This is a genomic window from Bradyrhizobium canariense (genome assembly GCF_019402665.1).
Taxonomy (GTDB): domain Bacteria; phylum Pseudomonadota; class Alphaproteobacteria; order Rhizobiales; family Xanthobacteraceae; genus Bradyrhizobium; species Bradyrhizobium canariense.
In genome coordinates, this window is the sequence record NZ_VSST01000009.1 from 1 (window position 1) to 57,671 (window position 57,671).

Sequence of the window (57,671 nt, forward strand, 5' to 3'; positions counted from 1 at the left end):
CGCAAGCGGGAGAGGGGGAGGAGAGAGCGACAGCGTCTTCGCGCATGACGAATGCCGCCAGCGCGGTTAGACTACCCCCACAAAAACAAGACGAATTGTCCGGGGAGGACAGACGTGCATCAGGGACGTGTCGTTTACGGCGCGATCGAGGAAGTCGTGTTCGGCCACCCCGCGGCCGAGGCCGTGGTCGCCCAGATGGACCGGCTGGGGACGCGCCGTGCCTTCCTGATGGTGTCGGGCACGCTGAACCGGCAGACCGACGAAATCGCGAAGATCACACAAGCCCTGGGCGCACGTTGCGCGGGCGTCTTCGATGCCATGCCGGCGCACACCCCGCGGGAGGCGGTGATCGCCGCCACCAATGCGGCGCGCGAGGCCGGCGCCGACCTGATCGTCACCGTGGGCGGCGGCTCGATCACCGACGGCGCCAAGGCGGTGCAGCTCTGCCTCGCCAACGGCATCGACGATGTCGACGGCATCGAGCGCATCCGCGTGCACAAGGGCGTCGCGCCGGAAATGACGGCGCCTGTCGTGCGCCAGATCAGCGTGCCGACCACGATCGCCGGCGGCGAGTTCAGCGCGATCGCTGGCGTCACCGACCGCAGCACGCACGTGAAGCAGATGCTGCGCCATCCGCTGACGGTGCCGCGCGCGACCATTCTCGACCCCGCCATCACCGTGCACACGCCGGAATGGCTGTTCCTCTCGACCGGCATCCGCGCGATCGATCATTGCGTCGAGGCGATCTGCTCGCCGGAGACGCATCCCTATGCCGACGCGCAGTCGGTCAAGGGCCTCGCGATGCTCGCCGACGCGCTGCCACGGGTGAAGGCTGACCCTGCTGACCTCGATGCGCGCATGGATGCGCAGATCGGCACCTGGCTGTCGATGGGCGCCCTCGCCGCCGGCGTGCCGATGGGCGCAAGCCACGGCATCGGCTACGTGCTGGGCGCGGCCTTCGACGTGCCGCATGGCTACACCTCCTGCATCATGCTGCCGGCCGTGATGCGCTGGAATGCGCCCGACAATGCCGAGCGCCAGATGATCGTCGCGGCCGCAATGGGCTTTCCGGGTCACAAGGCGGCCGACGTGCTCGATGCCTTCATCCGCTCGCTCGGCATGCCGCGCAGCCTCGCCGATGTACGCGTCACGCCGGAGCATTTCGACGCCATCGCCGAACAGGCGATGCGCACACCCTGGGTGCCGCGCAACCCGCGCAAGATCGACGGTCCCGCGCAGGTGCGCGAAATCCTGCTTCTTGCCGCATGATCTAAAGCCGGAGGACCGATGTATCCAGGTCAGCATGCCCGCCTGCGTCCGCTCCAGCCCGCCTTCATCATGGCGGCGAGCGGCGAGGCCGTCACCTATCGCGAGTTGGAGGCGCGCAGCAATCGTCTGGCGCATCTGTTCCGCAGGCACGGCTTGAAGCGGCTCGACCACTACTCGATCTTCATGGAGAACAATTCGCGCTATCTCGAAGCCTGCGGCGCCGGCGAGCGCTCCGGGCTGTACTACACCTGCATCAACTCCTTCCTGACGCCGGGCGAGCTCGCCTATCTCCTCGTCAACAGCCAGTCGAAGATCCTGATCACGTCGATGGCGAAGCTCGACATCGCACGGGAGGCGATCAAGGCCTGCCCCGATATCAAGCTCTGCGTCGTCGCCGACGGCCCCGGCGAGAGTGACCGTATCGTCGGCCTCGCCGAGGTCACGGCCGATCTGCCGACGACGCCGATTGCAGATGAATGTCTGGGTACCGCGATGCTCTATTCATCGGGCACAACGGGACGGCCGAAAGGCATTTTGCGGCCGCTGCCGGAGGAGCCACCGAAGCACAATCTGCCGCTGTTCGATTTCCTGACCAAGCTTTGGCACTATCGCGAGGGCATGGTCTATCTGTCGCCGGCGCCGCTCTATCACTCCGCGCCGCAGGCCGCGGTCAACCTGACAATCCGGATGGGCGGCACCGCGATCATCATGGAGAATTACGATCCCGAGCGTTACCTCCAGCTCGTCGAGCAATGGGGTATCACTCACACGCAGCTGGTGCCGACGATGTTCTCGCGCATGCTGAAGCTGCCGGAGGAGGTGCGCACGCGCTACGACCTCTCCTCGCTCGATATCGCGATCCATGCCGCCGCGCCCTGCCCGGCGCTGGTGAAGGACGACATGATCAAATGGTGGGGACCGATCATCCACGAATATTACGGTGCGACCGAAGGCCTTGGCTTCACCGCCTGCGACAGCGCGGAATGGCTGGCCCATCGCGGCACCGTCGGCAAGGTGCTGCTCGGCGACCTCCATATTCTCGACGAAAACATGAAGCCATGCCCGACCGGCACGCCGGGTCAGGTCTGGTTCAAGACGGCCTCACCGTTCGAATATTTCAACGACCCGGAGAAGACCAAGGAAGCGCGCTCGGCCGACGGCAGCATGAGCACGGTTGGCGACGTCGGCTATGTCGATGCCGATCGGTTCCTGTACCTCACCGACCGCGCGACTTTCATGATCATCTCCGGCGGCGTGAACATCTATCCGCAGGAATGCGAAAATCTGCTGATCACCCATCCGAAGGTCGCGGACGCCGCGGTGTTCGGCGTGCCCAATCCCGATCTCGGTGAAGAGGTGAAGGCGGTGGTGCAGCCGATGCCCGGCGTCGTGCCGGACGAGGCGCTCGTCGAAGAGCTGATCGCGTTCTGCGGGGCGTCGCTGTCACGGCAGAAGGTGCCGCGCTCGGTCGATTTCGAGAAGGAGTTGCCGCGGCTGCCGACGGGGAAGCTGTACAAGCGGCTGCTAAGGGACCGGTATTGGGGGAACAAGGCGTCGCGGATTGTGTGAAGTCGCAGCTGTCGTCCTGGCGAAAGCCAGGACCGATACCGCGTGATCTCACAACTGAAGAAGGTAGCAATCCCGAGCGACCAATCTTCGCCAAACACCTCCCTGGGGTGTTGGGTCCTGGCGTTCGCCAGGACGACGCGGGAGGGACGTCTCTCAATTTGTGAGAGAACCGCCCCTGCGCCCGCGTCATCCGAATTGCCGAGAGGCCCTCCGTCCTTGCCGGTTGCCTCACCGCGCCTGCGTCGCTATCGTCCTGACAAACAGGCCAAAAGGCCGAAAAGACTAAGTCCAGGGAGGACGAGGATGCGGAGCGTACGGGCGCTCGCCGCGACGGCGGCGCTGTCTTTGCTGGCGTTTTCGACGATCGCATCGGCCGGCGAACCAAAGCAGGGCGGGATCCTGCGGATGTATCACCGCGACAGCCCGGCCAATGCGTCCATCCTGGAGGGCGCGACATATTCGATCAACGTGCCCTTCATGGGAGTGTTCAACAATCTCGTCATCTACGACCAGCACATTGCGCAGAATAGCCCTGATACCCTGAGGCCAGAGCTGGCCGAGAGCTGGTCCTGGAGCGGCGACAACAAGAAGCTGACCTTCAAACTGCGCCAGGGCGTCAAGTGGCATGACGGCAAGCCGTTCACGTCGGCCGACGTCAAATGCACCTTCGATCTCCTGATGGGCAAATCGCAACAAAAGCTGCGGCAGAATCCGCGCAAAGCCTGGTACAGCGAGGTTAACGATGTCACGCCGAACGGTGATTTCGAGGTCTCCTTCGATCTGAAGCGGCCGCAGCCTTCGCTGCTGGCGATGCTCGCATCCGGCTATACTCCGATCTATCCCTGTCACGTCTCGCCGGCGGAGATGCGCACCCATCCGGTCGGAACCGGCCCGTTCAGATTCGTCGAGTTCAGGGCCAATGAATCGATCAAGCTGACGCGAAACACGGACTATTGGAAGAAGGGCCTGCCCTATCTCGACGGCATCGAGTACACGATCATCACGAACCGCTCCACCGCGATCCTCGCCTTCGTCGCCGGCAAGTTCGACATGACCTTCCCGACGCACATCACGATCCCGCTCCTCAAGGACATCAAGTCGCAGGCGCCGAACGCCCTCTGCGTCGTCGAGCCGACCAACGTTTCGACCAACATCATCGTCAATTCGGCGTCCCCGCCGTTCGACAACATCGACATCCGCCGGGCCATGGCGATGGCGCTCGACCGCAAGGCCTTCGTCGACATCCTGTTCGAAGGCCAGGCCGATATCGGTGGCACTATGCTGCCGCCGCCGCAGGGCATCTGGGGCATGCCCAAGGACAAGCTGGAGACCATTCCAGGCTATGGCCCGAACGTGAATGCGAGCCGGGATGAGGCCAGGAAGCTGATGCAGAAGGCGGGCTACGGTCCCGACAAGCACTTGGCGGTGAAGGTCTCGACGCGCAATCTCGCGGAATATCGCGATCCCGCGGTGATCCTGATCGACCAGCTCAAGAGCATCTATATCGACGGCGAGCTCGACGTCGTGGAAACCGCGAACTGGTTCCCGAAGGTTGCACGCAAGGATTACATGCTCGGCCTCAACTTGACCGGCAATTCCGTCGACGATCCTGACCAGTCTTTCTACGAAAACTATTCCTGCGGCTCGGAGCGGAACTACACCAATTATTGCAACAAGGAGATCGAGATGCTGTTCGACCTGCAATCGCAGGAGATCGACGTCGGCAAGCGCAAGCAACTGGTCTGGGACATCGACAAGAAGCTGCAGGAGGATGTCGCCCGCCCGATCATCTTCCATGCGCGGGCCGGCACCTGCTGGCAGCCTTATGTCAAGGGCGTGACGATCATGTCGAACAGCTCCTATAACGGCTTTCGCTACGAGGACGTCTGGCTCGACAAGTAGCGCGCAAGACTGACGACTAGCGGCTCGACAGGAGGGCGCGGGATGTTTGCCTATCTGGTGCGGCGCCTGTTTCTGATGCTCGTGACCCTGTTCGGGATCTCGGTCGTCATCTTCTTCCTGCTGCGTATCGTTCCCGGGAATATCGTCGACATCCTGTTTGCCGCGGCCGGCTATGTCGATCCCGCCGACAAGGCCAATCTGGAAAAAGAGCTCGGCATCGACCAGCCACTGGTGGTGCAATATTGGCACTGGATCAGCGGCTTTCTGCGCGGGGACTTTGGTTACTCCTATGTCTCGGAGAAGCCGGCGCTTCAGGAAATCCTGCCACGGATCCCGATCACCGCACGGCTCGCCGGCCTAGCGCTGTTATTCTCGGCATCGATCGGCATTCCCCTGGGCGTGATCAGCGCGGTGAAGCAGGGAACGAGGCTCGATTACGCGTTGCGTGTGGTGAGCCTGAGCGGATTGTCGCTGCCATCGTTCTGGCTCGGCCTGCTCATTCTCACCGCATCGGTCGCGATGTTCAACCAGATGCCGATCTTCAATCCCAATCCGCAGACCTGGCTGGAAGCGTTTGCGACCTATGCCGTGCCCGCCGCCGCCGTCGGCTTCCGTAGCGCGGCACTGACCATGCGCATCACGCGATCCTCGATGCTGGAGGTGTTGCGGCAGGACTATATCCGCACCGCGCGTGCCAAGGGCGCATCGGATGCCGCCGTGAACTATCAGCATGCGCTCAAGAACGCGATTTTGCCCGTCATCACCGTGATCGGCATCGAGGCAGCGTTCCTGATCGGTGGCCTTATCGTGACGGAGACCGTGTTTAACATCCCCGGCGTCGCCCGCTTCCTGGTCGAGGCGATTCGCTGGCGCGATTATCCGATCGTGCAGAACCTGGTGATGCTGATTGCCATCGTCGTGGTGAGCGCGAATTTTATCGTCGACATGCTCTACGCCGTGTTCGACCCGCGTATCCGGTACACGGATTAGGAGAGATTGTTGGCTGCGATCGACTATGACGTTGAACTGAGGCGCGCCGGGGCGCACGCGACCGTCGGCTGGCGCCGCGTGCTGTTTTTGGCGCAGCGGCATGTGCTGGGTGCAGCCGGGCTCGTCATCATGACCCTGTTCGTGTTCACCGCGATCTTCGCCGACTTCATCGCGCGTTACGATCCGCTGACGATCGACGCCGCCCGGGCACTGGCGCGCCCAAGCCTGACCCACTGGATGGGCACGGACTCCTTCGGCCGCGATGTCTTCAGCCGCATCATTCATGGCGCGCGGATCTCGCTCGCGGTGGGCATCGGCTCAACGGCGCTCGGCGGCAGCATCGGCGTGATCGTCGGCCTCACCTCCGGCTATCTCTCCGGCTGGGTCGATCTCGTGTTCCAGCGTGTGTCCGACGTTCTCCAGGCGCTGCCGCTTCTGGTGCTCGCCCTGATCATGACCGCAGCGCTTGGGCCGTCCTTGCCGAACGTCATCATTGCGATCGCCATTCCGCTGATCCCGACCGTCTCGCGCGTCATCCGCGCCAACACGCTGGCGCTGCGCGAGCTGCCATTCATCGAGGCCGCCAAGTCGATCGGCATGAGCGAGGTACGCATTGCGCTCCGCCACGTGCTGCCGAACACGCTGGCGCCGTTGATCGTGCTCGCGACCGCCCAGCTCGGCTCGACCATCCTCACCGAAGCCTCGCTCTCCTTCCTCGGCCTCGGCATTCCCGAGCCTTACCCGTCGTGGGGCCGCATGCTCTCGGAATCCGCCGCCGAATATGTCCGCACGGCGCCCTGGCTGGTGATCTTCCCGGGCATCGCCATCAGTCTCGCGGTGTTCGGCGCCAATCTGTTCGGCGACGCCTTGCGCGACATCCTCGATCCCCGGCAGCGCGGCTGATGGCAGATAAATCCGATCTCGTGCTCGAAGTGAAGGGCCTGAAGACGGTGTTCTTCACCAACTCCGGCCTGTTCCAGGCCGTCGACGATGTTTCCTTCACGGTGAAGCGCGGCGAAACCCTGGCGATCGTCGGGGAATCCGGCTGTGGCAAGAGCGTCACTGCACTATCGCTGATGCGGCTGGTGCCGGATCCGCCCGGCCGCATCGTCGGCGGCTCCGTCATGCTTGAAGGCACTGATCTTCTGGCGCTGGACGAAACGGAGATGCGCGCCGTCAGAGGCAACCGCATCTCGATGATCTTCCAGGAGCCGATGACCTCGCTCAATCCGGTGATGCGAATCGGCGACCAGATCGTCGAGGCCGTGCGGCTGCACCGGAAGATGTCGAAGCGAGAGGCTCAGGATGTCGCAGTCGAGATGCTGCGCCTGGTGCGCATCCCCGAGCCGGCGCGGCGCGCGCGGGAATATCCGCACCAGCTCTCCGGCGGCATGCGCCAGCGCGCGATGATCGCGATGGCGCTGGCCTGCCGGCCGGCACTGCTGATCGCGGACGAGCCGACGACCGCACTCGACGTCACCATCCAGGCGCAGATCCTGGCGCTGATCCTGGACCTTCAGAAAGAACTCGGCACCGGCCTCGTGCTGATCACCCATGATCTCGGTGTCGTCGCGCAGACCGCGCAGCGCGTCATCGTGATGTATGCGGGACGGAAGGTCGAGGAAGCGAGCGTCGAGGCACTGTTCGCCGCGCCGAAACATCCCTACACGCGCGGATTGATGGCGTCGATCCCGACGGTGCCGGCGCCGGGCGTCGTCGCGCCGGCGCGGCTGAACGAAATTCCCGGCACGGTCCCGTCGCTGGTGCGGCTGCCAAAGGGTTGCGCCTTCGCGCCGCGCTGCAAGCTCGCGATCAAGCGCTGCGAGGCCGAATATCCGCCGCTCATCGATTGGGGCGGCGGCCATCTCGCCGCCTGCTGGCGCGCGGCCGAGATTGCGGAGGTGGCATGACCGAGGTGCTGCTCGAAGTCACCGATCTCAAGAAGCACTATCCGGTGCGCGCCGGCGTGTTGCGTCGGCAAATCGGCACGGTGCATGCGGTCGACGGCGTCTCGTTTTCGGTTGGGGTGGGCGAGACGCTGGGCCTCGTCGGCGAATCCGGCTGCGGCAAATCGACGGTGGCTCGCAGCGTGCTGCGGCTAGTGGAGCCGACCTCAGGCCAGATCCGGCTCGAGGGCGAAGACATCACCCATCTCTCCAAGTCCGCGCTGCGGCCGCACCGCCGTTCGATGCAGATCGTATTCCAGGATCCGTTCGCCTCGCTCAACCCGCGCATGACCGCAGGCGACATCGTCGGCGAGCCGCTGTTCGTGCACGGGCTCGCGACCGGCAAGGCGCTGGAGGCGCGTACCGCACAGCTGTTCGAGCAGGTCGGCCTGCGGCCTGACCAGATGCGCAGCTTCCCGCATCAATTCTCCGGCGGCCAGCGCCAACGCATCTGCATCGCTCGCGCGCTGGCGCTCGGGCCCCGCCTGATCGTCTGCGACGAGCCGGTCTCCGCGCTCGACGTCTCGATCCAGGCACAGGTGATCAACCTCCTGATCGACCTGCAACGCGAGCACGGCTTCTCCTATCTCTTCATCGCCCATGATCTCGCGGTGGTCGCCCATATCAGCCACCGCGTCGCCGTGATGTATCTCGGTCGCATCGTCGAGATTTCCGACAAGGACGAGCTGTTCCGTAATCCGCGCCATCCCTACACGCAGGCCCTGCTCGCCTCGGTGCCGGTCGCCAACCCGCTCGCCAAAAAGCTCGTTCCGCTGGTCGACGGCGACGTGCCAAGCCCGGTCAATCCGCCGCCGGGATGCGCGTTTCACACCCGCTGCCGGTTTGCGATGGAGCGATGCAGGATAGAGCGGCCGGTGTTGGTGGATGCCGGTGACGGGCACCGGGTGGCGTGCTTGCTCAACGAGGGGACGGGGCGACCAAATGCGATGTCGTAGGGTGGGCAAAGCGAAGCGTGCCCACCATTCAATCGCAATCGCCGCACGATGGTGGGCACGGCGCTGCGCGCCTTTGCCCACCCTACGATAGCTACACTTGCCGCTCTACCCAGCCCCGATCTCGGCGACAATCTTCCCCGTCGTCACCTGCTCGCCCTCGGCGACGTCGATCGCGGCGACGACGCCGTCGATGCCGGCCTTGTGGACGTGCTCCATCTTCATCGCTTCCAACGTCAGCACCGGTTGACCGGCGGTGACGCGGTCGCCCGGCTTGACCAGGACGGCAACGACGCGGCCGTTCATGGCGGCACGGACCTTGCCGTCGCCGCCGTTGCTTGCGGCCGCCTTTGGCGCGGCGAGCGTGAGATCGGTCGCCGCAAGCGGGATGCCGCGGCGCTGGAGGTACAGCCGGTCGCCGTCGCGCAGGAATTTCGCGCTGTCCGTCACGCCGTCATGGCGGAAGCGGATCACGTCGAAATCGAGCTGGTCGATCTCGAACTTGTCCTGCCGGCCGTCGCTGCCAACAATGTAGCTGCCATCGCGTTCGCGCCAGAGTTCGAGCTCATACCCATGGCCTGCGATCTCGATCTTCGCCGGTAGCGGGAACGTTGCCGCGAGGCTCCGTCCGCGGCGCCACGCCGGTGCCTGCGGGTTCGTGACGTAGAGCAGCAGGCCAGCCAAAGCGATATCGAATGCGGCGTCCGCGCGCGGCGCCAGCAACTCGTCGCGGTGCGCGCCAATGAACGCCGTGGTCGCCTCGCCTTTGGCGAAGCCGGAATGACGCAGGCATGCCATCAGGAAGGCCTGATTGGTGGTGACGCCGAAAGCGGTGAGCTGCTCCAGGCCGACGATCAGGCGCGCCCTCGCCTCCTCGCGTGTCGCGCCATGGCCGATGACCTTGGCGATCATGGAATCGTAGAACGGCGGAATCTCGGAGCCCGATTGCAGCGCGTGCTCGACGCGAATGCCGTCAGGCACCTGCCAGCGCGCCATGCGCCCGGACTGCGGCATGAAATCATGCGCGGCATCCTCGGAGCACAGCCGCACCTCGATGGCGTGGCCTGTGAAGTGAATGTCTTGCTGCTTGACCGACAACGGCTCGCCGCGCGCGACCCGCAGCTGCAGCTCGACGAGGTCGAGCCCGGTGATGGCCTCGGTCACGGGATGCTCGACCTGGAGGCGCGTATTCATTTCCATGAAATAGAATTCGCCGCTCGCGTCGAGCAGAAACTCCAGCGTGCCGGCTCCCTCGTAGCGCAGCGCCTTCACCGCGGCGACCGCGACCTCGCCTATCTTTCCGCGCAGTTCCGGCGTCACGGCGGGCGACGGTGCCTCCTCGATCAGCTTCTGGTGCCGCCGCTGCACCGAGCAGTCGCGCTCGCCAAGATGGATGGCATTGCCATGGCTGTCGCCGAACACCTGAATTTCGATGTGACGAGGATTTTGGATGGCGCGTTCGAGGATCACCGTCGGATCGCCAAACGCCGCCTTCGCTTCGGACCGCGCGCTCCGCAGAGCATCGGGAAATGAGGCGGCGTCGGTGACGAGCCGCATGCCGCGCCCACCGCCGCCGGCAACCGCCTTGATCATCACGGGGAAGCCGATCTTTTTGGCTTCCGCGAGCATGACCTCATCGCCCTGGTCCGCACCCTGATAGCCGGGCACAACGGGCACGCCGGCCTTGTTCATGATCTCCTTGGCACCGGCCTTGTTGCCCATCGACTCGATCGCCTGCGGCGAGGGACCGATGAAGACGAGGCCGGCATCCTTGCAGGCCTGCGCAAACTCCTCGTTCTCGGCGAGGAAGCCATAGCCGGGATGAACGGCATCCGCGCCGCTGGCCTTTGCGGCCGCAACGATCGCGGGAATGTTGAGGTAGGACTGCGCCGGCAGCGGCTCGCCGATGCGCACGGCCTGGTCGGCCTGTTGCACATGGAGCGCGTCGTAATCCGCATCCGAATAGATCGCGACGACACCGAGCCCGAGCTTCCGCGCACTGCGCATCACCCGCAACGCGATCTCGCCGCGATTGGCGATCAGGACCTTGAAGAACGGCCGGTGCTGCGTTGAACCGTTCCTCATGGGCGAGCCACCGAAAACTGCATGCGTTGGGGTGTGCGCGCGTCGCCCTCGCGGCAGATGGCGAGCACTTCCGACAGCACCGCGCGGGTGTCGCGCGGATCGATCACGCCGTCGTCGAGCACGCGCGCGCTGGTCGAGAACACGTCCATCTGGCCGTCGAACACGCCGATGATCTGCGCCTTCATCGCATCGAGCTTTTCTTTTTCGACCGGCTTGCCGCGGCGGGCTGCGGCGGCTTCGGTGACGATCGCCATGGTCTCGGCGGCCTGCTCACCGCCCATCACGGCGGTCTTGGCGTTGGGCCAGGAGAAGCAGAAGCGCGGATGGAAGCCGCGCCCGCACATGCCGTAGTTGCCAGCACCGAACGAGGCGCCGCAATAGATCGTGATCTGCGGCACCGTCGCCGACGTGACCGCCTGGATCATCTTGGAGCCGTGCTTGATCATGCCGGCTTCCTCGTAGGATTTGCCGACCATGTAGCCGGTGGTGTTGTTCAGATACAGCAATGGCGTGCGGGTCTGGCAGCAGGCCTGGATGAAATGCGTCGCCTTGTTGGCACCCGCCGGATCGAGCGGGCCGTTGTTGGTGACGATGCCGATGGCCTGGCCCTCGATGCGGGCATGACCGCAGACGGTGGCCGGGCCGTAGTTCGGCGCCATCTCGGTAAAGTCGGAATCATCCACGATGCGCGCGATGACCTGCTTCATGTCCACGGAGCGCTTGTGGTCCATCGGCATGATGCCGAGCAGCTCGTCCGGGTCGTAGCGCGGCGGCTTGTATTGCGCGGCTCCCTTGTCCGGCCGCTCCCATTCCAGCGCCGCCATGATCTCGCGCGCGATGCGCAGGGCGTCGCGGTCGTCCTCGGCAAGATAATCGCCGAGACCGGAAACCTGCGTGTGCATCTCGGCGCCGCCAAGCTCCTCCTCGGTTGCAATCTCGCCGGTGGCGGCCTTTAGCAGCGGCGGCCCGGCGAGGAAGGCGCGGGTGCGGCCACGGACCATGACGATGTAATCCGACAGGCCGGTCTGATAGGCGCCGCCGGCGGTCGAAGAGCCATGCGTCACGGTGACGACGGGCAGCCCGGCCGCCGAAAGCCGCGCGAGGTTGCGAAAGATGTTGCCGCCACGGACAAAGTCTTCGACGCGGTAGCGCAGGAGATTGGCGCCTGCGCTCTCAACCAGCTGGACGTAGGGCAGCTTGTTCTCCAGCGCGAGCTCCTGCACCCGCAGCGTCTTGTCCAGGCCGTAAGGTTGAAGCGCGCCGGCATCGATGCCGGAATCGTTGGCGCTGACCATGCAGCGGATGCCCGAGACGAAGCCGATGCCGGCGATGACGCCGCCGCCGGGCACGCTTTTGTCCGGATCCGAGACGTCGAACATGTAGCCGGCGAGCGTGGACAGCTCGATGAAGGGCGCGCCGGGATCGAGCACCAGCGCGACGCGCTCGCGCGGCAACAGCTGGCCGCGCTTGTGGAAGCGATCCTTCGCCGCGGCCGACGCCGCACGCGTGCGCTCTTCCAGCGCGCGCATGCGGTCGATCAGGCCGAGCATGCCGTCGCGGTTGGCGCGATAGGCGGCACTGCCGGGGGAAATGGTGTTTTCGAGAATGGACATGATTATTTCCTACCCGTCATTGCGAGGAGCGAAGCGACGAAGCAATCCAGACTGCCTCAACAGAAAGATTCTGGATTGCTTCGCTTCGCTCGCAATGACGGCTGGGGCTACATTCAGCGATTCGTCCCAAAAATCTTCCGCGCTTCCGCCGGGCTCGCGATCTCGCGGCCGGCACGGCGGGCGCAGGCGGCGATGGCCTCGATCAGCTGGCCGTTCGACGTCACCTTCTTGCCGTCGGCGAGATAGAAGGCATCTTCGAGACCGGTACGCAGATGACCGCCGAGTTCGGCGCAGCGCTGGTGCAGCGGCCAGATCTCTTCGCGGCCGATCGCGGTGACCTGAAAATGCCCTTCGGGACGCTTCAGCTTGATCAGGATCGGCAACAGATCGGGATCCGACGGCATGCCGGAGGCGACGCCCATCACGAAATTATATTCGAGCGGGCCCTTGTACATGCCGACCTGGCGGTACATGCCGACGCAGCGGACGATACCGACGTCAAAACATTCGAATTCGGGGATGGTGCCGACCGCGTTCATGACGTCGAGGTAATCCTTCACCTTCTCGACCGCATTGTCGAACATCATCGGCGGCCAGGCCCAGCTGTTGTCGGCCTTCACCTTCAGATAGTTCAGCGACCCGGCATTGCAGGCGGCGATCTCCGGCCTGGTCTCGCGGATGCAATCCAGGGCACCGCTGTAGTTCGGCCCGGAGACGCCCGAGGTGTGGTTGATGATCACGCCGGGGCAGGCTTCGCGGATCGCCTGCTGGATCTCCTTGCTGACGCTGACCTCCCAGGACGGCAGATGCCCCTTGTCCGGTGCCTGCTGGCGCAGATGGATGTGCATGATGGACGCGCCGGCATCGAACGCAGCCTTGGCCTCGCGCGCCATCTGCTCGGGCGTGACAGGCACGTTGTGCTGCTTCGGGTCGGTGAGCACGCCGTTCAGCGCGCAGGTGATGACAGCCTTGTCGCTCATGCCTTGAATGTCTCGCACGTTGATAGTTCAACGTTTGCGATCATGTGATGGGCGGCATGCGGCTTCTTGCGCGGAGAAGCTGGAAAACGAGATGCCGTAGGGTGGGTTAGCCGAAGGCGTAACCCACCTCTTAAGCTTCCTCGGAGGCAGAATTGGTGGATTACGCCTTCGGCTAATCCACCATACGAAGCGATCAACTCGCCTCCGCCAGCCTCACCGTCTCGGTGCTGCGATAAATCGCAAGATCCCGCGAGCCGACGAAGATCGCGCGCGGCTTCAGGCCGTAGAAGCGGCGGATCGAGTGGCTGAAATGGGTGGAATCGGGATAGCCGATGTCCTGCGCGAGATGGGCGAGGTTGAGGTCCTGGTTGGCGAAGTGCAGCAGGTGACGCGCACGCTTCCAGGCGCGGAAGGAGCGGAACGAGATACCCGTCTCTTCCTTGAACAGATGCAGGAAACGCGAAGCGGAGAGTCCGGCGTCCGCCGCACAAGTGTCCGCCGTCACAGGTTCACCCGTGAAGCGGCCGATCCGGGCGACCGCGCGCGTCACACGGGGATCGAGCACGCGGCGCGGCAGCGCTTCGCCAAAACACATCTCGTCGAATTCGGCGGTGGTGATGTCGCCGTAGCGACGCTGGCGCAGCAGCGCGTAGGCGGCGAGGATCTTGCGGGCATAGACGGCCCTGTCGGGTCCGGTGAGCCGCTCGGCCAGGATCTCGATCACGCCATCGGGCATGCTCTCCGGCTCCAGCGTCACGCTGATCGCGGTGCGGTAGTCACTGGCAATGGAATGCCGCTGGTTCGGCAGGGTGACGAACAGCTCGCCGGTGGCGAGGGCATCGTCGATTGTCAGATGCAGACTGCCCTTCACCGCGACATAGACATGGCAGCAGCCGGGCGTTCGCTTGCGGGGGCGGCCGAGCAGGCCGGCATAGAACACCCGCTCCGGCGTGATCAGCATCAAATGGTCGGATTCGCGACCGGTATCTTCCATTGGGATCCTCCTCGCGCGGCTCTTTGGCCGCTGCGGACGGAGGTCACCTTAGCGGAAATCTGGGCGCTGTCACGGCGGGATAGCGCTATCATGAAGCGCAAAACAGCGGCAGTCCGGGAGCGTGGTGGACGACCCGGAACTCGTGCCAACATCGTCGTCCTGGACAAGTGCAGCGGAGCGGAGCGCCGATCCAGGACCCATTACCCCAGGGGAAAATTGCAGCGCGAGGGCGACAACCGCGAGTCGTCGCCAAACAAATCCTTGGGGTAATGGGTCCTGGCTTTCGCCAGGACGATAATTACGCCCTCACTCTTGCTGCCACGTTCTGCTCGACGCCGGCTTGTTGCTCCGCAGCAACCGCGCGCTTGAAGCCATCGCGTTGCTGCAAGCGCGCCCAATAGGCTGCGACATTTGGCCCAAAATCCTTGGCGAGCCCGATATTGTCCGCGAGGCGGAGCGCGTAGCCGATCACGATGTCGGCGGCAGTGAAGCGGCCCGCGCACAAGGCCTCGGTATTTGCGGTGGCTGCCTCGACCGCGCGCAGGCGGCCCAAGAACCACTTGGCATAGTCGCCGGCGACCTGCGGATTGCGGCGCTCTTCCGGCTCGAGCTGGGTGTATCGGAGCACCAGCGTCTGCGGGAAGGTTAACGTGGCGTCGCTGAAATACATCCAGTTCAGGAACGCGCCATAGGCGGGATCTTCGGGTCCGACCATCAGTGGCGTCGGTCCATGCCTGGTGCCGAGATAGTGGCAGATGCCGGAGGACTCGGTCATTTTCGTCTCGCCATCGACCATGAAGGGAATCGTGCCCAGCGGATTGAGCGCGAGGTATTCCTTGGCGAAGACCCGCGGCGGGAATGGCAGCATCTTCAATTCATAGGGCAGCCCCATCTCCTCCAGCATCCAGAGCGGACGGAACGAGCGCGCGGCGTCGCAATGATAGAGCGTGATCATCAGGCGTTACCTTTACTCCCGGGCAACGTGCCCATCGTCTTGCACAGGACCATCAGCATGACCTCGTCGGCGCCACCGCCGATCGATGTCAGGCGACTATCGCGATAGGCGCGACTGACCGGCGTCTCGTTGGTAAAGCCCATTCCGCCCCAATATTGCAAGCAGGCGTCGGTGAGCTCGCGCCCGAGCCGGCCGGCCTTCAGCTTGGCCATGGTCGCCAGTTTCGTGACATCCTCGCCCGCCACCAACGCCTCGCCGGCACGGTAAATCAGCGCGCGCAGCAGCTCGACCTCGGTCTGCATCTCCGCGAGCTTGAAGTGGACCACCTGGTTGTCGAGGATCGACTTCCCGAAGGCCTTGCGATTGCGGGTGTATTCGATGGTCTCGTTGATGATGTATTCGTGCGCCTTCAGGCAGGCCGCCGCACCCCAGAGCCGCTCCTCCTGGAATTGGATCATCTGGTAGGTAAAGCCCTTGCCCTCCTCGCCGATCCGGTTGCGCTTGGGCACGCGGACGTTGTCGAAGAAGATCTGCGCAGTGTCGGAGGAGCGCATGCCCAACTTGTCGAGCTTGCGCGCGACGGTGACGCCCTTGGTCTTCATGGGCACGCAGATCAGCGACTTGTTGCGGTGAACGGGTCCGTCGCCGGTATTGGCGAGCAGGCAGATCCAGTCGGCCTGGGTGCCGTTGGTAATCCACATCTTGCCGCCATCGATGACATAATCGTCGCCGTCCCCGCGCGCATTGGTCTTGATCGATGCGACATCGGAGCCTGCGCCGGGCTCGGAGACGCCGATACAGGCGACGTAATCGCCCGAGATCGAGGGCGCCAGAAACTCCCGCCGCACCTCGTCCGAGCCGAACCGCGCCAGCGCCGGCGTCGCCATGTCGGTCTGCACCCCGATCGCCATCGGCACACCGCCGCAATTGATGGCGCCGAGTTCCTCCGCCATCATCAGCGCGTAGGAGTAATCGAGGCCGGAGCCGCCGAATTCGACCGGCTTGTTCAGCCCGAGAAAGCCGAGGCTGCCCATCTTCCTGAACAGCTCGTGCGCCGGGAAGATGTCGGCTTTTTCCCATTCATCGACATGCGGATTGATCTCGTTGGCGATGAATTTTTGCAAGGAACGGCGGATCTCGTCGTGGTCGGCGGTGAACAGCATTGCTTTCCCTTTGTCATTCCGGGGCGCGCGAAGCGCGAACCCGGAATCCATTCTTCTGCGACATCTGCGGCTCGATGGATTCCGGGTTCGACGCTACGCGCCGCCCCGGAATGACGGCGTCCTTCACAACCCCATCTGCCGGCTGGCCAGATCCTTCATGATCTCTTCGGTGCCGCCGCCGATCGCGTTGACCTTGACCTCACGATAGATGCGCTCCGCCTTGATGCCGCGCATGAAGCCTGCGCCGCCAAAAATCTGCACGGCCTCCGAGGCGCAGAATGCCATGGTCTGGGTCGCCTGGTTCTTCATCATGCAGATTTCGGCGACCGGGCTGTCCCCCTGCTCCAGCCGCCAGGCCAGCATCTCAAGCATCGCTTGCGAAGCGGCGACCTTCTGCGCCATCTCGACGATCTTGTGGCGGATCACCTGGTGCTGCGCGAGCGGCTTGCCGAAGGTCTTGCGCTCCTTGGCGTAGGCGATCGCCTCGTCGAGGCAGACGCGCGCGAACGCGGTGCAGCCCGCCGCCATGCCCATGCGCTCGCTGTTGAAATTCCGCATGATGATCTTGAAGCCATGGCCTTCCTCGCCGATCAGGTTTTCCGCCGGTACGCAGCACTCGTCGAAATGCAGCGTCGCGGTGTCAGAGGCCCACCAACCCATCTTCTTCAGCTTTGTCCGCGACAGGCCGGGCGTATCCCCCTCGATCAGGAGCAGGCTGACGCCGCCGGCGCCCTCGCCGCCGGTGCGCACCGCAACGGTCAGATAGTCGGCACGCATACCCGAGGTGATGAAGGTCTTCTCGCCGCTCACGACGTAGTGATCGCCGTCGCGCCGCGCCTTAGTCCGAAGCCCGGCGACGTCGGAGCCGCCGCCCGGCTCGGTGATCGCGAGCGCTGAGATTTTCTCACCCGCGAGCACCTGAGGCAGCACGCGCGCCTTGACCTCGGGGCGCGCGGCCCGCGCAATCGGCGGCGAGCCGATCGTATGGCTCATCAGACTGGCGCTGACGCCGCCGGCGCCAGCCCGCGCCAGCTCCTGGCTGGCGACGATCTTCATGAACTGGTCGGCGGCGATCCCACCATATTCCTCGGGAAAACCGAGCCCCAAGAGCCCGATCTCGGCCGCCTTGCGATAGAGCGCGCGGGGGAATTCGCCGGCCTCATCCCACTCGTGGGCGAAGGGCGTGATCTCCTTGTCGACAAAGCGGCGCATCACCTCGCGAAAGGCGTCATGCTCGGCGGTATAGAACGGGCTCATCATCGCACTCTCGCCTCGCTGGCGGATTCATCTCGTCCACCATGGCCGGAACCTTGGCGGCTCACTTGCGCGGAGTGGCTGGCCGGCGGCCGCTTCCGAGCAGCGCCCGCTCTAGCAACTCAACGCAAGACGATTTTCACCGCTCGCGCGCCAACTCCGGATCAAAAAAAGGCGTGGTGCACAAACTCCGGCTGGCCCCAGGGCCATGCCGGGCATGGTGCATGGCAATAGGGACGCGGGCGGCACCAAACCGCCGAGGGAGGAATTCTTGGCCGTTCGTTACTACGACTGGATCGCCCATTATGGCCGCCGCACGCCGAACAAGATCGCGGTGATCGACCTCGCGAGCGAGCGCCGCTTCAGCTATGCGCAGCTCGATGCGCGTATCTCTCGTCTCGCTTCATTTCTGCGCCATACGCTGAATGTCTCGCGCGGCGAGCGGGTCGCCGTGCTGGCGCTGAACACGACCGATACGCTGGAGGTGCAATTCGCCTGCGGGCGATTAGGTGCGATCTTCGTGCCGCTGAACACCCGGCTCACCGTTCCCGAACTCCAGTTCATCACCGCAGATTGCGCCCCGAAGGTGATGATCCACGACACCGATCTCGCCGAAACGGCGCTTGCCGTGGCAAGGCTCTGCGGCATTGAGACGAGCCTGCTGCTTGGCCCCGGCGGGACTTACGAGGCCGGCATCGCCGCCGCAAAGCCACTCGAGAAAATCGAGGAGGTGACCCTCGATGACGTCTCGACCATCATGTACACCTCCGGCACGACGGGTCATCCCAAGGGCGCCACCATCACCCATGGCATGACCTTCTGGAATTGCGTCAATCTCGGCGGCCCCGCCTGCATCGGGCCGTCCTCGGTGCTGCTCACCGTGCTGCCGCTGTTCCACACCGGCGGCCTGAATTGCTACACCAATCCGGTGCTGCATGCGGGCGGCACCGTGATGATCATGCGCGCCTTCGATCCCGGCACGGCGCTTGGCCTGATCAATGATCCCGCGCAGGGCATCAACGTGTTCTTCGGCGTGCCCGCGATCTACCAATTCATGGCCCAGCATCCGGCCTTCGCAACCACCCACCTCGGCAGGCTGATCGTCGGCGGTGTCGGCGGCGCTCCGATGCCGGTGCCGCTGCTCAAGGTGTGGGAGGCGCGCGGCGTCGCGCTCCAGCAGGGCTACGGCATGACCGAGACCTCGCCGGCCGTGCTGGTGCTCGACCGCGAGGATGCGGCACGGAAAGCCGGCTCCGCCGGCAAGCCGGTGCTGCACACGGAAGTGCGCATCGTACGTCCTGATGGCAGCGACGCCGATGTCGGCGAGCTCGGCGAACTCTGGGTCAAGGGACCGAACATCACGCCCGGCTACTGGAACAGGCCGGAGGCGAACAAAACGTCGTTCACCGACGGTTGGCTGCACACGGGAGACGCGACACGCGTCGACGAGGAAGGCTTTTACTACATCGTCGACCGCAGGAAGGACATGTACATCTCCGGGGGCGAGAACGTCTATCCGGCCGAAGTGGAGAACGTCCTGCACCAACTCAACGCCATCGCGGAAGCCGCCGTGATCGGCATTCCCGATGTGCAATGGGGCGAGGTCGGCCTCGCCATCGTCGCGGCCAAGCCCGGCCAGCGGTTGACCGAGGCCGATGTCTTCGCACACTGCGCGGCGAATCTCGCGCGGTTCAAATGTCCACGCCAGGTCCGCTTCGTCGACGCGTTACCTCGCAACGCCACCGGCAAGATCCACAAGCCGACCTTGCGCAAGGAATTCTCGGTCACTTCCGAAGTCGACAAGAAAGCCGCCAACGCCTGATGAAAGCGCTCTCTCGCGGGCGCTTTTCTTTTTGACGTGCGTGTTCCAACCCAGAAGAAACCCCAAGGAATTTTAACGAATTTTCATGAAGGGCCGCTATTCTCTTCGGTGAGCGCGGGGGGGCCCGCGCTTTCGACCTCGATCATGTCGTGGCCGACGTCGACGCCCGCGACGGCCAGACCGAGACGACGAGAATCGCCGACGCCCCTGAACACAGGGCATGCCCAGGCGAGGGTGGCGATGCCTGACGGCGGCAGATCGAGTCTCAGCGTGTAGCCGTCATAACCGGTCACGACCGCTTCGGGGGCGACGGGCGTGCCGTCGATATAGAATCGCGTGTCGATCGTATCCAGCGGCGCGCGAAGCGCGGGGCTTCGAACGCGAAGGATGGTGCGGCCAGGCATCCCCTTGATGCGCACGGCAGCCTCCGGTTCGCTCCAGCGGAAAGTGTAACCGGCGGAGAACTCCTCGGCATGGAATCCGATCTGCGCGATAACGTGGCCACCAAGAAAGCCGCCGACAGACCGCGCATCTCGCCCGAGACGATGAATGCAATCGAGTCTCTGATGCCGGATCAGCGCAGCGATGTATCGCCGCATCCATCGCGCGATCGCCTCGCTCGATCCGGCGGCCGTCAGAACGACCAGCACGGCCCGCGCGTGCCATGCCCCCAGCCGCGCGAAAGCGCGCGCGCCGAGATCGCCGAGCAGCGCCGGCACGGCCCAACGCCATAACGCCAGCAATTTCTCGCCGGACCGTCCTCGGCCGCCGCCAGCGAGGCTGTAGCGCAGGAGCGCGTTCAGTGCATTGCGGGCGAGCGACGTGCCGGCCTCACTCCGCGAGCTCCACTCGATCGGAACGTCGAGCAGCTCGCTGCCGGGATCGTTGCGGGCCTCGCTCAGATAGCGAATCTCGCCTTGCACGAAGTCGAGCGTGAATTGCTTCAGCTCGTCGATCTCGCCGACATAGTAGTGATGGAAGCGCGCCTCCTCGAGATAGCCGATGGAATGGCCTCTCGCGTGATAGGCGGCGGCAAGCACCCATTCGGCGAAATGACCGAGCTCTTCGCGCAGGCCGCCGCATTCCCAGTAGACGTCTCGCCGCGTCACGAAACACTGATCCAGCACCTTGCGCCAGGGATGCTGCTTCATACCGAACTCGATGTCGGCCTTGTACATGGCGGCCTCTGCCACGGATAACCGGTTATGGCAGATCGGGATCGAACGGCAGGAAAAGCCGGCCCAGTCGGGATGAGCATCGATCGCGCGAATGCAGAGTTCGATCACGTCGGGTTCGGGCCGGCAGTGCGATTCCGTGAAGAACAGATAGCTGCCGCGCGCCTTCGTCGCGCCAAATGCGCAGAGCCCGATGTCGTGTTCGGAATCGGTGAATTCGAGTCGAGCCCTGTTGCCGGCCAGCGTCTTCAACTGCTCGCGTGCCGTGAAATCCGGTGGCACGACCAAAATGATCTCGTAGAGCGATTTGTCGGCAGTCTGCGACGTCCAGCCGAGCCAGGACATCTCCCACTGCCCGCGGTGAGATTCGAGCGGGATAATGATTGAGAACAGCGGAGATTCGCCGTCATCGAGTGCGGGCGCGTCCTGCATGTCCCCTTATAGACGCATGCCGCGTCATTCCGGATAATTTCCTGCGGACTATACCGACAGAAACAGCGCGAACGATTCTTCCACCGTTCGGCGCAGGTGCTTTTGGTACAGTTCATGGTTGGCATCGCCGGGCGCGACCCGACCCAGCGAGGGCTTCGCGAAGTTTCGAAGCGGCACATAGGCGATCGGCGCTGCGATCGGCGTCAGCTGCGAGCCGGGGCCGGCGCGGAGCGTCGAGATGATCCCGTACATTTCGCCGGCGACCGTCGGCCGCGACACGGTGATTACGCGATGCTGGCCATGCTTGATGATGACGAGATAGATGAAGCCGGACTGATGCGGCACGGCGACCTCGCCGGTGTGTTCATAGGCGGCATCGGTCCGCTCCCCCTCGCGGAACACCAGTGAAGAGACCTTCGGCTCCCAGACGATCTCGGTGCGGTAGGCGAAGATCGCGTCCTTGTCGCCGAACGACGGTCGCAACGTGATGTAGACGTCCTCGAGCCAGGTCACCGCGCGATGCGCATAGGAGCCGAGGCTGTCGGGCGCGACATCGTTTGCGGCCGGAGGCGTCACCACGGCGGCGCTTCTGCGCAGGGAGACGCCCAGCGCCTGCTCCAGCCGCACTGTGGTCGCCAGTGTGAACGGCCGTCGGCCACCGAGCACCTTCTCCAGCGTCGACAGGCTGAGCTTGGCCTGCTCGGCCAGCGCCTGCCGGGAGATCCGGCGCCTGGCGAGCTCCTCACGGATGGTCTCCGCAATCTCGCGGCTCTGCTCGTCCGAAAGCTGCTTGTCGGTGAATTTGTCCTGCGTCTGCATCGTGGCCCTGCTCCAGGACAGCATCCTAGCAGGGCGGACAAACCAGCACAAAACCGCACTTGGCCATCTCGGAGGCGGCCGGCGGGGCCGGCCGTGGCGGAACATTGCCGATCATTCTGCTCGCGAAACCGCGCCGTCCTGGCCGATGCTCAGAGCCAGCAAACATCCTCGGGAGCAGGCCAAATGGATACCTACGACACGACGGACAGCAACGAACACCCTTGGCTGGGCAGACTCATCGTGGTCGGACTGTTCCTTCTGGCGCAGGGCATCGCGGTGATGCTGGTCGCCTTCGTGGCGCTGCTGGTGAGCTTGGAGCCGGGCTGGTCGGCGACGACGGAGCAGGCCAGCCTGCTTCAGCCCGGCGACGCCAAGTCCGGCACCCTGCTTCTGAAGGAGGATCGCGCCTACACGGAAGCGATCCGCCTCGGCATCGACGTCGACATCACGGTGTCGGGCCCGACATTGCGCGCCCGCGTCACCCAGATCTTCCGCAATCCGACCAAGGACTGGGCCGAGGCGACCTATGTCTATCCGCTCCCCGCCGGCGGTGCCGTCGATTCGCTGAAGATGGTGGTCGGCAATCGCGTCATCGTCGGCGACATCAAGGAGCGGCAGCAGGCGCGCGTGATCTACGAAGAGGCGCGCGGGGCCGGCCAGAAGGCCGCGCTCACCGAACAGGAGCGGCCGAATATCTTCACCAACTCGGTCGCCAATATCGGTCCCGGAGAAACCGTGCTGGTGCAGATCGAGTATCAGGAACCGGTGCATCAATCCGGCAACGAATATTCGCTGCGCCTGCCGCTGGTGGTCGGACCGCGCTACAATCCGGCGCCGATCGTCCAGAGCGTCGATTTCCGCAACGATGGCTCCGGCTGGGGCGCGACGAATTCAGACCCGGTGCCGGACCGCGACCGCATCTCGCCGCCCGTGCTGGATCCCGCCAGGAATGCACCGGTCAACCCGACCAGCATCACGATACGCCTGAACGCCGGCTTTGCGCTCGGCGAGGTCAAGAGCCCCCACCACAACGTCAAGGTCGAGAGCCCGGACAATACGACGCGAATCGTCACGCTTGCCGACGGTGCCGTGCCTGCCGACCGCGATTTCGAACTGACCTGGAAGCCGGCCGCCGCGAAGGCGCCGTCGGTTGGTTTATTCCGCGAGCGCGTCGGCGACACCGATTATCTGCTCGCCTTCGTCACCCCGCCCGCCGCCGAGCAGGCGACGCAGAAGCCACGGCCGCGCGAGGTGATATTCGTGATCGACAATTCCGGCTCGATGGGCGGCACGTCGATCGTTCAGGCCAAGGCGAGCCTCACCTACGCGCTCTCCCGTCTCCAGCCGACCGACCGTTTCAATGTCATCCGTTTCGACGACACCATGGACGTGCTGTTTCCGGCCTCCGTGGCGGCGGATGCCGAGCGTGTCGGTGAAGCCACCTCGTTCGTCAGCGCGCTGCAGGCGCGTGGCGGCACCGAGATGGTGCCGGCGATGCGGGCCGCGCTGACCGACAAGCTCGGCGACGCCGGCATGGTTCGCCAGGTCGTATTCCTGACAGATGGTGCGATCGGCAACGAGCAGCAATTGTTCGAAACGATCACGGCGATGCGCGGCCGCTCGCGCGTGTTCATGGTCGGTATCGGGTCGGCGCCCAACACCTATCTGATGACGCGCGCCGCCGAGCTCGGCCGCGGTGCCTTCACCCATATCGGCTCGGTCGAGCAGATCGAGGAGCGCATGCGCGGCCTGTTTGCCAAGCTCGAGAACCCGGCCGTGACCGGCCTGAGCGCAAAGTTCTCCGAAGCCAAGGCCGACGTCACACCGACGATCATTCCCGACGTCTATCGCGACGAGCCGCTGGTGCTGGCCGCAAAGCTCGACACGCTCGCGGGCTCGGTCGAGATCAAGGGCCGCGTCGGCGACCGCCCATGGTCGGTGACGCTGCCGCTGCAAAATGCGGCCGAAGGCAAAGGCTTGTCGAAGCTTTGGGCCAAGCGCAAGATCGACGATGCCGAAGTGGCGCGCACCCTGCGCGAGATGACGCCCGAAGATTCCGACAAGGCGATCCTGGCACTGGCGCTCGACCATCAGATCGTCACCCGACTCACCAGCCTCGTCGCGGTCGACAAGACGCCGAGCCGTCCCGAGGGTGAGCCGCTCAAGCTCAGCGAATTGCCGATCAACCTGCCGGCCGGCTGGGATTTCGCGAAGGTCTTTGGCGAACGCCAGCAGGTCCCGGCGCAACTCCGCGAGCGTCACGCCGATGCGCGCAGCCAGTCGGCCACGAGGCGGCCGACGCCGGCGGCAACCGATACGATCCGCCTGCCCAAGACCGCGACCTCGGCCGAGTTGAAGATGACCGCAGGCGTGATCCTGATCCTGCTCGCCATGATCCTGTTCGTGTTCAACCGGCGTCAGTCCTTGCTCACTGACGCCGCTTGAGAGAGGAGCTCCCCGAACTCCTCTGTTAGCGCGCGCGGCTGCCCGTCCCACACCAACGGCCGCGCGCGCCTTTTTGTTGTCATTGCGAGCGCAGCGAAGCAATCCAGGCTGCCTCCGCGAAAAGATTCTGGATTGCTTCGCTTCGCTCGCAATGACGAGTGTGGAAACAATGCCCCGCTTCATCTCTCCCTTGGTTCTTGCCTTGATCGGCATCATCCTGTTCGGCGACGGCGCCTACATCCATGCGAAGGCGTGGCTCGCGCAGGTGCTGCTGGAGCGCGCGTTCGACAAGAGCGTTGCGACCGGCGAAGTGGTCAGGCCATGGTCATGGGCCGACACATGGCCGGTCGCGCGGATCGAGGTGAGGCGGATCGGCGCCAGCGCGATCGTGCTGGAAGGCGCGAGCGGCCAGGCGCTCGCCTTCGGTCCCGGCCATATCCGCCAAACGGCTGACGCGGGCGAGCGGGGTGTCGCCGTATATGCAGCGCACCGCGACACTCATTTCCGCTTCCTGCGGAACGTCGCCATTGGTGACCTGATCGATGTCACACGCAGTGATGGCAAGCACTTTCGTTTTCGCGCGGATTCCTCCGCTGTGGTTCGCTTCGATGCCTCGGGCATCGATCCTGCGATACGGGCTGCCGAACTCGTGCTCGCGACCTGCTGGCCGTTCGACGCCGTCGTGTCCGGCCCCGAGCGCTACATCCTGCATGCCACCCTGATCGGAACCGATGAATAGCGGTTCGCAATCGATCCGCACCCCCCTCTTGAATCCGCCCGGCCTGTAGGGACAATCCCGCATGATGGAACCCGTGAACCGGCGCCGTCGACGCGAGACCTATCAGAATGGCCCATTGAGCATTTTCGCTGCAATTTGCGAGAAGAACGGGGATGGATGAGGAGTTCAGGCAGCGTCTCGAACAGCTCGAGAACCGCGTCGCGCTCCTGGAGAGGAACCAGGATCTTATTGCCGCCGGGCGAAGACGCTCCTCGCTTCGGAGCCTCTGGCGCCGCCCGCCGATGTGGACCTTCGAGCAATATCCGCCGCGTCTGCTCAACCTGACGGCTTTCCCGCCAGCACCTGCGATCCATCCGGGCGCGCCCCGAATCGCGATGGTCACGCCGAGCTACAACCATGCGCAATATCTCGACGCCACGATCGACAGCATCGTCAGCCAGAACTATCCGGACCTGTATTATCACGTGCAGGACGGCGCCTCGATCGACGGCACGCTCGATCTCCTGAAGGGGCGCGGCGATAGCCTGCGCTGGAGGAGCGAGCCGGACAAGGGGCAATCCAGCGCCATCAATCTCGGCTTCGCCGGCATCGAGAGCGAGATCATGGCCTATCTCAACAGCGACGACATGCTGCTGCCCGGGACGCTTGCCTATGTCGCAAATTACTTCATCGCACATCCGCATGTCGACGTCGTCTACGGCCATCGCGTCTTCATCGATCGCGAGGGACTGGAGGTGGGCCGCGCCGTGCTGCCGCCCCATGACGGCAGGGCGTTGCGATATGCCGACTACATTCCGCAAGAGACGATGTTCTGGCGCAAGCGCGTGTGGGACAGGATCGGGCCGATCGACGAGAGTTTACACTACGCGATGGACTGGGACTTCATCCTTCGAGCGCAAGCCGCAGGATTCAAATTCGCACGCTTGCCGCGATTTCTCGCCTGCTTCCGTATCCATGACGCACAAAAGACGGCATCCACCTATGCGGTCGGCGTCAGGGAGATGGGCATCCTGCGGCGACGCAATCTCGGCTTCGAACCGACACAGATGCAGATCCGGCGCGCCATCGCTCCTTATCTGGCGAAGCAGTTGGCCTATCACTACGCCTACAAGCTCGGCATGCTGAGATACTGAACCACGGCGCGAGCAGAGATCCGAAGATGTCGATCACCAGGGCTTGACGCGCGCTCATTCCACCGCACGGCATACCTGCCCACGTGGTTGCCAGTCCGAAGAACTCGCCATAGAACAGAGTGACGCACCGCCAACAAGAACAACAGGTGAGGTCACACCATGGAAGCTCGCGTATCTGCCGCCTCAGCTTCGTCGCGCCCATGGTCTCCGGCGCCCGATGCCAGCGACATCGTCAAGGGCATCCACGCCATGCTGCATCCGCGCAACATCGTGCTGGTGGGCGCGACCGACAAGCCCGGCAACTATGCCGAGCGCATCTGGAACAATTTGGTCAAATACGGCTACGAGGGCGGGCTCTATCCGGTCAATGCCAAGCGCGACACCATCTGGGGTGTCCCCTGCTACAAGGACTTTGCAAGCCTCCCGGAAAAACCCGACCACGTGCTGGTGCTGGTGCCGGCGCGCTTTGCCGTGCAAGTGATCCGCGATGCCGCCGCGGCCGGCGCGCGCTCGGCCACCATCGTCACTTCGGGCTTCAGCGAGTTGCAGGATGAGGAAAGCCAGAAGCTCGCCGCCGAACTGCAAGCGGCCGTGCGCGAGACGGGATTGGCGGTCACCGGCCCGAACTGCCTCGGCAATTTGAGCGCGGGCGAAAAACTCTTCACCAATATCGACGACCGTATCGTCACCATGGAACACGGCGCGGTGGCGATTGCCGGGCAATCCGGCGCCATCGTCATGGCGATCCGCCAAGCTTTGGAAGATCGCGGTGCCGGGGTCGGCTACATGGTGACGACCGGCAACGAGGCCGGGCTCGAGACGCCGGACCTGATGCGCTATTTCGCCGAGGATCCGAGCATCAAGGTGATCGTGGTCTACCTCGAAGGCGTACGCAACACCAAGGCATTCCGGGACGCCTGCAAGGCGGCGCGCGCCGCGAGCAAACCGGTGATCGCGCTCAAGCTCGGGGCCTCCGAGGGTGGCCGCGCGGCGGCGATGGCACACACCGGCGCGCTCGCGGGCTCGATCGAGACATTCGACGCCATTGCAACGCGCGAAGGGGTCATCAGGGTCGGCGGGCTCGACGAGTTGATCGAGACCACCGAATGCTTCGTCCATGCCGCTGTGCCCAGGGGGGACCGGCTCGCCGCAGTGACGCTATCCGGCGGCAAGCGCGGCATGCTGATCGACGCCTTCGATGCAGAAGGCCTGAATTTTGCGCCACTCAGCTCGCATGTCCGCTCGGAGCTGGCAAAGATGCTCGGGCCGGGCTCGATCGTCGGCAACCCGCTCGACGCTGGCTTTGCCGCGGTGGTCGATCCCTCCATCTACATGAAATCGATCGGGCTGATGATCGACGACCCCGATATCGACATCGTCATCATCGATGCCGAGCTGCCGAAAGCGCCGCACGAGCTGCGCGAGCGCAATCTGCGCATCGTCGACGAGATGGCGAGCCGGGCCGGAAAGCCGGTGATCTATCTCAGCGCGATGTCGATCGGCTTCACCGAGTTCACCAAGACCTTGCGCAAGTCGCTGCCGCATCTTGCGGTGATGCAGGGCATGGATCGCGCGGTGACTGCGATCAAATCGCTGCTCGACTACGCCAAGCTGCGCAAGGAAGTGCCCGATATCGTCTCGAGCTCGAAGCCGGCCGCGCGTGCCGTGCTGGAGAAGGCGCTGAAATCGGCAACCGGCGCCGCACTCGACGAGGTCGCCTCGAAGAAGCTGCTGAAGGCCTATGGCATCCCGATCTCGAAGGAGGCCATCGCACAGACGGCAGCCGAGGCCGTGAAGATCGCCAAGCAGATCGGGTTCCCGGTCGTGGCCAAAGTCGTCAGTGCCGAGATCCTGCACAAATCGGACATCGGCGGCGTGGTGCTGAATCTCGACAACCCGGCCGAGGTGAAGAAGGCGTTCGCCGACATCACCGCGCGGGTGAGCAGGCTGAAGGGCAAGCCGAAGCTCGCCGGCATCCTGATCGCGCAGCAGGTCAAGGCCGATCTGGAGCTCGTGGTCGGCGCCTCCCTCGATGCCGAGATGGGTCCGGTCGTGCTGTTCGGCACCGGCGGCATCGACATCGAGCTGATGAAGGACGTCGCGCTCGCCGGCGCGCCGCTGGACGAGGCCGAGGCCCGGCTCCTGATCGGCTGCACCAAGGCCGGTATCAAGATGCGCGGCTATCGGGGCAAGCCGGCCTTGCACGAGGCCTCCGCGGTGAAGGCGCTGGTCGGTCTGTCCAACCTGATCGCGGATGCCGGAGACCGGATCGCCTCGATCGACGTCAATCCGTTCCTGATCAATGCCAAAACAGGCGTCGCCGTCGATGCCCTCATCGTGCTGAACAATGCTGCGGCTAAACGCGCCGCCGGGCATTGATGTCGCTGAGGGCGGTTTAGCGCAGCGTAATCCGCCAATCCTTGCGACAAATGCGAGAGGAATGGCGGGTTACGCTTCGCTAACCCGTCCCACTTAGGATTGCGGCCACAGCATCATCCTTCCAACTTCCCCGTTTTGGCCGTAAAATCACCCCGCATGGCACGCGCGAGCAATCTGGTGATCGGAACGGCGACGCTGGCGGTGATTGCCGTGGCGTTCGGCGGCGTGCTCGGCATGCAGAAATGGCGCACCCTCCAGAGCCGCAGCCAGTTGCGCGTGGTATTCGAGGGCGGCTCCGCCAGCGGATTGCGCCGCGGCGGGCCGGTCAATTTCGACGGTGTTCCCGCAGGCCAGATCCTGTCGATCAAGCTGGACAATCCGCGCAAGGTCGTGGCGCTCGTGATGCTCGACAATACCGCGCCGATCCGCAAGGACACCGTCGCGGGCATCGAGTTCCTGGGTCTCACCGGCGTCGCCGCGGTCTCGCTGATCGGGGGCGCGCCCTCCGCGCCGCCGGTGCCGCTGGACTCGGACGGTGTCCCCGTGCTGACCGCCGATCTCAGCGACGCCGAATCGATCGTCGACACCCTGCATAGTGTCGATCGCACCATTGTCAGCAACGCCCCGGCAATCAAGGAGGGCCTGCGCACGTTCGAGAACTACACCGCCGATCTCAGGAGCAAGGGCGGCGAAATCGATTCCATCATGGCCAAGGTCGAGAGCGCCTTCGCGGGCTTCGACAAGGCGGTCACAAAGATCGAGGGCGCGGTTCCCGGCTTCGCCGATGGCAAGGCCGACGAGCTGTTCGAAAAGATTCAGGGATTGCACGAGCTCGCCGACACCATGAGAAAGAAATCGGCGAACTTCCTCGAAGACATCCGTCGCTCGCTGCTCGACGTCAGCGAAGCCGCCAACAAGATGAGCGGGACACCCACACCGGCGGCCGCTCCGCGACCGCCGCGCAAGCCGGCGCAGCAGAAGCGGTAGAAGCCCCTCATCACGCGTGGCGCACGACGCCCTGCCGGCGTGGGAGCGAGTGGCTGACGCCGGCCATGGCTCAGTAGTTGCTCGGCGCCGCTTCATTCGGGATGCCGTCGATCGGGCATTCGGCGGTCCCGGGCGTCGCGCGCGTCATCGCCTCGACCATGTCCCTTGTGCCCTCGGGATCGGCGATCCAGTTCTTGTAGAAATCATAGGGGCAGGCCGCGACGCCGCGCGGGTTTTCGCCGGAATTGATCATGCCCGTGTAGCCGCGATGGACCAGCTTATAGAGATGGTTCTGCGACTGGCCGTTGCGGCGCGCATCGCGGATGAGATGCTTCGACAGCTGGGCATATTGGATGCCGTAGTCCTCCTCGCCGCACTCGCCGAGGGTGCGGCCGTCGAAGCCGATGATCGCGGAGTGACCGAAATAGGAATAGACCCCGTCGAAGCCGGCGGCGTTGGCGACCGCGACATAGACGTTGTTGGCCCACGCCATCGCCTTGGAAATGAGAATCTGCTGCTCCTTGGCCGGATACATGTAGCCCTGGCAGCGCACGATCAGCTCGGCCCCCTTCATGGCGCAGTCGCGCCAGATCTCCGGGAAGTTGCCGTCGTCGCAGATGATCAGGCTGACCTTCATCCCCTTCGGGCCATCGGAGACATAGGTGCAGTTGCCGGGATACCAGCCCTCGATCGGCACCCACGGCATGATCTTGCGATACTTCTGCACGATCTCACCCTTGTCGTTCATCAGGATCAGGGTGTTGTAGGGCGCCTTGTTCGGATGCTCCTCGTGGCGTTCGCCCGTGAGCGAGAACACGCCCCAGACCTTGGCCTTGCGGCAAGCCTCCGCAAAAATCGCGGTCTCTTCACCGGGGACCGCGCAAGCGGTCTCATACATCTCCTTGGAATCGTACATGATGCCCTGGGTGGAGTATTCCGGGAAAATCACCAGATCCATGCCGGGAAGACCGGTCTTCATGCCCACCACCATGTCGGCGATCTTGCGAGCGTTATCGAGCACCTCGGCCTTGGTGTGCAGGCGCGGCATCTTGTAGTTGACCACCGCGACGCCGACGGTGTCGTTGCTGCTGGAGATGTCACCGTGAAGCATCTGAATTGCTCCTCTACTCTGTTTGAGATTGCCGCGTGAATCAGTGACTGATCATCCAGGGCCGCGCGGTCGGAAAGCCCTTGGCGCCGCTCCTGGTCTTGGTCACCAGGCGCGCAGGCTTTTTCTTGTCTGAGGCGCTCTTGTCCGACGAGGTTTTTCCGGTCGAGCAGCAGCCGCAGCCGGGACCGTGCGAGGCCTTGTATTGCGCGAGCGTCTGCGGCGCGTGGGTGCTGCGCTCGTTCACGGCGTGAGCCTTGCGCGTCTCCGACGGCATGCAGAAGAAGTTCGGAGCGGTCAGAATGACCCGCGGCGCCATGATTTCACATTGCGGACAGACCTGCGGATCGTCGCATTCGGCCATCGGGCGCAGATCCTTGAACGGACCGCAATCGTCACAGAGATATTCATAGACCGGCATCGCATCATCCCTACGCTGTTGTCTGTGAGAGAGTTCCGGCGAAGGATGCGGGGCGACAGCTACGCCGTCCCGCATCCCGTCGCGCAGGGATTACTTGTCCGGCGATATCGGCATCTGGATATCGCCCTTGATGTGCTTGATCGGACCCGCCGAGGACGGCATCACGTCGAAGTCGAAAATTTCCGTCGGCAGCCATAATGTGGCGCAGGCATTGGGCACGTCGACCACGCCGGAGATGTGGCCCTGAACCGGTGCGGTGCCAAGGATCGAATAGGCCTGGGCGCCGGAGTAGCCGAACTTCTTGAGGTACTCGATCGCATTCAGGCAGGCCTGGCGATAGGCGATGGTGACGTCGAGATAGTGCTGCTTGCCGGCCTCGTCGACCGAGATGCCTTCGAAGATCAGATAGTCCTTGTAGTTCGGTGTGATCGGTGACGGCTTGAAGATCGGATTCTTGACGCCGTACTTCGCCATGCCGTCCTTGATCACCTCGACTTTCAGATGCAGCCAGCCGGCCATCTCAATCGCGCCGCAGAAGGTGATCTCGCCGTCGCCCTGGCTGAAGTGCAGATCGCCCATCGAGAGACCGGCACCGGGCACGTAGACCGGGAAGTAGATCTTCGAGCCGCGCGAAAGATCCTTGATGTCGCAATTGCCGCCATGCTCGCGCGGCGGCACGGTGCGCGCGCCTTCCGCGCCGATCTTGTCCTTGACCTCGCCCTTCGCGCGCCCGCCATGAGCGGTCGGCGCGAATGGCGGATTGGCAAGGCCGGGCACGCGGGTGGGATTGGTCGCGATCAGCTCGGCCTCACGCTTGTTCCAGGTGTCCAGCATCTTCGGATCGGGCAGACAGCCGATCAGGCCGGGATGGATCAGGCCGGCGAAGTTGACGCCGGGGATGTGCCGCGACGAGGTGTAGAGGCCCTTGATGTCCCAGATCGACTTCTGCGCCAGCGGGAAATGGTCCGTGAGGAAGCCGCCGCCGTTCTGCTTGGAGAAGAAGCCGTTGAAGCCCCACATGCTCTCCTTCATCGGACCGACATCGAGCAGGTCGACGACGAGGAGATCGCCGGGCTCGGCGCCCTTGACGCCGATCGGGCCGGAGAGGAAGTGCACGATCGACAGATCGATGTCGCGCACGTCGTCGGCGGAATCGTTGTTCTTGATGAAGCCGCCGGTCCAGTCATAAGTCTCGATGATGAAATCATCGCCGGGATTGACCCAGGCCACGATCGGAATGTCGGGGTGCCAGCGGTTATGCACCATGTCATTTTCATAGGCCGACTTGGTGAGATCGACCTTGATCAGTGTCTCTGGCATCGAGATGCTCCCCTTTTACACGGTTGGTTAGACGGACAGATATTTCGAGACCTGCGCGGCATCGACGGCGTCGCGCGGGTCGTCGCGGACGATTTCGCCGTTCTCGATCACCAGTACGCGGTCGGCGATATCGAGCGCGAAGCTCAGGACCTGCTCGGACACGACGATCGAAAGCCCCTTCTCGTCGCGGATGCGCTTGAGCGTGCGCGCCATCTCCTTGATGATCGACGGCTGGATGCCTTCGGTCGGCTCGTCCAGCAGCAGCACTTTCGGCTTGGTCGCCAGTGCACGAGCGATCGCGAGCTGCTGCTGCTGGCCGCCGGAGAGATTGCCGCCACGGCGGTCCTTCATCTCCAGCAGCACCGGAAACAGCTCGTAGATATCGCCGGGCACCTCGGTTCCGCCGGAGACCACGAGGCCGGTCTCGATGTTCTCCTTCACCGTCATGGTCGAGAAGATCATGCGGCCCTGCGGCACATAGGCGAGACCCTTGGCGACGCGCGCGTAGCTCGGCAAGGCACCGAGCTCGGCGCCATCCATGGTCACCGAGCCGCTCTTCGTAGGCAAAATGCCCATCAGCGATTTCATCAGCGTGGTCTTGCCCATGCCGTTGCGGCCCATGATCGCCACGATCTCGTTGGGCGCGACCTTGACGTTGAGCCCGTGCAGCACCTCGCTCTGGCCGTAGGCGACGTGAAGATCAGAAATAGCCAGCATCGTCGCGCTCCTTAGTGACCCAGATAGACTTCGACGACCTTGGGGTCGTTCTTCACCTTATCCATGGTCCCTTCCGAGAGGATCTGGCCCTGGTGAAGCACGGTGACCTTGTGCGCGATGTCCTCGACGAACTTCATGTCGTGCTCGATCACCAGCACCGAGCGGTTCTTGATGATGCGGTTGAGCAGCTCGGCGGTCTTGGCGCGCTCGGACACGCTCATGCCGGCGACGGGCTCGTCCAGCATCAGCAGGTCCGGGTCCTGGATCAGCAGCATGCCGATCTCGAGCCATTGCTTCTGGCCATGGCTGAGCAGATCGGCATTCACGTTCAGCCGGTCCTTCAGGAAGATCATTTCGGCCACTTCATGCACCCGGTCGCGCACGGCGGCGTCACGCGTAAAGGTCAGCGCCCCGAACACCGAGCGTCCGCGCGGATAGGAGATTTCCAGATTCTCGAACACCGTGAGATCGTCATAGATCGACGGGTTCTGGAATTTGCGACCGACGCCCGTCTTGACGATCTCGTTCTCTCTCATCCGCGTCAGCTCCTTGCCGCGGAACTGGATCGAACCCGAGGTCGCTTTGGTCTTGCCGCAGATCAGGTCGAGCACGGTGGTCTTGCCGGCGCCGTTCGGGCCGATGATGACGCGGATCTCGTTCTCGTCGACGTAGAATGAGAGGTCGTTGACCGCCTTGAACCCGTCGAACGACACGGTCAGCGCTTCGACGGCGAGCAGGAATTCCTTGGGCTGATGACCGACGAGCATGATCTATCTCCTCACTGCCAGCATGGCATCGGCATCGTGATGACCGACGAGCATGACGATCTCCTCACTCCGCAGGGGCGCCGTCGGCGACCGAGCTGTCGGTCCAGCCTTCGGGTTTCGGTTTGCGCGACGAGATCAGGCCGTCGATGCGCGGTTGCACATAATCGCCCCAGATCCCGGCCAGACCGTTCGGAAAGGCCAGCACTACGGCGATGAACAAACCGCCCAGTCCGAACAGCCACAATTCGGGAAAGGTTTCCGACAGGCTGGTCTTGGCGAAATTGACCAACAGCGTGCCGTAGACCGCGCCGAGGATCGAGAGCCGGCCGCCGACCGCCGTGTAGATCACCATTTCAATCGACGGCACGATGCCGACGAAGGACGGCGACATGAAGCCGACATTGAGCGCGAACATCGCACCACCGATCGCGGCGAACACTGCGGCGACGCAGAAGGCGAAGATCTTGAAATTGGCGACGCTGTAGCCGGAGAAACGGACGCGGTCCTCCTTCTCCCGCATCGCCACGAGGATGCGCCCGAGCTTGGAGTGCCGGACGAACTGCGCGATCATGATGCAGACGAACAGGCACCCGACCTCGAAGAAATACAGCACGATCTTGGCGTGGTCGGGACGGATGTCCCATCCCTTCAGCGTCCGCAAATCGGTCATGCCGTTGATGCCGCCGGTGTAGCCCTGCTGACCCACGATCAGGATGGTCAGGATGGCCGCGACCGCTTGGGTGATGATGGCGAAGTAGGTGCCGCCGACACGGCGCTTGAACATCGCAGTGCCGATGATGAGCGCAAAGATGCCGGGGACAAGAATGATGGCGGCGATCGTGAAGGTCAGGCTACTGAAAGGCTTCCAGAACAGCGGCAGCGCGGTGATCTGATTCCAGTCCATGAAATCGGGAATGCCGGGGGTCGACTGGATCTTGGTGTTCGCCACGCTCGAGGCCTCGAGCTTCAGGAACATCGCCATGCAATAGCCGCCGAGCCCGAAGAACACGCCCTGGCCGAGGCTAAGAATGCCGCCATAGCCCCAGCAGACCACCAGCCCCAGCGCGACGAAGGCATAGGTCAGGTATTTTGCGACCAGGTTGAGCCTGAAGACATCGAGTGTGAGCGGCAGCACCAGCACCAGAAAGACCGCAAGCACCAGAATTCCGATGAGCTCCGATCGATTGAAGAAGCGATTGTCGGTCATTGCATCAGCCCCAGTTTCTCACTTGCGGACCTTCAGGGCGAACAACCCTTGCGGCCGCAGCATCAGGATTCCGACAACGGCGAGCAGCGTCAGCACCTTGGCCATCGAGCCCGACATGAAGAACTCGAGGGTGGATTGGGTCTGCGAGATGGAGAAGGCCGATGCGATGGTGCCGAGCAGGCTTGCCGCGCCGCCGAACACGACCACCAGGAACGTATCGACGATGTAGAGCTGTCCGGAGGTCGGCCCGGTCGAGCCGATCATCGTGAAGGCGCTCCCGGCAACACCGGCAATGCCGCAGCCGAGGCCGAAGGTGTAGCGATCCACCTTTTCGGTGTTGATGCCGACGGCACCGGCCATGATGCGGTTCTGCACCACGGCGCGCACCTGCCGGCCCCAGCGCGATTTGTACATCACGTAGGCGACGCCGACGGTGATCAGGACGGTGAGGCACATCACGAAGACGCCGTTGATCGGCACTTCGATGCTGTCGGTCACGTGCAGCGAGCCAAGCATCCATTGCGGCAGCTCGACGCCGACCTCGCGCGCGCCGAACACGGAGCGATAGGCCTGCTGCAGGATCAGGCTGAGACCCCAGGTCGCGAGCAGCGTGTCGAGCGGGCGCTTGTAGAGATGCCGTATCAGTACCCATTCCACCAACATCCCCAGCGCACCGGAGGCGACAAAGGCCAGGATCATCGCGAGGAAGAAGTAGCCGCTGAACAAGCTCGGCAAATAGGACTGAAAGAAACTGGAGGTCATCCAGGTGACGTAAGCCCCGAGGATCATGAACTCGCCATGAGCCATGTTGATGACGCCCATCTGTCCGAAGATGATCGCGAGCCCCAGCGCCATCAGGACGTAGACCGAGAACAGGATCAGTCCTGCAAAGCCCTGCATGACGAAGATGGAGCCAAGGTCACCAAGCGAGTAGTCGCCGAACATCGATGTCCTCCGTCGGGAAAGGGTCCCGCGTCGCGAGCAGGTTCGCGACGCGGGAGTCTTGGGCGTGGATTTGCGGTCCACGCCAGGGAGAGGTTTTGTCTGAAAGGGAAACGGCGGCGAACGCCGTGACTGACTGGTAGCTCTGGTCTTACTGGTAACCCTTGGGGAACGGATCCGGCTCGACCAGATCGGCGGTCTCGTAGATCAGCTCGAACTGGCCATCGAGCTTGGCGCGCCCCACCCGGGTCTTCGACCAGAGGTGATGATTTTCGTGGATGCGCACATAGCCTTCCGGAGCGCCCTTGAACTCGATGCCTGGCGACGCCGCCGCGATCTTGTCGATGTCGAAGGAGCCCGCCTTCTCCACTGTCAACTTCCACAGCCACGGGCCGAGATAGGCAGCCTGGGTGACGTCTCCGATCACGGTCTTCTCGCCCCACATCTTCTTGAACGCGGGCACGAAGGTCTTGTTGTTCGGATTGTCGAGCGACTGGAAGTACTTCATGCAGGCATAGGCGCCCGCAATGTTCTCGCCGCCGATGCCGTCGATCTCGTCTTCAGTCACCGAGATCGTCAGCAGCGCCTGCTTGGAGAGATCGATGCCTGCGGCCTTGAGCTGCTTGTAGAACGCAACGTTCGAACCGCCGACGACGTCGGTGAAGATCACGTCGGGCTTGGTCAGCTTGATCTTGTTGATGACCGAATTGAATTGGGTATTGCCGAGCGGATAATACTCTTCGCCGACGACCTTGCCCTTCAGCACGTTCTCGACATGCTTGCGCGCGATCTTGTTCGAGGTGCGCGGCCAGATGTAGTCGGAGCCGATGAAGAAGAACGACTTCGCACCCTTCTCCTTGGCGATCCAATTCAGGCCGGCGAGGATCTGCTGAGTGGCTTCCTGGCCGGTGTAGATCACGTTCTTGGACTGCTCGAGACCTTCATAGAAGGTCGGGTAATAGAGCATGCCGTTGTACTGCTCCATGACCGGCAGCACGGCCTTGCGGGACGCCGAGGTCCAGCAGCCCATGATCGCCGCGACCTTGTCGTTGACCAGCAATTTCTTGGCCTTTTCGGCAAAGGTCGGCCAATCGCTGGCGCCGTCTTCCTGGATGAACTTGATCTTGCGCCCGAGCACGCCGCCCATGGCATTGATCTGCTCGATGGCGAGCTTTTCGGCTTCGATCGAGCCGGTCTCGGAGATCGCCATGGTGCCGGTCGCCGAATGCAGGATGCCGACCGTCACCTCGGTGTCGGTGACCGCAAGACCCGTGGTATTGACCGCCGAGGTCGCCGGGGCCTGCGCAAAAGATGCTCGCGGTAGCATGGTGATGGCCGGCACGGCCGCCATTCCCATCAATAATTTGCGCCGGAGCGGCGATAACAGGCCCTTGTTCGCTTCGTCTGACATGAGCACCCCACTGTTGTTCGAGGACACGCGATTGGTGCCGTGAGGATGGCTCGAATTTGTGCACTGCAAGCATACGCAAGATCACGTATACTGCACCGCAAAATGACGACGTAGGCTTTTGGTACAGGTTTTGCGAGGGATGCGGGAGTTCGGGAGTGGGGGTTAAGTGGCAGGGCGGCAGCGGATAGATCGCGTCAGGCGCCAGTACAACCAATGGGTCGCCAACCAGACGCTGGAAGACTACGCGCTGCGCTTCACCGCCAAGAGCGCGCGCCGGTGGTCCGCCGCCCGCGTCGCCAACACCGCACTGGGCGCCATCTCCTTTCTCGCTCTGGAGGCGATCGGCGGCACCATCACCCTGAACTACGGCGTGACCAACGCCACCGCCGCGATCCTCGTCGTCTCCGCCATCATCTTCTGCTGCGGCGTTCCGATTGCCTATTATGCCGCCAAATGCGGCATCGACATTGACCTGCTCACCCGCGGCGCCGGCTTTGGTTATATCGGCTCGACCGTCACCTCGCTCATCTACGCCTCCTTCACCTTCATCTTCTTCGCGATCGAAGCGGTGATCCTGGCCACGGCGCTCGAGATGTGCTTCGGCATTCCGCGCCCGATCGGCTATCTCATCAGCGCGGTCGCGATCATCCCGCTTGTCACCTACGGCATCACGCTGATCAGCCGCTTCCAGCTCTGGACGCAGCCGATCTGGATCATCCTGCACATCCTGCCCTTCGCGGCGATCGCCTGGGCCAATCCTTACTCGTTCACGGAGTGGCGCAAATTCGCCGGCGAGCACGGCGACCCCAGCGGACATTTCGATCTGCTGCTGTTCGGTGTCGCATCTTCCGTGGTGTTTTCGCTGGTGGCCCAGATCGGCGAGCAGGTCGACTTCCTCAGGTTCCTGCCGCGCGACCGCCGCACCTCGCGAACGTCGTGGTGGGCCGCCCTGCTGATCGCGGGCCCCGGCTGGATCATCTTCGGCGCGCTGAAATTGCTGCTGGGCTCGTTTCTCGCCTTCTTCGCGCTGAGCCACGGTCTCTCCAGCGAGCTGGCGGCCGAGCCGGCGCACATGTATCTCGAAGCGTTTCGCTACGTGCTGTCGCAGCCGGACATGGCCCTGGCACTCACCGGCGCGTTCGTGATCCTGTCGCAGCTCAAGATCAACGTCACCAACGCCTATGCAGGCTCGATCGCCTGGTCGAACTTCTTCTCGCGTCTGACACATAGCCATCCCGGCCGGGTCGTCTGGCTGGTGTTCAACGTGATGGTGGCGCTGCTGCTGATGGAGATCGGCGTCTACAAGGCCTTGGAGCAGACGCTCGCGCTCTACTCCAATGTCGCGATCGCCTGGGTCGGGGCGCTGGTGTCCGATCTCGTGGTCAACAAGCCGCTCGGCCTGCGCCCACCGCAGATGGAGTTCAAGCGCGCCCATCTCTACGACATCAACCCGGTCGGCGTCGGCGCGATGACGATCGCGACCATCGTCTCGATCGCGGCATTCTACGGCCTGTTCGGCTCGACCATGAAAGCGCTCGCGGCCTTCGTCGCGCTGACGGTCGCCTTCGTCACTGCGCCCGTCATCGCCTGGCTCACCGACGGTAAATACTACATCGCGCGCAAGCCGAAGCGGAGCTGGGCCAATATCGAATCGATCCAGTGCTGCATCTGCGAGCACCATTTCGAGCCGGAGGACATGACCTCCTGTCCTGCCTATGCCGGCCCGATCTGCTCGCTATGCTGCTCGCTCGACGCGCGCTGCCATGATTTGTGCAAACCGCATGCGCGGGCGCAGGTGCAGTTCGCCGACGCGCTCGCCAGGATCCTGCCGCAGTCGATCTATCAGCGGATCAATTCGCAGTTCGGCCACTACATCGGTGTGTTCGTGGTCTCCGCGGGCCTCGTCGCGCTGGTGCTGGGGCTGATCTACCTCCAGACCTCGGTCAGCGTGCCAGGCGAGAACATGCTCGTCTCCCACGTGCTCTGGAAGGTGTTCTTCTCGCTCAGCATCATCATCGGCGTGGTGGCCTGGCTGTTCGTGCTGGCGCAGCAGAGCCGACGGGCCGCCGAAGCCGAGACCCGGCGCCAGACCACGCTGCTGATCCAGGAGATCGACGCGCACAAGCGCACCGATGCCGAGCTCCAGCGCGCCAAGGAAATCGCCGAATCCGCCAACCTCGCCAAGAGCCGCTACGTGGTGGGCCTGAGCCACGAGCTGCGCTCGCCGCTGAATGCGATCAGCGGCTATGCCCAACTCCTGGAGCAGGACACCACGCTCAACACCAAGCCGCGCGACCAGGTCCGCGTCGTCCGCCGCAGCGCCGATCACCTCTCCGGCCTGATCGACGGCATTCTGGACATCTCCAAGATCGAGGCGGGGCGGCTGTACCTGTCGCGCGACGAGGTGCGCTTGACCGAATTCCTCGACCAGCTCGTCGGCATGTTTCGCCTCCAGGCCGCTGCCAAGAGCATCGACTTCGTGTTCAGACGGCCGGCACATTTGCCGGTCGTGGTCTATGCCGACGAAAAGCGGCTGCGCCAGGTGCTGATCAATCTGCTGTCCAACGCGATCAAATTCACCCAGACCGGCAGTGTGCAGTTCGTGGTGCACTATCGCAGCCCGGTCGCGGAGTTCGAGGTGATCGACACCGGCCCGGGCATCCAGGGCGACGATCTCGAACGCATCTTCGCCCCCTTCGAACGCGGCGCGCTCGGTGTCTCGCAGCCGCAGACCGGCACTGGGCTCGGCCTGACCATCAGCCGGCTGCTCGCCGGCGTCATGGGCGGCGATATCAAGGTCTTGAGCACGGTCGGCAGCGGCAGCACGTTCAAGGTCAAGATGCTGCTATCGGAAGTCACCAATCCGCAGCGCATTGCGCCGGTGGAGGCCCCGATCTCTGGCTATCACGGCGCGCGCAAGACCATCCTCATCACCGACGACGATCCCGTGCATCGCGACCTCCTGCGTGAGGTGTTGACACCGCTCGGCTTCATCCTGCTCAGCGCTCCCGACGGACCTGGCTGCCTGGCGCTGGCCCAGCACTGCCGGCCCGATCTGTTCCTGCTCGACATCTCCATGCCGGGCATGGACGGCTGGACGGTCGCGGAGACGCTACGCGCGAACGGACACCATCAGGCGCGCATCCTGATGGTGTCGGCCAGCGCGCTCGAGGCCCACGGCACACCGCTGGCGCAGCCTTTCCACGACGGCTATCTGATGAAGCCGATCGACATTCCCAGGCTTTTGGAAGGCATCCGCCAGCTTCTCAAGATCGAATGGCAATACGGCTCGGATGAGATCGCCGTGCCGCTATGGCGGCCGGAGAGCGGCTCGCGGCCGCCTGTACGACACATCGAAGCGCTGATCGGGCTTGGTCAGATCGGCTACGTCAAGGCTATCCAGTTGAAGCTGGACGAGATCGGCAGCGAGCACCCTGAACATGCCGACTTCGTCGCGGAAATGCGGTCGCTGATCGACCGCTTCGATCTCGACCAGTACATGGCCACATTGAAGACGTTGCATGCGTATGAGCACTGAGTCGAAAAAGCGCGACGTCGCGCTCGTTGTCGACGACTCCCCGGAGACGCTGCGGCTGCTCACCGACGCGCTCGACAGCGCCGGGATGACGGTAATGGTGGCGCTCGACGGCGCGGCCGCGATGCGCATCGTCGACCAGATCACGCCTGACATCGTGCTGCTCGACGCGGTGATGCCGGGCATGGACGGGTTCGAGACCTGCCGCCGCCTCAAGCGTGATGCGGGTCTTGCCAATGTCCCGGTGATCTTCATGACGGGGCTCGCCGAGACCGAGCACATCGTGCGCGGGCTGGAGGCCGGCGGCGTCGACTACGTGACGAAGCCGATCGTGATCGAGGAGATGCTGGCGCGCATCCGCGTTCATCTCGGCAATGCGCGGCTGACGCAAAGCGCACGCGCTGCGCTCGACGTCTCGGGCCGATTCCTGTTCGCGGTCAACCGCCAGGGCAAATTATTGTGGGCGACCCCGCAGGCGCAGAAGCTGCTGGCGGACCACCACGGCGCGCAGGCCGACGACGATTTCGTCCTGCCGGTATCATTGCTGCAATGGCTGGAGCAGGCCAAGGGCAAGGGCAGCTCGAAGTCTCAGGCCGCTTCCCTGCCCGACAATCCTCAACTCCGGTTGTACTACATGGGCGAGACCGCGCCGAACGAGTTCCTGCTGCGGCTGTCCAGGGAGTCCGGCACCGCGCCGCCACCCGAATTCACCAGCGAGCTTGGCCTCACCACCCGCGAAGGCGAGGTGCTGGCCTGGCTCAGCAAGGGCAAGACCAACCGCGACATCGCGCAGATCTTGGGCTTGAGCCCGCGCACGGTCGACAAGCATCTCGAGCAGATCTACTCCAAGCTTGGGGTCGAGAACCGGACTGCGGCTGCGGCGATTGCAACGAATGCAACAAGAAGGAATTCCTGACCCCCCACCGCCGTCGTCCTGGACAAGCGCAGCGAAGCGGAGCGCCGATCCAGGACCCATTACCACGGTACGTCGTATGGCGAAGACTCTTGATGACAAGCTCGCGCCGCAACATCTCCCTGGGGTGATGGTCCTGGCTTTCGCCAGGACGACGGAGAAGTTTGTAGCGTCGCCTGCCGCGCCTCACCCGTACACGAACTCCCCGCCATCCAGATCCGTCTTCGGGATCTCGTCCTTTTCGGTCCAGTAATCCTGGCTGTGCTGCCATTCCGGTTTGTCGCCGCGCTTGGGCAGCAGGTCCATGTTGCGCATCATGTAGCCGGGGTTGAAGTTTTCCGGATCGATCCAGGGCAGGATCGGCATGTTGTGGTCTTCGGCGCGCAACTTGACCTCGACCTTCTTCTTGCCTTTGACCTTCATGTGACCGAGCAGGCGGCAGACGAAGTCGGCGACGAGGTCGACGCGCAGCGTCCAGCTGGCGCGGAAATAGCCGAACACCCAGACCATGTTCGGCACGCCCGTGAACATCATGCCGCGATAGGTGACGGTGTCGCCGAAAGCGAGCGGCTTGCCGTCGATCTCGAAGGCGATGTCGCCGAGCGCCGCGAGATTGAAGCCGGTCGCGGTGACGATGATGTCAGCTTCCAGCAGCTTGCCGGATTTGAGCTGGATACCGTTCTCGACGAAACATTCGATCTCGTCGGTGACGACAGACGCCTTGCCGCTGGCGATGCCCTTGAACAGATCGGCATCGGGCACGAAGGCGATGCGCTGCCGCCAGGGCCGGTAGCTCGGCGTGAAATGTGTGTCGACATCGTACTCCGGACCGAGCACCGCGCTGATCTGCCCGATCAGCTCTTGCTTCACCTGCTCGGGTTTTGACAAGCAAAGCTTGGTGAACGCGTCCTGCTCGAACAGGATCTTGCGGCGGACGATCTCGTGGATCCAGGCCTCGTCGATCTGAAGCCGGCGCAGCTCCTCCGCGATCTCGATGGCGTTGCGCCCGAGACGGAAATAGGTGGGCGACCGCTGCAGCATTGTGACATGCGCGCATTTGTCGGCGATATTCGGCACCAGCGTCGCCGCCGTCGCGCCGGAGCCGATCACGACGACCTTCTTGTTCGCGAGGTCGATATCATCGGGCCAGGTCTGCGGATGAACGATGCGGCCCTTGAAGCGATCCGTGCCCTTCCATTCCGGCGTATAGCCTTCCGAATGGCGGTAATAGCCTTGGCACATCCAGAGGAAGTTCGCCGTGAAAGTTTTCGGCTCGCCGGTGTCGATCGTCACCGCCTCGATGGTCCAGAGGTTCTGTTCGCTCGACCAGCTCGCCGAATTGATCTTGTGCTTGTAGCGGATATGCCGCGCGATATCGTTTTCGTCGATCACCTCGTTCATGTAGGCGAGGATTTCGTCGGCGGTCGCGATCGGCGGCCCGACCCAGGGCTTGAAGCTATAACCGAAGGTGTGGAGGTCGCTGTCCGAACGAATTCCGGGATAGCGGTGCGTGGTCCATGTGCCGCCGAACGTCGCCTGCGTTTCCAGGATGACGAAGCTCGCACCCGGAAGCTGCTTGGTCATGTGATAGGCGCTACCGATACCCGAGATACCGGCACCGACGATCAGCACGTCGAAATGTTCAGAAGCTTGTTTGGCCGTGGCGTGACTGCGAACAGCGACATTCATTGTTGCTTCTATGCCTTGCTTGTTTTTGTGCCCGCCCTTGATTGGGCGGCGCGTTTCCTCCGCGACGGACGTGGTTGCCCATCGCGCTTCCGCTTCAAGATGACATAGATCAGGGCGCGGTCAAATCACAGCGCCGCACCCCAGATCCGCGCGGTCTGCAAGATCCAGTCGCGATAGAGCGTGAGCGGCGTGACGCCGGTCAGCCCGCCGCAGCCGGCGGCTCCGTTCGGCCCCGTGGACCAACTGATGACGCCGACGAGCACGGCTCCGGTCGGCTTGTCCTCGAACACGGGACCGCCGGAATCACCGGTGCAAGCCCCAATTCCGTCGCGAACACCGTTGGTTACGGGGTCGACCAGCCTGATCTGGAGCGTGCCGGGCTGCCCCGTCGCGACGAGGCCGGCAACACGCGTCGCGCCGCCACTCTTGCCGTCGCCACGCACGGTGACGCCAATACCGGCGATGACGAAGCGGCTGCCGACCTGGATCGGAATATTCGGCGCACCGACCGGCACCGTCGATTTTCCCTTGAGTGGAATTTCCAATTGCAGAAGCGCCAGGTCGGCGGTAGCGCGATGCGCTTGCATCGCCTGCATGTTGAAATTCGGATGGATCGCGACGGTGCGGACATTCAGCAGCTGCGGCTGCCCGTCGGTGCCGCGATCGACGATCTTGTAGTCCGCGCCGGGCTGCACGCAGTGGGCAACGGTGAGCACCAGCTTTGGCGCAACCAGGGTGCCGGTACAGAAATTACCGCGCGAGCCGACGATCGTGACGACGGCGCGCGCGACGCCATCGGCCTGCGGCGTGCCGCCGCCAACGATGGCATAAGCGGGCGTGGCGAGCAGCAGCGCGGTTGCGATGATGGTTACAAGCTTTTTCATGGGAACACGCTTTGGTATCGGCATCGCTGACGGCGGTGGGATGGCTTCGGACTGGCCCTTGCCGATAGCGCATGCTAGCGCTCTTGGAAAGGAATTGACGAGGGCGGGATCTTGACGATCGAGGCTGTGATCTTTGATTTTGGCGGCGTGCTGACGAGTTCGCCGTTTGAGGCGTTCACGCGGTTCGAGACAGAGCGTGGCCTGCCCATCGACATCATCCGGCGCACCAACGCCGCCAATCATCTGGAAAATGCATGGGCCAAGTTCGAGCGCGCCGAGGTCGACATCGACACGTTCGATCATTTGTTCGCGACGGAATCGCTGGCGCTCGGCGCAGAGGTGCGCGGCCGCGATGTGCTCCCGCTGCTTCAGGGGGATCTGCGCCCCGAGATGGTCGAAGCGCTGAAGCGCATCAAGGCGCAATTCAAGACCGGCTGCATTACCAACAATCTGCCGGCCAATGCGATCGGCAGCATGACCGGGCGCTCACTCTATGTCGCCGAGGTGATGGTGCTGTTTGATCATGTGATCGAGTCCGCCAAGATCGGCCTGCGCAAACCCGACCCGCGCATTTATCAGCTGATGGTCGAGGCGCTGAAGGTCGATCCGAAGAATTGCGTCTATCTCGACGATCTCGGCGTCAATCTGAAGCCGGCCCGCGAGATGGGCATGACGACGATCAAGGTCACCAGCGGCGCCCAGGCGATCGCTGAGCTCGAGGCCGCGACGGGATTGAAGCTGAGCTAGGCGGTGAACCGTAGGGTGGGCAAAGCGAAGCGTGCCCACCAAAGCTCGCGCGGCCCGGAATGAATATGGTGGGCACGGCGCGATGCGCCTTTGCCCCACCCTACGAACGCTACTCCGCCGCGGCTGCGATCCGCTCCGGAAACGCCGCGGCAAGTGACGCGCGATCGGCTTTCAGCACGCCGCGCTCGGTGATGAGGCCGGTGACGAGCCGCGCCGGGGTGACGTCGAAGGCATAATTCGCGACCGGCGAGCCCTCCGGCACGATGCGCACGGTCTCAAGTCTTCCGTCCGCAGTGCGGCCGGTCATGTCGGTGACTTCCGTGCCGCTGCGCTGCTCGATCGGGATGTCGCGGATGCCGTCATCGACGGCGAAGTCGATCGTCGGCGACGGCAGCGCGACATAGAACGGCACGTTATTGTCGTGCGCGGCGAGCGCCTTCAAATATGTGCCGATCTTGTTGCAGACGTCGCCATTGGCAGCAACGCGATCGGTGCCGACGATGGCGAGATCGACCATGCCGTGCTGCATCAGATGCCCGCCGGTGTTGTCCGGAATCACCGTATGCGCCACGCCGTGATGGCCGAGCTCCCAGGCCGTGAGCGAGGCGCCCTGGTTGCGCGGACGCGTCTCGTCGACCCAGACATGGACCTTGATGCCGCGCTCATGCGCCAGATAGATCGGCGCTGTCGCCGTGCCCCAGTCGACGGTCGCAAGCCAGCCGGCGTTGCAATGGGTCAGCACATTGACGGTCTCGCCCGACTTCTTTTTTGCGACGATCGCCTCGATGAGTTTCAGGCCATTGCCGGCGATGCCGCGGTTGATCTCGACGTCCTGCTCGACGATCTCGTCGGCGCGCGCATAGGCAGCTTCGGCGCGCTCCAGCGGATCGATCGGCGCGAGGCTCGCGCGCATCTCGTCCAGGGCCCATTTAAGATTGATCGCCGTCGGCCGCGCCACCACGAGCGTGTCGTAGGCGCGCTTCAGCCCGGCGTCGGAAGCATCCTCGCGCATCGCCAGCGCCATGCCGTAAGCTGCGGTCGCGCCGATCAGTGGCGCACCGCGCACCAGCATGTCGCGGATGGCGACGGCCGCGTCCTCGCATGAGGTCAGCTTCGCAACGATGAACTCATGCGGCAGCCGGCGCTGGTCGATCGCGCCGACCGACCAGCCGTCGCGCTCACGCCAGATGCTGCGGAAATGCTTGCCGTCGACCTTCATGGCATTCTGCCTTTCGTATCACGTTCGCAGGATGCGCCCGGCCACCGCATCGAGCTTCTTCAGGAGCTCGGGATCGCGCGCCTCGGGCGCGGTGATCAGCGCGGTATCGAGCGCGCGGTCCGAGCCGATCGGGCACGGCTCATGCTCGCGCGGGAAGTCTTTCGCCAGCCGCGCCACCAGCGCTTTTGCCTTGTCGGCGTTCGAGCTCAGAACGCGGATGATGTCCTGCACGGTGACGGCGTCGTGATCGGGATGCCAGCAATCGAAATCCGTCACCATCGCAACGGTGGCGTAGCAAAGCTCGGCCTCACGCGCGAGTTTCGCCTCGGGCATGTTGGTCATGCCGATCACGGAATAGCCCAGCGTCTTGTAGGTCATGCTTTCCGCATAGGTCGAGAATTGCGGTCCCTCCATGCAGACATAGGTGCCGCCTCGCGCAAACGCGATGCCCTCGGCTTCGGCCGCCGTGGCAAGATGGATGCGCAGCCGCGGCGAGACCGGGTGCGCCATCGACACATGCGCGACGCATCCCCTCCCGAAGAACGAGCTCTCGCGCTTGTGGGTACGATCGACGAACTGGTCGACGAGAACGAAGGTTCCCGGCGGCAGCTCCTCCCTGAACGAGCCGCAGGCCGACAGCGAGATCAGGTCGGTGACGCCGGCGCGCTTGAGGATGTCGATATTGGCGCGATAATTGATATCGGAGGGCGACAGCCGGTGGCCCTTGTCGTGGCGCGGCAGGAACACGATCGGCAGGCCGGCAATGGAGCCGCGCCGCAGGGGCGCCGACGGCTCGCCCCAGGGGCTCCTGATCACCTCTTCGCGAGCGTCCTCCAGCCCCGGCAGATCGTAGATGCCGGAGCCGCCGATGATGCCCAATACCGCCTGCGCCATGCCTGCTCCACCCCGTTTGCGCCATCGCAATCCCGAGAGGAAGCTATGCCAGTTTTACATCGGTTTTGGAACGGGGGATGGGATCAGGAAGTGCCGTCAGGAGGATGCGCGCCAGCACTCCTGATTATGCCGCGGCCGCCGACTGCAGCTGGGTCGCGACCATGCGCTCCAGCGTCTCGACGGACTGGAAGTTCTCCGGTGTGATCTCGGACTGCGGAATCGTGAAGTCGAACTCGGCTTCGACGCCGAGCATCAGATTGACCATGTCCATCGAGGTCAGGCCGACGTCGACGAGCTTGGCCTGCGGCGCGACCTCAGCGGAGAGCGAGTTCTGGGCGAGGATGCCCTTCACCAGCTTGATGATGCGATTGCGCAACTCGGTATCGAAAGCCTGCATCGGTAAATTCCCATCTGTCGACAAAGGTCGGACCGGTTGCCGGCTACGATGGGCACGGCGGGCCGATCCCGCAATGGACGCCACCATTACTTCGCGTTTCTTAGTAAACGATGACTCAGATTGTCTGGAATTCCGGCTTCTTACAGATCCCTAACGCGACCGCGGAAATCCGGGCGATGCAAACAACCCGAACTTAACTGTTCGTTCGGAATTGGCCTTTGTTTACCCTCTATTTCATCGACGAATTTGAATTAAATCCGTAGCCTCATCTCATAAGCAAAGATGGTCGGAGGATCGCTTGCGGCATCGCGAATGATGCCGGCGATCCTGAACGGCAAACCGGAGGCGGACGAGTATGAACGTGCGTGAAGCAGTCCTCACTGTCGACGAGACGCAGACGAGCTTTCTCGAGCAGGGTCCCTCCCTCATTGAGCGCGCCGCCCGGACCGCCACCGTGGCGGCTGCCGACGCAGACGGGGTCGATCGCGATGCCCGCTTCCCCCACAAGGCTTTCGAGGTTGCGCGTGAGCAGAAGCTGCTCGGCGTCATGATCCCGGTCGAGTTCGGCGGCTTCGGTGCCTCGATCCACGACCTCACCGACGTCTGCTACACGCTCGGACGCGCCTGCGCCTCCACGGCGATGATCTACGCGATGCACACGACAAAGGTCGCCTGCGTCGTCAGGCACGGTCACGGCATTCCCTGGATGGAAACCATGATGCGCCGGGTCGCGCGCGACCAGTGGCTGCTCGCCTCCTCCACCACCGAAGGCCAGAACGGCGGCAACATCCGCGCTAGCGCCGCCGCCGTCGACGTCGCCGGCGACACTGTCTCGCTGCTGCGCGACGCCACCGTGATCTCCTACGGCGCCGAGGCCGACGGCCTCGTGACCATCGCCCGCCGCGCCACAGACGCTTCTGCGTCTGACCAGGTACTGCTGGCGCTCGCCAGGGACGATTATTCGCTGAAGCGGACGCTGGGCTGGGAAACGCTCGGCATGCGCGGCACCTGCTCGACCGGCTTCGAGCTGAAGGTCGACTGCCCGACCGACCGCGTCTTCCCGGAATCCTACGACAAGATCCACGCCCAGACCATGACGCCGTTCGCACATCTGTGCTGGTCCTCGGCCTGGGCTGGTATCGGTGCAGCCGCCGTCACCCGTGCGCAGACCTTCGTTCGCAAGGCCGCCCGCAGCTCAGGCGGACAGATGCCTCCGGCAGCCGCGCATTTCACCGCCGCCAAGATGTCGCTGGCCAAGCTGCGGGCGCTGATATCAGCCAATATCGACGCCTTTGCTCGCGCCGAGCACGACGAACGCGCGCTCGGCTCGCTCGACTTCCAGTCTTCGATTACGCTTCTGAAGGTGCAGGCCTCGGAGCTCGCGGTCGAGACCGTGATGCATGCGATGCGCACCGCAGGCCTTTCCGGCTACCGCAACGACGGTGAGTTCACCATGGGCCGCCACCTGCGCGACGTGCTGTCGTCGCCGATCATGATCAACAACGACCGCATTCTGGCCAATGCCGCGACGTCGACCCTGATGAGCGACGTGCCGACAAGCCTTCGGGACTGACGAGCTTTCGAGACCGACGTGCCTTCGTTCAATAAGAATAATTTCAGATAGCAGAAAGCCGAACATGAACATTGCTGTTCTCCCCAACTCGCCTGAGACCGCGCCGCAGATCGCGGATCCGCTGGACCATCTCGCCGAGAAGCTGTTCCACCCCATGGGCTCTGACGGCGTCTATGCCCGGACCGCGCTTTATGAAGGCATCGTCGAAAAGCTCGCCGCGCTGATCACGAGCCATCGCGAGGCCGGCACTGAGGTGATGCGCTTCCCGCCGGTGATGAGCCGGTCTCAGCTGGAAAGATCCGGCTACCTCAAGAGCTTTCCGAACCTGCTCGGTTGCGTCTGCGGCCTGCACGGCACCGAGCGCGAGATCAACGCCGCGGTCAGCCGCTTCGATGCCGGCGGCGACTGGACCAGCTCGCTCTCGCCGGCAGACCTCGTGCTGTCGCCGGCGGCCTGCTATCCCGTCTATCCGATCGTGGCGAGCCGCGGCCAGTTGCCGAAGGGTGGGCTGCGCTTCGACGTCGCCGCCGACTGCTTCCGCCGTGAACCGTCAAAACATCTCGACCGGCTGCAATCGTTCCGGATGCGGGAATATGTCTGCATCGGCAGCCCCGATGACGTCGCCGATTTCCGCGAGCGCTGGATGGTGCGGGCGCAGGCGATTGCGACCGATCTCGGTCTCACCTTCCGCGTCGATTATGCGAGCGATCCGTTCTTCGGCCGCGTCGGTCAGATGAAGGCGGTGAGCCAGAAGCAGCAGCAGCTCAAGTTCGAACTGCTGATCCCGCTGCGCTCGGAAGAGCAGCCGACCGCCTGCATGAGCTTCAATTATCACCGCGAGCATTTCGGCACGACCTGGGACATCAAGGACGCCCATGGCGAGCCGGCCCACACCGGCTGCGTCGCCTTCGGCATGGACCGTCTGGCCGTCGCCATGTTCCACACCCACGGCACCGACCCTTCCGCATGGCCCGCCAAGGTGCGGGAGATCATGGGCCTGCAGCCGCAGATCGCGGCCGATGCCCACGGCGAAGGCTGGCGCTAGCGGAACGAGGCCGGTCATTTCCACGGGAAAGACGAGCGTGATCCATACCAAGGTCCGATGCCGCGAGATCACCGAGCCCGACGTCGATGCGGTCGCGGACTTGCTGACGCGCGGCTTCGTCGGCCGCTCGCGCAGCTACTGGATCCAGGGCCTGCGCCGGCAAGCCTTCCGACCCGTACCGGACGGCTACCCGCGCTTCGGCTACATGCTCGACAATGATGGTACGCCGGTCGGCGTGCTGTTGCTGATCTATACGGCGCGAAGGGACGGCGACGAGACCGCCATCCAGTGCAATTTGTCGAGCTGGTACGTCGACCCGGCCTACCGCAATTACGCCCCGCTCCTGACCAAGATCGCGCAACGTCACAAGGACGTCACCTATCTCAACATCAGCCCGGCGCCCTGGACCTGGCCGATCATCGAGACGCAGGGCTTTCGCGCCTATTGCCGCGGCATATTCTTTTCCGTCCCTGCGCTGGCGCGCGTCCCACGCTGGAGCAAGATCGAGGTCATCTCGCAGCACGCCAAGACGATCGACGGGCTTTCCGATGCCGAGACCGATCTCTTGACGCGGCATGCGCGCTACAATTGCCTCAGCCTCGTCTGCCGCACGCCGAAAGGAGCGTTCCCCTTCATCCTGCAACCGGTGCGCATCCGCCGTGGCATCATTGCGCCACCCGCGATGAAGCTGATCTACTGCCGCAACGCGGCCGAATACACCGAATGCGCGGGCCGCATCGGCCGGCTGCTGCTGCGGCTCGGCAAGATCGCGGTCGCCGTCGATTCCAACGGCCCGGTTCCCGGCCTCGTCGGCATCTATACCGAGCGTCGCGGCCGCAAATATTTCAAAGGCCCACACCGGCCGCAGCTCGCCGACCTCACGGATACGGAACTCGTGCTGTACGGGCCGTAGGCGCCGTTTGGGCCAGACATTCGATGTCATTAGGGCCTAACGCGCAATTGCGCAGGTCGACCGGCGCGACGCGTGCCTGCACGCCCCTCCACATTCGCACGCATCACTGCGATGCTGGTCACCCTCCGTAAACTACGGCGCTTAAGGGAATTTTCCCGCCTCTTCGCTAGCCTCGGCGACCGAATTACCTTGCGTTAGGTCTATTGCCCGCCGAGACCCCGCCGCCCCATGACGTCGATGCGCGACAACGAGCTTGATGCACGCCGCGAGCAAGGCCCGAAGGCCCTGGTCGGGCTGAGCCAGCTTGCGCTCGACCACATGGAGCAAGGCGTCTGCGTCTACGATGCCGGCAACCGGATCGTGCTGGTCAATCAGCGCTACCTTGCGCTGTTCAACATGTCGGCCGACATCGTGCGGGTCGGCACGACCTACCGCGACGTGCTCGCCCACAGCGTGGCCCTTGGCAATATCCCCGCAGACGAAGTCGACACACTTTATGCCGCGCGCATGGCGCGGATCGCAACCGGCCAGCCGTTCCGGACTGAACAGACGCTTGCAAGCGGCCTCGTCATGGCGCTCGAGCTGAAGCCGTTTCCCGGCGGCGGCTGGATGACGATATGCGACGACGTCAGCCGCCTCGCCCGGGTCGAGGCGGAGCTGCGCGTGCAGACTGAGCGCAGCCAGCACGCGCTCGCCAACATGTCGCACGGGCTGATCATGTACGACGCCGACAGCCGTGTCGTCGTCTGCAACGAACGTTTCCTGAAGCTCTACAATCTCGACGCGGACATCGTGAAGCCGGGCGTCACGCACGGCGCGACCATCGATCATTGGCTTTCGCGCGGCAACCTGCCGGGGATGTCGGCCGACGAATTCCACGACACCAGGCTGGAGGACGTGCGCACCAGGACGACGAAAACCCTGCTGGTGATGCGCTATGACGGACGGATGGTGCAGGTGGTTTCCCGTTTTCTGCCCGACGGCGGCTGGGTGACGGTGCACGAAGACGTCACCGAGCGGCTGCAATACGAGGAGATGCTGAGGCAGCAGAACTTCATGCTCGATGCGGCGCTGGAGAACATGGCGCACGGACTCGCCTTCTACGACAGCGACATGCGCCTGCGCGTCTGCAACACCACCTACCGAAAGATCTATCGGCTGTCGCCGGAGGAAGCCAAGCCAGGCACGCATCTCGGCGAACTGATCGAACGCTCGATGGCAAACGGCGCGTTCTCGTCCGAGTATAGTCCGCAACAACTCCTGGAAGCCGCCAGCGCAAGGATTGCAGACCGCAACTCCTCGCCGATACGCCGGCGGATGTCGAACGACACTACGATCTCGGTGCGCTATTGCGCCCTGGCCGAAGGTGGTTTTGTGTCCACCTACGAGGACATCACCGAACGCGAGCACGCAGTCGAGGAGTTGAGCGAACAGTATCGACGCTTCGACGCGGCCCTGAACAACATGAGCCAGGGCCTGTGCATGCTCGATTCGAACTTGCGCGTCATTGTCTGCAATCGGCGCTACATCGAAATGTACGGACTGTCGCCCGAATTGGTGAAGCCGGGTGTGTCCATGCGCGAGATCATGGAGCACAGCTGCGAGCTCGGCATCCATCCAAAGACCACCGCCGCGCGGCTCTATGCCGACTATGTCGAGAGGCTGCGCGAGGGCGAGCACACGCTGCACCGCTATTTGGGCGACGGCCGCATCATCAAGCTCAATCACAAGCGAATGGAGCATGGCGGCTGGGTCGTCACCTATGAGGACGTCACCGAACGCCACAAGGCCCAGGCCCGCGTGGCGCACATGGCGCGGCACGATTCGCTCACCGACCTGCCCAATCGCACGCTGTTCCGCGAGAAGATGGGCGAGGGGCTGAACCAGGTCGCGATCGCCGGCGGCGCGATGGCCGTGCTGTGCTTCGACCTCGACAATTTCAAGACCGTCAACGACCGCCTCGGCCACGCGGCCGGCGACCGGCTGTTGCGGTGGGTCGCGGCGCAGCTGCAGGAGAATGTCGGCGAGCACGACACCGTCGCGCGGCTCGGTGGCGACGAGTTCGCGGTTCTCCAGCGCGGACCGCAGCCGCAATCGGCGGAAAGGCTCGCACGCCGCCTGGTGGAGATCATCGGTCACCCGCCGCCGCTGGAGCACCAGTCGATGCATGTCGGCGTCTCGGTCGGCATCGCAATCGCGCCCGATCATGGGCTCGACGCCGACGAGCTGATGAAATGCGCCGACCTCGCGCTGTACCAGGCCAAGGCCAAGGGGCGCGGCGCCTATCAGCTGTTCGAGCCCGAAATGGAGAAAGAGGCTCGCAGCCGGCACGCGCTCGAGCACGATCTGCGCGGCGCGCTGGAGGCCCGTGAATTCCACCTCGCATTCCAGCCGCAGGTGCGGCTCGACACCACCGAACTTACCGGCTTCGAGGCGCTGCTGCGCTGGAAACATCCTTCGCGCGGCCTCGTCTCGCCGGCCGAATTCATTCCGATCGCGGAAGAGAACGGGCTGATCGTTCCGATCGGCGAATGGGTGCTGCGCACGGCCTGCGCGACCGCAGCGACCTGGCCCGATCTCACCGTCGCGGTGAACCTGTCGCCGGTTCAGTTCCGCTCGCGCGGGCTGGTGGCAATGGTCACGAGCGCGCTTGCGGAGGCCGGCCTGCCGCCGCATCGGCTCGAGCTCGAGGTCACCGAGACGGCGCTGCTCGACGACAGCGAGGCGACGATCGAGATCCTGCACCAGCTGCGCGCGTTGGGCGTGCGCGTCAGCCTGGACGATTTCGGCATCGGCTATTCTTCGCTGAGCTATTTGCGCAAGTTTCCGTTCGATCGCATCAAGATCGACCGCTCCTTCGTCGGCACGCTCAGTGAAAGCCCCGAGAGTATGGCGATCGTCCGCACCATCGCCAGCCTCGGCTCGGTGCTCAACGTCGAGACCACGGCGGAGGGTGTCGAGACGATTGAGCAACTCGACTTCGTCCGCGAATGCGGCTGCACCGCCGTTCAGGGATATTATTTCGGCAAGCCCTCACCGGCCGCGGAGGTCGTGCGAGTCATCGAGCGCCTGAACACCGTTCGGCGCGTGGCGTAGGGATCCGGCTCAGACTCCTATCCTGCCGCGGGCAGCACGCTGTCCGGCGGCGCGCCCCAGGGGCGATCGGCTGAGGCGAGCCCGATCAGGCGGCCCTGGATGTAGTCGCAGCCCCAGTCGCGCAGCATGTTCGCAGCTTCTTCGTCCTGCACCCATTCGGCCACCGTCTTGATGTCGAGGCGGCGGGCGAGGTCGATCAGGGTCTGCACGAAGGCGCGGTCGTCGGCCGAACGAGTGATGTTCTGCACGAACGCGCCGTCGATCTTCACGATGTCGACGCCGAGCTTGCGCAGATTGCGGAACGAGGTGTAGCCGGCGCCGAAATCATCGATGGCGATGCGACTGCCGAAATTCTTCAGCCGGGTGACGAAGCCGCGCACGTCGTCGATGTCCTGGATCGCGACGGTTTCGGTGATCTCGACGATCAGCCGCTCGGCGACGCCGGGATGGGCACGCATGAGCGATTCGATTCCGGCCCACCAATCCGGATCCATGGTGGTGTCCGGGGAGATGTTGAGGCTGAGGCAGATGTCGGGCGCGGCCGCGAGCTCGGCGACCACGAGCTCGAGCACGCGGTGATCGACCAGGCGGATCAGGCCGAGCCGTTCCGCGACCGGCACGATGTCGGGCGCAAGCAGCACCTGGCCGTCGCCCTGGTCCATTCGCACCAGGCATTCGTGAAAGGCGCACTCGCGCGAGAGGGCAGCGACCACCGGCTCATAAGCGAGCTTGATGCGGCGCTCATTCAGTGCGGTGACAATCTCGTCGGTGACGCGGATGTTGACGCGGCGCTGGGCGTCGCGCGCGGCATCCGGGCGCCAGGTTGCGAACGAGCCAACGCGGCGTTGTTTCGCCGTGTCCAGGGTCTCGTGGGCGCGATTGACGGCTTCATCGGTGTTGCGGGCATAGCGCGGCACGCTGACCGCACCGATCGAGGCGGTGACCGACACCGGCCCGGATTTGGTCGGCACCACCTCGTCGCGGATGCCGGCGAGGAAGCGCTCGGCGGCGACGTTCATGTCGTCGACGGTGCAATTCTTCAGGATCAGGCCGAACTTGTTGCCGGAGAAGCGGCCGAGCACGTCGCCACCGCGCAAGCGCGCGCGAATGCGCGTGGCGACGTCGAGGATCACGGCGTCGGCAACGTCGAAGCCGAAGGCCTCGTTCACACGCGCGAGATGATCGATGCCGACCAGCATGAAGGCCGCGGTCGAGCGGAAACGGGTCGCCTCCTCGATAGCCTCGGCCAGCGCGGCGATCAGATGCGAGCGATTGAGCTCGCCGGTCAGCGGATCGAGCCGGGCCAGCTTGGTCAGTTCCTCGTCGCGGGCATGGCGTTCATTGTTGATGCGGACGGAGCCGATCGCACGCACCGGGCGGCCGTCGGGGCCGGCGAACCAGCGGCCGGTCTCCTCGATCCAGACCACGGGATCGGCGGCGCTCATGCGTACGCCGTACTCGACCCGGTAGGGCGTGCCGTCGGCGCCATGCACGGCTGAGGTCTGCGCCAGCGCGGCGGTCCGCAGCGATTGCGCGGGCTCGATCAGCCGGGCGAATTCGGCGCCGGTGGCCAGCCGTTCGGCGGGAATCCCGGGAAAGATGGCGCCGACCTGCTCACCCCAGACGATGGCATCGCTGGCGATGTCCCAGGCGAACACGGCCTGGCCGAGGGCAGCCAGGATGTCGGAGGCTTGCGGCAATGCGGGGGTCAAAATCGCCTCGTTTCGGGACAGCGGGGAGTCCTGAGTCGGCACAGGATAAAGCCAGATTCGCCATTGACCCTAGGCAAAGTTGATAAACAATTTGGAAACCACGTTTCCTCACGCGCAGGAACCAAACCGGCCCGCCCGGCATAGGCCTTGCGAGTACATGACACGCACCGGCGCCAGCGTCTCGAAACGAGACGATCTTCGCCGGGTCAACGGTGATTGCGATGTTGAGTACCGATCGATCGAACGCCTCGGACAACAGCACGGGCTCGGCTCTGGTGCCGCTGATGCCGATTCTGCAGTGGGTCCACAAGGCACCGCTGCCGCGCCCCGATCCCAGCTTCGTCGCCCAGCTCATCGCCAATGCCGAGCATCTGCCCCAGGCGAGCCGACTCCGCCGCGTGTCTTCCGAGGATGCGCAGGTCGCCTATGGCAGCAAGCGCCCGCTTCCGAGCGTCACCGCGCGCACGCGGCAGGTGGCTTGAATCAGCGCGGCGCGTCGGGAGACGGCTGGGTGCCGTTGCCCGGCTGCAAATGCGGCGAGGGAATTTCCGGCGAAGGCGTACTCACAGGCTTCGGCGCCGGGTGATCCATCAGCACGGATTCGGCGACCGATTGTGCCGTAGGCGCGGGCGGCTCCGCCGGAGCTGGTTGCGGAGCGGGCACTGGCTCGAACTTGGGCTCGAACGTCCCTTCATCTGCCGGCGTCTCGGCCTGGCGCCTGGCCTTGCGCGGCGCTGGTGCGGTCTCGGCGACATAAGCCACGCGGCGGCGGGTACGCTGGGCGATGCCGCCGAGGAAATCGGCCATCGCGAGCAGCACCAGAAGGAAATAGGTGGAGTTGCCGAATTTCGGCCACATCACGAATTCGGCCGCAGCCGCGCCGAACACGATCAGCGACAGCAAATGATCCATCAGGAATTTCGAGCCGGGCCGCGCGCCTTTGACCACTTCGAGCAGCAGCAGCACGACACCTAGCGCGAGCATCACGTCGGCGAGCGCGACCGGCCAGGCCTCGCCCGTGATCATCGGCACCTTGAACAGCACGTCCGTAAAGGACACGCTCGGCATCAGGAAAGCGATGATGTTGTAGACCGCGAGCGGGATCAGGAGCAGCGGGAAACCGACCATCGGCGAAATGCCTTCTCGATCAAGATATCCAGACAGGACAATGCGGCGGCGAAGCATTCGCCCCGCCGCCGTCACTGTCATATCTCATGGGTTGGCCGAAATCAGGCAGGCCCGATCGTCCTGCCCAAAGAAAGGTCCCGAACTCAGGACTCTTTCTTCTTCAGGACCTGACGGCCCTTGTACATGCCGGTCTTGAGGTCGAGATGGTGCGGACGACGGAGCTCGCCGGAATCCTTGTCTTCCACATAGGTCGGCTTCTTGATGGCGTCAGCCGAGCGGCGCATGCCACGGCGCGACGGCGAGGTTTTTCTTCTCGGAACGGCCATTTCAGTATCCTCTAGGGATTGGTGTCATCAGGGCATCGTCCGCGGAGGGACGGCTCAGCACCCGCAAACCGAGGCGAGCTGAATGCCGGTCAAGGCCGGGCTT

The 57,671-nt window shown here is 63.9% G+C and carries 46 protein-coding genes; 21 read left to right on the plus strand and 25 right to left on the minus strand.

All coding sequences use genetic code 11. From position 1 onward, the window contains the following. Positions 1-114 precede the first annotated feature (114 nt). The 7 genes from FXB41_RS03485 to FXB41_RS03515 all read left to right on the plus strand — a co-directional run bounded on the left by FXB41_RS03485 (position 115) and on the right by FXB41_RS03515 (position 8,632). The gene (locus FXB41_RS03485) at positions 115-1,269 is read left to right on the plus strand and encodes an iron-containing alcohol dehydrogenase (RefSeq protein ID WP_219679626.1); all 1,155 of its coding nucleotides are present in this window, start codon (positions 115-117) and stop codon (positions 1,267-1,269) included. An 18-nt stretch (positions 1,270-1,287) separates the two neighbouring features. Then, positions 1,288-2,838 (plus strand): AMP-binding protein, encoded by a 1,551-nt coding sequence (locus FXB41_RS03490; protein WP_219679629.1) that lies wholly within the window; start codon positions 1,288-1,290, stop codon positions 2,836-2,838. 303 nt (positions 2,839-3,141) lie between these two features. After that, on the plus strand, positions 3,142-4,740 hold the full coding sequence (locus tag FXB41_RS03495) for an ABC transporter substrate-binding protein (protein WP_219679632.1): 1,599 nt from the start codon (positions 3,142-3,144) through the stop codon (positions 4,738-4,740). Between the two features lie 42 nt (positions 4,741-4,782). Beyond that, the gene (locus FXB41_RS03500; RefSeq protein WP_219679636.1) at positions 4,783-5,730 is read left to right on the plus strand and encodes an ABC transporter permease; all 948 of its coding nucleotides are present in this window, start codon (positions 4,783-4,785) and stop codon (positions 5,728-5,730) included. A gap of 9 nt (positions 5,731-5,739) precedes the next feature. Then, entirely contained in the window at positions 5,740-6,633 is an 894-nt protein-coding gene (locus tag FXB41_RS03505) for an ABC transporter permease (protein ID WP_219679640.1), read from the plus strand. Next, the gene (locus FXB41_RS03510) at positions 6,633-7,640 is read left to right on the plus strand and encodes an ABC transporter ATP-binding protein (RefSeq protein ID WP_219679643.1); all 1,008 of its coding nucleotides are present in this window, start codon (positions 6,633-6,635) and stop codon (positions 7,638-7,640) included. The genes FXB41_RS03505 and FXB41_RS03510 overlap by 1 nt, the downstream gene beginning before the upstream one ends. Further along, positions 7,637-8,632, plus strand: a complete 996-nt coding sequence (locus tag FXB41_RS03515) for an ABC transporter ATP-binding protein (RefSeq protein WP_219679646.1) — start codon at positions 7,637-7,639, stop codon at positions 8,630-8,632. Before FXB41_RS03510 ends, FXB41_RS03515 begins: the two co-directional genes overlap by 4 nt. Positions 8,633-8,737: 105 nt before the next feature. On the opposite strand, the gene FXB41_RS03520 is transcribed toward FXB41_RS03515, so the two are convergent. The 7 genes from FXB41_RS03520 to FXB41_RS03550 all read right to left on the minus strand — a co-directional run bounded on the left by FXB41_RS03520 (position 8,738) and on the right by FXB41_RS03550 (position 17,679). Then, the gene (locus FXB41_RS03520; protein WP_219679647.1) at positions 8,738-10,714 is read right to left on the minus strand and encodes an acetyl/propionyl/methylcrotonyl-CoA carboxylase subunit alpha; all 1,977 of its coding nucleotides are present in this window, start codon (positions 10,712-10,714) and stop codon (positions 8,738-8,740) included. After that, positions 10,711-12,327 carry an acyl-CoA carboxylase subunit beta gene (locus tag FXB41_RS03525; protein WP_219679651.1) on the minus strand — a complete coding sequence of 539 codons (1,617 nt, stop codon included), beginning with the start codon at positions 12,325-12,327 and terminating at the stop codon, positions 10,711-10,713. Before FXB41_RS03525 ends, FXB41_RS03520 begins: the two co-directional genes overlap by 4 nt. 113 nt (positions 12,328-12,440) lie before the next feature. Continuing rightward, positions 12,441-13,307, minus strand: coding sequence for a beta-keto acid cleavage family enzyme (locus FXB41_RS03530; RefSeq protein WP_219679653.1), 867 nt, complete (start codon positions 13,305-13,307; stop codon positions 12,441-12,443). Between the two features lie 193 nt (positions 13,308-13,500). Further along, positions 13,501-14,301 carry a helix-turn-helix domain-containing protein gene (locus FXB41_RS03535; protein WP_219679664.1) on the minus strand — a complete coding sequence of 267 codons (801 nt, stop codon included), beginning with the start codon at positions 14,299-14,301 and terminating at the stop codon, positions 13,501-13,503. Between the two features lie 298 nt (positions 14,302-14,599). Continuing rightward, positions 14,600-15,256, minus strand: a complete 657-nt coding sequence (locus tag FXB41_RS03540) for a glutathione S-transferase family protein (RefSeq protein WP_007598049.1) — start codon at positions 15,254-15,256, stop codon at positions 14,600-14,602. Continuing rightward, complete coding sequence (locus FXB41_RS03545) at positions 15,256-16,419, minus strand: acyl-CoA dehydrogenase family protein (RefSeq protein WP_219679669.1); 1,164 nt, start codon at positions 16,417-16,419, stop codon at positions 15,256-15,258. Before FXB41_RS03545 ends, FXB41_RS03540 begins: the two co-directional genes overlap by 1 nt. Positions 16,420-16,542: 123 nt before the next feature. Then, positions 16,543-17,679 (minus strand): acyl-CoA dehydrogenase family protein, encoded by a 1,137-nt coding sequence (locus FXB41_RS03550; protein WP_219679673.1) that lies wholly within the window; start codon positions 17,677-17,679, stop codon positions 16,543-16,545. Between the two features lie 265 nt (positions 17,680-17,944). Between FXB41_RS03550 and FXB41_RS03555 the strand changes: the two genes are divergently transcribed. After that, positions 17,945-19,495: an acyl-CoA synthetase gene (locus FXB41_RS03555; RefSeq protein WP_219679677.1), complete on the plus strand. Its 1,551-nt coding sequence runs from the start codon at positions 17,945-17,947 to the stop codon at positions 19,493-19,495. An 83-nt stretch (positions 19,496-19,578) separates the two neighbouring features. Here the strand turns inward: FXB41_RS03555 and FXB41_RS03560 are convergent, their stop codons facing one another. Together FXB41_RS03560 and FXB41_RS03565 are read right to left on the minus strand one after the other, a co-directional pair. Further along, positions 19,579-21,102 carry a glycosyltransferase family 2 protein gene (locus tag FXB41_RS03560; RefSeq protein WP_219679679.1) on the minus strand — a complete coding sequence of 508 codons (1,524 nt, stop codon included), beginning with the start codon at positions 21,100-21,102 and terminating at the stop codon, positions 19,579-19,581. 48 nt (positions 21,103-21,150) lie between these two features. Next, positions 21,151-21,921 carry a helix-turn-helix transcriptional regulator gene (locus FXB41_RS03565; RefSeq protein ID WP_007598058.1) on the minus strand — a complete coding sequence of 257 codons (771 nt, stop codon included), beginning with the start codon at positions 21,919-21,921 and terminating at the stop codon, positions 21,151-21,153. Between the two features lie 183 nt (positions 21,922-22,104). Here FXB41_RS03565 and FXB41_RS03570 point away from each other — a divergent pair, with 183 nt between their 5' ends. From FXB41_RS03570 to FXB41_RS03590, 5 genes are all read left to right on the plus strand, one after another. Then, positions 22,105-24,366 carry a marine proteobacterial sortase target protein gene (locus FXB41_RS03570; protein ID WP_219679682.1) on the plus strand — a complete coding sequence of 754 codons (2,262 nt, stop codon included), beginning with the start codon at positions 22,105-22,107 and terminating at the stop codon, positions 24,364-24,366. Between the two features lie 169 nt (positions 24,367-24,535). After that, the gene (locus FXB41_RS03575) at positions 24,536-25,105 is read left to right on the plus strand and encodes a class GN sortase (protein WP_219679686.1); all 570 of its coding nucleotides are present in this window, start codon (positions 24,536-24,538) and stop codon (positions 25,103-25,105) included. Between the two features lie 152 nt (positions 25,106-25,257). Next, on the plus strand, positions 25,258-26,238 hold the full coding sequence (locus tag FXB41_RS03580) for a glycosyltransferase family 2 protein (RefSeq protein ID WP_219679689.1): 981 nt from the start codon (positions 25,258-25,260) through the stop codon (positions 26,236-26,238). Positions 26,239-26,397: 159 nt separating this feature from the next. Further along, a complete protein-coding gene (locus FXB41_RS03585) occupies positions 26,398-28,617 on the plus strand; it encodes an acetate--CoA ligase family protein (protein ID WP_219679692.1) in 2,220 nt (739 codons plus the stop codon). A 156-nt stretch (positions 28,618-28,773) separates the two neighbouring features. Continuing rightward, positions 28,774-29,604, plus strand: coding sequence for an MlaD family protein (locus FXB41_RS03590; protein ID WP_219679695.1), 831 nt, complete (start codon positions 28,774-28,776; stop codon positions 29,602-29,604). 70 nt (positions 29,605-29,674) lie between these two features. Here the strand turns inward: FXB41_RS03590 and FXB41_RS03595 are convergent, their stop codons facing one another. From FXB41_RS03595 to urtA, 8 genes are all read right to left on the minus strand, one after another. Continuing rightward, positions 29,675-30,715: an aliphatic amidase gene (locus FXB41_RS03595; RefSeq protein ID WP_219679698.1), complete on the minus strand. Its 1,041-nt coding sequence runs from the start codon at positions 30,713-30,715 to the stop codon at positions 29,675-29,677. Between the two features lie 40 nt (positions 30,716-30,755). Continuing rightward, positions 30,756-31,133, minus strand: coding sequence for an FmdB family zinc ribbon protein (locus FXB41_RS03600; RefSeq protein ID WP_219679701.1), 378 nt, complete (start codon positions 31,131-31,133; stop codon positions 30,756-30,758). Between the two features lie 90 nt (positions 31,134-31,223). Continuing rightward, the gene (fmdA, locus tag FXB41_RS03605) at positions 31,224-32,453 is read right to left on the minus strand and encodes a formamidase (protein WP_007598072.1); all 1,230 of its coding nucleotides are present in this window, start codon (positions 32,451-32,453) and stop codon (positions 31,224-31,226) included. A gap of 27 nt (positions 32,454-32,480) precedes the next feature. After that, positions 32,481-33,170 carry an urea ABC transporter ATP-binding subunit UrtE gene (gene urtE, locus FXB41_RS03610; RefSeq protein WP_219679705.1) on the minus strand — a complete coding sequence of 230 codons (690 nt, stop codon included), beginning with the start codon at positions 33,168-33,170 and terminating at the stop codon, positions 32,481-32,483. An 11-nt stretch (positions 33,171-33,181) separates the two neighbouring features. Next, positions 33,182-33,937 carry an urea ABC transporter ATP-binding protein UrtD gene (gene urtD, locus FXB41_RS03615; RefSeq protein WP_219679708.1) on the minus strand — a complete coding sequence of 252 codons (756 nt, stop codon included), beginning with the start codon at positions 33,935-33,937 and terminating at the stop codon, positions 33,182-33,184. A 64-nt stretch (positions 33,938-34,001) separates the two neighbouring features. Further along, positions 34,002-35,144 carry an urea ABC transporter permease subunit UrtC gene (urtC, locus tag FXB41_RS03620; protein WP_219679711.1) on the minus strand — a complete coding sequence of 381 codons (1,143 nt, stop codon included), beginning with the start codon at positions 35,142-35,144 and terminating at the stop codon, positions 34,002-34,004. A gap of 18 nt (positions 35,145-35,162) precedes the next feature. Further along, entirely contained in the window at positions 35,163-36,089 is a 927-nt protein-coding gene (gene urtB / locus FXB41_RS03625; RefSeq protein ID WP_219679715.1) for an urea ABC transporter permease subunit UrtB, read from the minus strand. 148 nt (positions 36,090-36,237) lie between these two features. After that, a complete protein-coding gene (gene urtA, locus FXB41_RS03630) occupies positions 36,238-37,497 on the minus strand; it encodes an urea ABC transporter substrate-binding protein (protein WP_018455941.1) in 1,260 nt (419 codons plus the stop codon). Between the two features lie 166 nt (positions 37,498-37,663). On the opposite strand from urtA, the gene FXB41_RS03635 reads away from it, so the two are divergent. Together FXB41_RS03635 and FXB41_RS03640 are read left to right on the plus strand one after the other, a co-directional pair. After that, complete coding sequence (locus tag FXB41_RS03635) at positions 37,664-41,035, plus strand: hybrid sensor histidine kinase/response regulator (RefSeq protein WP_219679718.1); 3,372 nt, start codon at positions 37,664-37,666, stop codon at positions 41,033-41,035. Next, positions 41,019-41,948, plus strand: a complete 930-nt coding sequence (locus FXB41_RS03640) for a response regulator (RefSeq protein WP_007598081.1) — start codon at positions 41,019-41,021, stop codon at positions 41,946-41,948. The genes FXB41_RS03635 and FXB41_RS03640 overlap by 17 nt, the downstream gene beginning before the upstream one ends. Positions 41,949-42,131: 183 nt before the next feature. Here the strand turns inward: FXB41_RS03640 and FXB41_RS03645 are convergent, their stop codons facing one another. Both FXB41_RS03645 and FXB41_RS03650 read right to left on the minus strand, forming a co-directional pair. Continuing rightward, positions 42,132-43,634 (minus strand): flavin-containing monooxygenase, encoded by a 1,503-nt coding sequence (locus tag FXB41_RS03645; RefSeq protein ID WP_219679722.1) that lies wholly within the window; start codon positions 43,632-43,634, stop codon positions 42,132-42,134. Positions 43,635-43,759: 125 nt separating this feature from the next. After that, positions 43,760-44,518, minus strand: coding sequence for a S1 family peptidase (locus FXB41_RS03650; RefSeq protein WP_007598083.1), 759 nt, complete (start codon positions 44,516-44,518; stop codon positions 43,760-43,762). A 111-nt stretch (positions 44,519-44,629) separates the two neighbouring features. Between FXB41_RS03650 and FXB41_RS03655 the strand changes: the two genes are divergently transcribed. Next, positions 44,630-45,265 (plus strand): HAD-IA family hydrolase, encoded by a 636-nt coding sequence (locus tag FXB41_RS03655; RefSeq protein WP_007598084.1) that lies wholly within the window; start codon positions 44,630-44,632, stop codon positions 45,263-45,265. Positions 45,266-45,374: 109 nt separating this feature from the next. Here FXB41_RS03655 and mtnA read toward each other — a convergent pair whose 3' ends face one another. The 3 genes from mtnA to FXB41_RS03670 all read right to left on the minus strand — a co-directional run bounded on the left by mtnA (position 45,375) and on the right by FXB41_RS03670 (position 47,775). Next, positions 45,375-46,484, minus strand: a complete 1,110-nt coding sequence (gene mtnA / locus FXB41_RS03660) for an S-methyl-5-thioribose-1-phosphate isomerase (RefSeq protein WP_219679725.1) — start codon at positions 46,482-46,484, stop codon at positions 45,375-45,377. A gap of 18 nt (positions 46,485-46,502) precedes the next feature. Then, complete coding sequence (locus FXB41_RS03665; RefSeq protein ID WP_007598086.1) at positions 46,503-47,378, minus strand: S-methyl-5'-thioadenosine phosphorylase; 876 nt, start codon at positions 47,376-47,378, stop codon at positions 46,503-46,505. A 124-nt stretch (positions 47,379-47,502) separates the two neighbouring features. Beyond that, entirely contained in the window at positions 47,503-47,775 is a 273-nt protein-coding gene (locus FXB41_RS03670) for a phosphopantetheine-binding protein (RefSeq protein ID WP_007598087.1), read from the minus strand. Between the two features lie 355 nt (positions 47,776-48,130). Between FXB41_RS03670 and FXB41_RS03675 the strand changes: the two genes are divergently transcribed. From FXB41_RS03675 to FXB41_RS03690, 4 genes are all read left to right on the plus strand, one after another. Continuing rightward, positions 48,131-49,348, plus strand: coding sequence for an acyl-CoA dehydrogenase family protein (locus tag FXB41_RS03675; protein WP_219679728.1), 1,218 nt, complete (start codon positions 48,131-48,133; stop codon positions 49,346-49,348). A gap of 64 nt (positions 49,349-49,412) precedes the next feature. After that, positions 49,413-50,393 (plus strand): amino acid--[acyl-carrier-protein] ligase, encoded by a 981-nt coding sequence (locus FXB41_RS03680; protein ID WP_219679731.1) that lies wholly within the window; start codon positions 49,413-49,415, stop codon positions 50,391-50,393. A 37-nt stretch (positions 50,394-50,430) separates the two neighbouring features. Next, positions 50,431-51,306, plus strand: coding sequence for an acyl-CoA acyltransferase (locus FXB41_RS03685; RefSeq protein WP_219679733.1), 876 nt, complete (start codon positions 50,431-50,433; stop codon positions 51,304-51,306). Between the two features lie 228 nt (positions 51,307-51,534). Then, positions 51,535-54,402, plus strand: a complete 2,868-nt coding sequence (locus FXB41_RS03690) for a PAS-domain containing protein (RefSeq protein ID WP_219679736.1) — start codon at positions 51,535-51,537, stop codon at positions 54,400-54,402. A 17-nt stretch (positions 54,403-54,419) separates the two neighbouring features. Here the strand turns inward: FXB41_RS03690 and FXB41_RS03695 are convergent, their stop codons facing one another. Continuing rightward, entirely contained in the window at positions 54,420-56,114 is a 1,695-nt protein-coding gene (locus FXB41_RS03695; RefSeq protein ID WP_219679739.1) for a bifunctional diguanylate cyclase/phosphodiesterase, read from the minus strand. 221 nt (positions 56,115-56,335) lie between these two features. Here FXB41_RS03695 and FXB41_RS03700 point away from each other — a divergent pair, with 221 nt between their 5' ends. Beyond that, positions 56,336-56,596 carry a hypothetical protein gene (locus tag FXB41_RS03700; RefSeq protein WP_219679742.1) on the plus strand — a complete coding sequence of 87 codons (261 nt, stop codon included), beginning with the start codon at positions 56,336-56,338 and terminating at the stop codon, positions 56,594-56,596. A gap of 1 nt (position 56,597) precedes the next feature. Here the strand turns inward: FXB41_RS03700 and FXB41_RS03705 are convergent, their stop codons facing one another. Together FXB41_RS03705 and rpmF are read right to left on the minus strand one after the other, a co-directional pair. Next, the gene (locus FXB41_RS03705) at positions 56,598-57,242 is read right to left on the minus strand and encodes a hypothetical protein (RefSeq protein WP_219679744.1); all 645 of its coding nucleotides are present in this window, start codon (positions 57,240-57,242) and stop codon (positions 56,598-56,600) included. A 143-nt stretch (positions 57,243-57,385) separates the two neighbouring features. Beyond that, positions 57,386-57,568, minus strand: a complete 183-nt coding sequence (gene rpmF, locus FXB41_RS03710; protein WP_007598106.1) for a 50S ribosomal protein L32 — start codon at positions 57,566-57,568, stop codon at positions 57,386-57,388. Positions 57,569-57,671: the final 103 nt, after the last annotated feature.

Excerpts from the sequence above, each read along its gene's own strand:
- FXB41_RS03490 (WP_219679629.1), top strand. The coding sequence starts at position 1,288 with ATGTATCCAGGTCAGCATGCCCGCCTGCGTCCGCTCCAGCCCGCCTTC.
- FXB41_RS03495 (WP_219679632.1), top strand. The coding sequence starts at position 3,142 with ATGCGGAGCGTACGGGCGCTCGCCGCGACGGCGGCGCTGTCTTTGCTG.
- FXB41_RS03500 (WP_219679636.1), top strand. The coding sequence starts at position 4,783 with ATGTTTGCCTATCTGGTGCGGCGCCTGTTTCTGATGCTCGTGACCCTG.
- FXB41_RS03510 (WP_219679643.1), top strand. The coding sequence starts at position 6,633 with ATGGCAGATAAATCCGATCTCGTGCTCGAAGTGAAGGGCCTGAAGACG.
- FXB41_RS03515 (WP_219679646.1), top strand. The coding sequence starts at position 7,637 with ATGACCGAGGTGCTGCTCGAAGTCACCGATCTCAAGAAGCACTATCCG.
- FXB41_RS03520 (WP_219679647.1), bottom strand. The coding sequence starts at position 10,714 with ATGAGGAACGGTTCAACGCAGCACCGGCCGTTCTTCAAGGTCCTGATC.
- FXB41_RS03525 (WP_219679651.1), bottom strand. The coding sequence starts at position 12,327 with ATGTCCATTCTCGAAAACACCATTTCCCCCGGCAGTGCCGCCTATCGC.
- FXB41_RS03530 (WP_219679653.1), bottom strand. The coding sequence starts at position 13,307 with ATGAGCGACAAGGCTGTCATCACCTGCGCGCTGAACGGCGTGCTCACC.
- FXB41_RS03535 (WP_219679664.1), bottom strand. The coding sequence starts at position 14,301 with ATGGAAGATACCGGTCGCGAATCCGACCATTTGATGCTGATCACGCCG.
- FXB41_RS03540 (WP_007598049.1), bottom strand. The coding sequence starts at position 15,256 with ATGATCACGCTCTATCATTGCGACGCCGCGCGCTCGTTCCGTCCGCTC.
- FXB41_RS03545 (WP_219679669.1), bottom strand. The coding sequence starts at position 16,419 with ATGCTGTTCACCGCCGACCACGACGAGATCCGCCGTTCCTTGCAAAAA.
- FXB41_RS03550 (WP_219679673.1), bottom strand. The coding sequence starts at position 17,679 with ATGATGAGCCCGTTCTATACCGCCGAGCATGACGCCTTTCGCGAGGTG.
- FXB41_RS03560 (WP_219679679.1), bottom strand. The coding sequence starts at position 21,102 with ATGCAGGACGCGCCCGCACTCGATGACGGCGAATCTCCGCTGTTCTCA.
- FXB41_RS03565 (WP_007598058.1), bottom strand. The coding sequence starts at position 21,921 with ATGCAGACGCAGGACAAATTCACCGACAAGCAGCTTTCGGACGAGCAG.
- FXB41_RS03570 (WP_219679682.1), top strand. The coding sequence starts at position 22,105 with ATGGATACCTACGACACGACGGACAGCAACGAACACCCTTGGCTGGGC.
- FXB41_RS03575 (WP_219679686.1), top strand. The coding sequence starts at position 24,536 with ATGCCCCGCTTCATCTCTCCCTTGGTTCTTGCCTTGATCGGCATCATC.
- FXB41_RS03580 (WP_219679689.1), top strand. The coding sequence starts at position 25,258 with ATGGATGAGGAGTTCAGGCAGCGTCTCGAACAGCTCGAGAACCGCGTC.
- FXB41_RS03585 (WP_219679692.1), top strand. The coding sequence starts at position 26,398 with ATGGAAGCTCGCGTATCTGCCGCCTCAGCTTCGTCGCGCCCATGGTCT.
- FXB41_RS03590 (WP_219679695.1), top strand. The coding sequence starts at position 28,774 with ATGGCACGCGCGAGCAATCTGGTGATCGGAACGGCGACGCTGGCGGTG.
- FXB41_RS03595 (WP_219679698.1), bottom strand. The coding sequence starts at position 30,715 with ATGCTTCACGGTGACATCTCCAGCAGCAACGACACCGTCGGCGTCGCG.
- FXB41_RS03600 (WP_219679701.1), bottom strand. The coding sequence starts at position 31,133 with ATGCCGGTCTATGAATATCTCTGTGACGATTGCGGTCCGTTCAAGGAT.
- fmdA (WP_007598072.1), bottom strand. The coding sequence starts at position 32,453 with ATGCCAGAGACACTGATCAAGGTCGATCTCACCAAGTCGGCCTATGAA.
- urtE (WP_219679705.1), bottom strand. The coding sequence starts at position 33,170 with ATGCTGGCTATTTCTGATCTTCACGTCGCCTACGGCCAGAGCGAGGTG.
- urtD (WP_219679708.1), bottom strand. The coding sequence starts at position 33,937 with ATGCTCGTCGGTCATCAGCCCAAGGAATTCCTGCTCGCCGTCGAAGCG.
- urtC (WP_219679711.1), bottom strand. The coding sequence starts at position 35,144 with ATGACCGACAATCGCTTCTTCAATCGATCGGAGCTCATCGGAATTCTG.
- urtB (WP_219679715.1), bottom strand. The coding sequence starts at position 36,089 with ATGTTCGGCGACTACTCGCTTGGTGACCTTGGCTCCATCTTCGTCATG.
- urtA (WP_018455941.1), bottom strand. The coding sequence starts at position 37,497 with ATGTCAGACGAAGCGAACAAGGGCCTGTTATCGCCGCTCCGGCGCAAA.
- FXB41_RS03640 (WP_007598081.1), top strand. The coding sequence starts at position 41,019 with ATGCGTATGAGCACTGAGTCGAAAAAGCGCGACGTCGCGCTCGTTGTC.
- FXB41_RS03645 (WP_219679722.1), bottom strand. The coding sequence starts at position 43,634 with ATGAATGTCGCTGTTCGCAGTCACGCCACGGCCAAACAAGCTTCTGAA.
- FXB41_RS03650 (WP_007598083.1), bottom strand. The coding sequence starts at position 44,518 with ATGAAAAAGCTTGTAACCATCATCGCAACCGCGCTGCTGCTCGCCACG.
- mtnA (WP_219679725.1), bottom strand. The coding sequence starts at position 46,484 with ATGAAGGTCGACGGCAAGCATTTCCGCAGCATCTGGCGTGAGCGCGAC.
- FXB41_RS03665 (WP_007598086.1), bottom strand. The coding sequence starts at position 47,378 with ATGGCGCAGGCGGTATTGGGCATCATCGGCGGCTCCGGCATCTACGAT.
- FXB41_RS03670 (WP_007598087.1), bottom strand. The coding sequence starts at position 47,775 with ATGCAGGCTTTCGATACCGAGTTGCGCAATCGCATCATCAAGCTGGTG.
- FXB41_RS03675 (WP_219679728.1), top strand. The coding sequence starts at position 48,131 with ATGAACGTGCGTGAAGCAGTCCTCACTGTCGACGAGACGCAGACGAGC.
- FXB41_RS03680 (WP_219679731.1), top strand. The coding sequence starts at position 49,413 with ATGAACATTGCTGTTCTCCCCAACTCGCCTGAGACCGCGCCGCAGATC.
- FXB41_RS03690 (WP_219679736.1), top strand. The coding sequence starts at position 51,535 with ATGACGTCGATGCGCGACAACGAGCTTGATGCACGCCGCGAGCAAGGC.
- FXB41_RS03700 (WP_219679742.1), top strand. The coding sequence starts at position 56,336 with ATGTTGAGTACCGATCGATCGAACGCCTCGGACAACAGCACGGGCTCG.
- FXB41_RS03705 (WP_219679744.1), bottom strand. The coding sequence starts at position 57,242 with ATGGTCGGTTTCCCGCTGCTCCTGATCCCGCTCGCGGTCTACAACATC.
- rpmF (WP_007598106.1), bottom strand. The coding sequence starts at position 57,568 with ATGGCCGTTCCGAGAAGAAAAACCTCGCCGTCGCGCCGTGGCATGCGC.